Annotated in this window: 62 protein-coding genes, 2 pseudogenes and 1 riboswitch; of the genes and pseudogenes, 46 read left to right on the top strand and 18 right to left on the bottom strand. The window is 39.4% G+C overall.

What is annotated here, in order from left to right; all coding sequences use genetic code 11:
* The first annotated feature begins 188 nt into the window (after window positions 1-188).
* Window positions 189-1,652, top strand: a complete 1,464-nt coding sequence (locus J2S11_RS18570) for an IS1182 family transposase (RefSeq protein WP_307397137.1) — start codon at window positions 189-191, stop codon at window positions 1,650-1,652.
* 134 nt (window positions 1,653-1,786) lie between these two features.
* On the opposite strand, the gene J2S11_RS18575 is transcribed toward J2S11_RS18570, so the two are convergent.
* The 3 genes from J2S11_RS18575 to J2S11_RS18585 all read right to left on the bottom strand — a co-directional run bounded on the left by J2S11_RS18575 (window position 1,787) and on the right by J2S11_RS18585 (window position 3,661).
* Entirely contained in the window at window positions 1,787-2,290 is a 504-nt protein-coding gene (locus tag J2S11_RS18575; protein ID WP_307397139.1) for a DUF5412 family protein, read from the bottom strand.
* A 208-nt stretch (window positions 2,291-2,498) separates the two neighbouring features.
* Window positions 2,499-3,167, bottom strand: coding sequence for a hypothetical protein (locus tag J2S11_RS18580; protein WP_307397141.1), 669 nt, complete (start codon window positions 3,165-3,167; stop codon window positions 2,499-2,501).
* 53 nt (window positions 3,168-3,220) lie between these two features.
* Window positions 3,221-3,661: a hypothetical protein gene (locus tag J2S11_RS18585; RefSeq protein ID WP_307397143.1), complete on the bottom strand. Its 441-nt coding sequence runs from the start codon at window positions 3,659-3,661 to the stop codon at window positions 3,221-3,223.
* A gap of 335 nt (window positions 3,662-3,996) precedes the next feature.
* On the opposite strand from J2S11_RS18585, the gene J2S11_RS18590 reads away from it, so the two are divergent.
* Window positions 3,997-4,479 (top strand): stalk domain-containing protein, encoded by a 483-nt coding sequence (locus J2S11_RS18590; RefSeq protein WP_307397297.1) that lies wholly within the window; start codon window positions 3,997-3,999, stop codon window positions 4,477-4,479.
* A gap of 110 nt (window positions 4,480-4,589) precedes the next feature.
* Window positions 4,590-4,910 carry a hypothetical protein gene (locus J2S11_RS18595; RefSeq protein WP_307397145.1) on the top strand — a complete coding sequence of 107 codons (321 nt, stop codon included), beginning with the start codon at window positions 4,590-4,592 and terminating at the stop codon, window positions 4,908-4,910.
* A 57-nt stretch (window positions 4,911-4,967) separates the two neighbouring features.
* On the opposite strand, the gene J2S11_RS18600 is transcribed toward J2S11_RS18595, so the two are convergent.
* The 3 genes from J2S11_RS18600 to metE form a co-directional block, all read right to left on the bottom strand.
* Entirely contained in the window at window positions 4,968-5,321 is a 354-nt protein-coding gene (locus tag J2S11_RS18600) for a YkgJ family cysteine cluster protein (RefSeq protein WP_307397147.1), read from the bottom strand.
* A 341-nt stretch (window positions 5,322-5,662) separates the two neighbouring features.
* Window positions 5,663-6,142, bottom strand: coding sequence for an acyl-CoA thioesterase (locus J2S11_RS18605; RefSeq protein WP_307397149.1), 480 nt, complete (start codon window positions 6,140-6,142; stop codon window positions 5,663-5,665).
* Between the two features lie 20 nt (window positions 6,143-6,162).
* Entirely contained in the window at window positions 6,163-8,451 is a 2,289-nt protein-coding gene (gene metE / locus J2S11_RS18610) for a 5-methyltetrahydropteroyltriglutamate--homocysteine S-methyltransferase (RefSeq protein ID WP_307397151.1), read from the bottom strand.
* Between the two features lie 153 nt (window positions 8,452-8,604).
* A riboswitch (cobalamin riboswitch) is annotated at window positions 8,605-8,795 on the bottom strand.
* A gap of 158 nt (window positions 8,796-8,953) precedes the next feature.
* Between metE and J2S11_RS18615 the strand changes: the two genes are divergently transcribed.
* Window positions 8,954-9,379, top strand: a complete 426-nt coding sequence (locus J2S11_RS18615) for a DUF3221 domain-containing protein (RefSeq protein WP_307397153.1) — start codon at window positions 8,954-8,956, stop codon at window positions 9,377-9,379.
* A 197-nt stretch (window positions 9,380-9,576) separates the two neighbouring features.
* Here J2S11_RS18615 and lexA read toward each other — a convergent pair whose 3' ends face one another.
* Window positions 9,577-10,206: a transcriptional repressor LexA gene (gene lexA, locus J2S11_RS18620; RefSeq protein ID WP_307397155.1), complete on the bottom strand. Its 630-nt coding sequence runs from the start codon at window positions 10,204-10,206 to the stop codon at window positions 9,577-9,579.
* A 208-nt stretch (window positions 10,207-10,414) separates the two neighbouring features.
* On the opposite strand from lexA, the gene yneA reads away from it, so the two are divergent.
* The 7 genes from yneA (at window position 10,415) to J2S11_RS18655 (ending at window position 16,404) form a co-directional block, all read left to right on the top strand.
* Window positions 10,415-10,705, top strand: coding sequence for a cell division suppressor protein YneA (yneA, locus tag J2S11_RS18625; RefSeq protein WP_307397157.1), 291 nt, complete (start codon window positions 10,415-10,417; stop codon window positions 10,703-10,705).
* Between the two features lie 111 nt (window positions 10,706-10,816).
* Window positions 10,817-11,050 carry a DUF896 domain-containing protein gene (locus J2S11_RS18630; protein WP_307397159.1) on the top strand — a complete coding sequence of 78 codons (234 nt, stop codon included), beginning with the start codon at window positions 10,817-10,819 and terminating at the stop codon, window positions 11,048-11,050.
* A gap of 365 nt (window positions 11,051-11,415) precedes the next feature.
* The gene (locus J2S11_RS18635; protein ID WP_307397161.1) at window positions 11,416-13,020 is read left to right on the top strand and encodes an N-acetylmuramoyl-L-alanine amidase family protein; all 1,605 of its coding nucleotides are present in this window, start codon (window positions 11,416-11,418) and stop codon (window positions 13,018-13,020) included.
* Between the two features lie 279 nt (window positions 13,021-13,299).
* Window positions 13,300-13,827 (top strand): NADPH-dependent FMN reductase, encoded by a 528-nt coding sequence (locus tag J2S11_RS18640; RefSeq protein WP_307397163.1) that lies wholly within the window; start codon window positions 13,300-13,302, stop codon window positions 13,825-13,827.
* 143 nt (window positions 13,828-13,970) lie between these two features.
* Complete coding sequence (locus J2S11_RS18645; protein ID WP_307397166.1) at window positions 13,971-14,417, top strand: RrF2 family transcriptional regulator; 447 nt, start codon at window positions 13,971-13,973, stop codon at window positions 14,415-14,417.
* A 117-nt stretch (window positions 14,418-14,534) separates the two neighbouring features.
* Window positions 14,535-15,968, top strand: coding sequence for an MDR family MFS transporter (locus J2S11_RS18650; RefSeq protein WP_307397168.1), 1,434 nt, complete (start codon window positions 14,535-14,537; stop codon window positions 15,966-15,968).
* Window positions 15,969-15,990: 22 nt separating this feature from the next.
* On the top strand, window positions 15,991-16,404 hold the full coding sequence (locus tag J2S11_RS18655) for a hypothetical protein (protein ID WP_307397170.1): 414 nt from the start codon (window positions 15,991-15,993) through the stop codon (window positions 16,402-16,404).
* Between the two features lie 309 nt (window positions 16,405-16,713).
* Here J2S11_RS18655 and uppP read toward each other — a convergent pair whose 3' ends face one another.
* Complete coding sequence (uppP, locus tag J2S11_RS18660; protein ID WP_307397171.1) at window positions 16,714-17,520, bottom strand: undecaprenyl-diphosphatase UppP; 807 nt, start codon at window positions 17,518-17,520, stop codon at window positions 16,714-16,716.
* A 352-nt stretch (window positions 17,521-17,872) separates the two neighbouring features.
* On the opposite strand from uppP, the gene J2S11_RS18665 reads away from it, so the two are divergent.
* Window positions 17,873-18,787, top strand: a complete 915-nt coding sequence (locus J2S11_RS18665) for an aldo/keto reductase (protein ID WP_307397174.1) — start codon at window positions 17,873-17,875, stop codon at window positions 18,785-18,787.
* A 149-nt stretch (window positions 18,788-18,936) separates the two neighbouring features.
* Here the strand turns inward: J2S11_RS18665 and J2S11_RS18670 are convergent, their stop codons facing one another.
* Window positions 18,937-19,731: a class I SAM-dependent methyltransferase gene (locus tag J2S11_RS18670; protein ID WP_307397176.1), complete on the bottom strand. Its 795-nt coding sequence runs from the start codon at window positions 19,729-19,731 to the stop codon at window positions 18,937-18,939.
* A gap of 547 nt (window positions 19,732-20,278) precedes the next feature.
* On the opposite strand from J2S11_RS18670, the gene J2S11_RS18675 reads away from it, so the two are divergent.
* The 5 genes from J2S11_RS18675 to J2S11_RS18695 all read left to right on the top strand — a co-directional run bounded on the left by J2S11_RS18675 (window position 20,279) and on the right by J2S11_RS18695 (window position 24,101).
* The gene (locus J2S11_RS18675; protein ID WP_307397178.1) at window positions 20,279-21,619 is read left to right on the top strand and encodes a cytochrome ubiquinol oxidase subunit I; all 1,341 of its coding nucleotides are present in this window, start codon (window positions 20,279-20,281) and stop codon (window positions 21,617-21,619) included.
* 17 nt (window positions 21,620-21,636) lie between these two features.
* The gene (locus J2S11_RS18680; protein ID WP_307397180.1) at window positions 21,637-22,659 is read left to right on the top strand and encodes a cytochrome d ubiquinol oxidase subunit II; all 1,023 of its coding nucleotides are present in this window, start codon (window positions 21,637-21,639) and stop codon (window positions 22,657-22,659) included.
* 84 nt (window positions 22,660-22,743) lie between these two features.
* Window positions 22,744-22,881, top strand: a complete 138-nt coding sequence (cydS, locus tag J2S11_RS18685) for a cytochrome bd oxidase small subunit CydS family protein (protein WP_307397182.1) — start codon at window positions 22,744-22,746, stop codon at window positions 22,879-22,881.
* Between the two features lie 175 nt (window positions 22,882-23,056).
* Window positions 23,057-23,899: an SPFH domain-containing protein gene (locus J2S11_RS18690; RefSeq protein ID WP_307397184.1), complete on the top strand. Its 843-nt coding sequence runs from the start codon at window positions 23,057-23,059 to the stop codon at window positions 23,897-23,899.
* Between the two features lie 13 nt (window positions 23,900-23,912).
* Window positions 23,913-24,101, top strand: coding sequence for a type II toxin-antitoxin system antitoxin (locus J2S11_RS18695; RefSeq protein ID WP_307397186.1), 189 nt, complete (start codon window positions 23,913-23,915; stop codon window positions 24,099-24,101).
* Between the two features lie 138 nt (window positions 24,102-24,239).
* Here J2S11_RS18695 and J2S11_RS18700 read toward each other — a convergent pair whose 3' ends face one another.
* Both J2S11_RS18700 and J2S11_RS18705 read right to left on the bottom strand, forming a co-directional pair.
* Window positions 24,240-24,860, bottom strand: a complete 621-nt coding sequence (locus tag J2S11_RS18700) for a flavin reductase family protein (protein WP_307397188.1) — start codon at window positions 24,858-24,860, stop codon at window positions 24,240-24,242.
* Complete coding sequence (locus J2S11_RS18705) at window positions 24,857-25,090, bottom strand: DUF3951 domain-containing protein (RefSeq protein WP_307397190.1); 234 nt, start codon at window positions 25,088-25,090, stop codon at window positions 24,857-24,859. Before J2S11_RS18705 ends, J2S11_RS18700 begins: the two co-directional genes overlap by 4 nt.
* Window positions 25,091-25,362: 272 nt before the next feature.
* On the opposite strand from J2S11_RS18705, the gene J2S11_RS18710 reads away from it, so the two are divergent.
* From J2S11_RS18710 to J2S11_RS18740, 7 genes are all read left to right on the top strand, one after another.
* Window positions 25,363-26,058, top strand: coding sequence for a class I SAM-dependent methyltransferase (locus J2S11_RS18710; RefSeq protein ID WP_307397192.1), 696 nt, complete (start codon window positions 25,363-25,365; stop codon window positions 26,056-26,058).
* A 27-nt stretch (window positions 26,059-26,085) separates the two neighbouring features.
* Window positions 26,086-26,544, top strand: a complete 459-nt coding sequence (locus J2S11_RS18715) for a GNAT family N-acetyltransferase (RefSeq protein ID WP_307397194.1) — start codon at window positions 26,086-26,088, stop codon at window positions 26,542-26,544.
* Window positions 26,545-26,656: 112 nt separating this feature from the next.
* On the top strand, window positions 26,657-27,232 hold the full coding sequence (gene maa, locus J2S11_RS18720) for a maltose O-acetyltransferase (RefSeq protein ID WP_307397196.1): 576 nt from the start codon (window positions 26,657-26,659) through the stop codon (window positions 27,230-27,232).
* A gap of 47 nt (window positions 27,233-27,279) precedes the next feature.
* The gene (locus J2S11_RS18725) at window positions 27,280-27,561 is read left to right on the top strand and encodes a hypothetical protein (protein ID WP_307397197.1); all 282 of its coding nucleotides are present in this window, start codon (window positions 27,280-27,282) and stop codon (window positions 27,559-27,561) included.
* A 168-nt stretch (window positions 27,562-27,729) separates the two neighbouring features.
* A complete protein-coding gene (locus tag J2S11_RS18730) occupies window positions 27,730-28,428 on the top strand; it encodes a response regulator transcription factor (protein WP_307397199.1) in 699 nt (232 codons plus the stop codon).
* Window positions 28,425-29,798 carry a sensor histidine kinase gene (locus J2S11_RS18735; RefSeq protein WP_307397201.1) on the top strand — a complete coding sequence of 458 codons (1,374 nt, stop codon included), beginning with the start codon at window positions 28,425-28,427 and terminating at the stop codon, window positions 29,796-29,798. The genes J2S11_RS18730 and J2S11_RS18735 overlap by 4 nt, the downstream gene beginning before the upstream one ends.
* Window positions 29,799-29,894: 96 nt before the next feature.
* Window positions 29,895-30,515: a PepSY domain-containing protein gene (locus J2S11_RS18740; RefSeq protein WP_307397203.1), complete on the top strand. Its 621-nt coding sequence runs from the start codon at window positions 29,895-29,897 to the stop codon at window positions 30,513-30,515.
* Window positions 30,516-30,754: 239 nt separating this feature from the next.
* Here J2S11_RS18740 and J2S11_RS18745 read toward each other — a convergent pair.
* A pseudogene (locus J2S11_RS18745) lies at window positions 30,755-30,933 on the bottom strand (CatA-like O-acetyltransferase); the annotation flags it as partial.
* 177 nt (window positions 30,934-31,110) lie between these two features.
* Between J2S11_RS18745 and J2S11_RS18750 the strand changes: the two are divergent.
* The 9 genes and pseudogenes from J2S11_RS18750 (at window position 31,111) to J2S11_RS18785 (ending at window position 36,769) form a co-directional block, all read left to right on the top strand.
* A complete protein-coding gene (locus J2S11_RS18750) occupies window positions 31,111-32,037 on the top strand; it encodes a DUF2268 domain-containing putative Zn-dependent protease (RefSeq protein WP_307397205.1) in 927 nt (308 codons plus the stop codon).
* Entirely contained in the window at window positions 32,012-32,758 is a 747-nt protein-coding gene (locus J2S11_RS18755; protein ID WP_307397207.1) for a MerR family transcriptional regulator, read from the top strand. Before J2S11_RS18750 ends, J2S11_RS18755 begins: the two co-directional genes overlap by 26 nt.
* A gap of 95 nt (window positions 32,759-32,853) precedes the next feature.
* Window positions 32,854-33,093 (top strand): annotated as a pseudogene (locus tag J2S11_RS22340) (DUF5946 family protein); the annotation flags it as partial.
* Window positions 33,092-33,301 carry a DUF5946 family protein gene (locus tag J2S11_RS18760; RefSeq protein ID WP_307397299.1) on the top strand — a complete coding sequence of 70 codons (210 nt, stop codon included), beginning with the start codon at window positions 33,092-33,094 and terminating at the stop codon, window positions 33,299-33,301. The pseudogene J2S11_RS22340 and the gene J2S11_RS18760, both read left to right, overlap by 2 nt.
* Window positions 33,302-33,472: 171 nt before the next feature.
* Entirely contained in the window at window positions 33,473-33,649 is a 177-nt protein-coding gene (locus tag J2S11_RS18765; RefSeq protein WP_307397209.1) for an NADPH-dependent FMN reductase family protein, read from the top strand.
* 12 nt (window positions 33,650-33,661) lie between these two features.
* Entirely contained in the window at window positions 33,662-34,021 is a 360-nt protein-coding gene (locus J2S11_RS18770; protein WP_307397211.1) for an NAD(P)H-dependent oxidoreductase, read from the top strand.
* Between the two features lie 221 nt (window positions 34,022-34,242).
* The gene (locus tag J2S11_RS18775) at window positions 34,243-35,313 is read left to right on the top strand and encodes a fumarylacetoacetate hydrolase family protein (protein ID WP_307397213.1); all 1,071 of its coding nucleotides are present in this window, start codon (window positions 34,243-34,245) and stop codon (window positions 35,311-35,313) included.
* Window positions 35,310-36,185, top strand: a complete 876-nt coding sequence (locus J2S11_RS18780) for an MBL fold metallo-hydrolase (RefSeq protein WP_307397215.1) — start codon at window positions 35,310-35,312, stop codon at window positions 36,183-36,185. The genes J2S11_RS18775 and J2S11_RS18780 overlap by 4 nt, the downstream gene beginning before the upstream one ends.
* Before the next feature lie 2 nt (window positions 36,186-36,187).
* Window positions 36,188-36,769 (top strand): TetR/AcrR family transcriptional regulator, encoded by a 582-nt coding sequence (locus J2S11_RS18785; protein ID WP_307397217.1) that lies wholly within the window; start codon window positions 36,188-36,190, stop codon window positions 36,767-36,769.
* A 54-nt stretch (window positions 36,770-36,823) separates the two neighbouring features.
* Here J2S11_RS18785 and J2S11_RS18790 read toward each other — a convergent pair whose 3' ends face one another.
* From J2S11_RS18790 to modA, 3 genes are all read right to left on the bottom strand, one after another.
* Complete coding sequence (locus J2S11_RS18790; RefSeq protein WP_307397219.1) at window positions 36,824-37,480, bottom strand: phosphatase PAP2 family protein; 657 nt, start codon at window positions 37,478-37,480, stop codon at window positions 36,824-36,826.
* A 79-nt stretch (window positions 37,481-37,559) separates the two neighbouring features.
* Window positions 37,560-38,219, bottom strand: coding sequence for a molybdate ABC transporter permease subunit (gene modB / locus J2S11_RS18795; RefSeq protein ID WP_307397221.1), 660 nt, complete (start codon window positions 38,217-38,219; stop codon window positions 37,560-37,562).
* A 5-nt stretch (window positions 38,220-38,224) separates the two neighbouring features.
* Complete coding sequence (modA, locus tag J2S11_RS18800; RefSeq protein WP_307397223.1) at window positions 38,225-39,004, bottom strand: molybdate ABC transporter substrate-binding protein; 780 nt, start codon at window positions 39,002-39,004, stop codon at window positions 38,225-38,227.
* A gap of 182 nt (window positions 39,005-39,186) precedes the next feature.
* Between modA and J2S11_RS18805 the strand changes: the two genes are divergently transcribed.
* The 13 genes from J2S11_RS18805 (at window position 39,187) to erm (ending at window position 52,167) form a co-directional block, all read left to right on the top strand.
* Entirely contained in the window at window positions 39,187-40,167 is a 981-nt protein-coding gene (locus J2S11_RS18805; RefSeq protein WP_307397225.1) for a helix-turn-helix transcriptional regulator, read from the top strand.
* Window positions 40,168-40,358: 191 nt separating this feature from the next.
* Window positions 40,359-40,979, top strand: coding sequence for a nitroreductase family protein (locus J2S11_RS18810; protein ID WP_307397227.1), 621 nt, complete (start codon window positions 40,359-40,361; stop codon window positions 40,977-40,979).
* Between the two features lie 219 nt (window positions 40,980-41,198).
* Window positions 41,199-41,522, top strand: a complete 324-nt coding sequence (locus J2S11_RS18815) for an antibiotic biosynthesis monooxygenase (protein WP_307397229.1) — start codon at window positions 41,199-41,201, stop codon at window positions 41,520-41,522.
* A 218-nt stretch (window positions 41,523-41,740) separates the two neighbouring features.
* Window positions 41,741-43,336: a PucR family transcriptional regulator gene (locus tag J2S11_RS18820; protein ID WP_307397231.1), complete on the top strand. Its 1,596-nt coding sequence runs from the start codon at window positions 41,741-41,743 to the stop codon at window positions 43,334-43,336.
* 252 nt (window positions 43,337-43,588) lie between these two features.
* Window positions 43,589-44,233 (top strand): aspartate/glutamate racemase family protein, encoded by a 645-nt coding sequence (locus tag J2S11_RS18825; protein WP_307397232.1) that lies wholly within the window; start codon window positions 43,589-43,591, stop codon window positions 44,231-44,233.
* The gene (locus J2S11_RS18830; RefSeq protein ID WP_307397234.1) at window positions 44,234-45,823 is read left to right on the top strand and encodes an OPT/YSL family transporter; all 1,590 of its coding nucleotides are present in this window, start codon (window positions 44,234-44,236) and stop codon (window positions 45,821-45,823) included.
* Between the two features lie 13 nt (window positions 45,824-45,836).
* Window positions 45,837-46,895 (top strand): S-methyl thiohydantoin desulfurase domain-containing protein, encoded by a 1,059-nt coding sequence (locus J2S11_RS18835; RefSeq protein WP_307397236.1) that lies wholly within the window; start codon window positions 45,837-45,839, stop codon window positions 46,893-46,895.
* Window positions 46,896-46,899: 4 nt separating this feature from the next.
* A complete protein-coding gene (locus J2S11_RS18840; RefSeq protein ID WP_307397237.1) occupies window positions 46,900-47,835 on the top strand; it encodes a DUF1177 domain-containing protein in 936 nt (311 codons plus the stop codon).
* Between the two features lie 2 nt (window positions 47,836-47,837).
* A complete protein-coding gene (locus tag J2S11_RS18845) occupies window positions 47,838-48,503 on the top strand; it encodes an AroM family protein (RefSeq protein WP_307397239.1) in 666 nt (221 codons plus the stop codon).
* A gap of 107 nt (window positions 48,504-48,610) precedes the next feature.
* Entirely contained in the window at window positions 48,611-49,522 is a 912-nt protein-coding gene (locus tag J2S11_RS18850) for an aminopeptidase (RefSeq protein ID WP_307397241.1), read from the top strand.
* A 100-nt stretch (window positions 49,523-49,622) separates the two neighbouring features.
* Entirely contained in the window at window positions 49,623-50,180 is a 558-nt protein-coding gene (locus J2S11_RS18855; RefSeq protein WP_307397243.1) for a nitroreductase family protein, read from the top strand.
* Window positions 50,177-50,758 carry a nitroreductase family protein gene (locus J2S11_RS18860; RefSeq protein WP_307397245.1) on the top strand — a complete coding sequence of 194 codons (582 nt, stop codon included), beginning with the start codon at window positions 50,177-50,179 and terminating at the stop codon, window positions 50,756-50,758. Before J2S11_RS18855 ends, J2S11_RS18860 begins: the two co-directional genes overlap by 4 nt.
* Before the next feature lie 560 nt (window positions 50,759-51,318).
* The gene (gene erm, locus J2S11_RS18865) at window positions 51,319-52,167 is read left to right on the top strand and encodes a 23S ribosomal RNA methyltransferase Erm (protein ID WP_307397247.1); all 849 of its coding nucleotides are present in this window, start codon (window positions 51,319-51,321) and stop codon (window positions 52,165-52,167) included.
* A gap of 151 nt (window positions 52,168-52,318) precedes the next feature.
* Here the strand turns inward: erm and J2S11_RS18870 are convergent, their stop codons facing one another.
* The 3 genes from J2S11_RS18870 to cydD form a co-directional block, all read right to left on the bottom strand.
* Window positions 52,319-53,062: a YheC/YheD family protein gene (locus J2S11_RS18870; RefSeq protein WP_307397249.1), complete on the bottom strand. Its 744-nt coding sequence runs from the start codon at window positions 53,060-53,062 to the stop codon at window positions 52,319-52,321.
* 250 nt (window positions 53,063-53,312) lie between these two features.
* Window positions 53,313-55,076, bottom strand: a complete 1,764-nt coding sequence (gene cydC / locus J2S11_RS18875) for a thiol reductant ABC exporter subunit CydC (protein WP_307397251.1) — start codon at window positions 55,074-55,076, stop codon at window positions 53,313-53,315.
* Window positions 55,073-56,803, bottom strand: coding sequence for a thiol reductant ABC exporter subunit CydD (gene cydD, locus J2S11_RS18880; RefSeq protein ID WP_307397253.1), 1,731 nt, complete (start codon window positions 56,801-56,803; stop codon window positions 55,073-55,075). The genes cydC and cydD overlap by 4 nt, the downstream gene beginning before the upstream one ends.
* Window positions 56,804-56,931: the final 128 nt, after the last annotated feature.

A 56,931-nucleotide genomic window follows, 5' to 3' on the forward strand; every position in this document is an offset into this window, starting at 1 on the left:
TGGCAGAAGTAAACTAAAGAAATTAGCATTGTAGGTAATTACGCAAGCCAAAGAAAGAAGAACATCGGAAAGCCGTATGAGGGAAAACTTCACGTGAGTCTGTCTAACAATTATTAAACAAATTCTGTTTTTAGGCATGAAAATGGATGATCTCTGTCGAAGCTCTGTATCTAAGGAGATGAGCAAATATGCCATTTATCGAAGGTGAAGATAGATATCAAATTCATTTATTGCCAAATACATTGGACGAATATGTAGAAGAAGAAAATCCTGTTCGAGTTATCGATGCTTACGTCGATAGCTTGATCTTGGAAGAATTGGGGTTTCAGATCTACTCAGGCTCTAAAGCGGGGCAAAAACCTTACCGACGGGAAGAGCTTCTCAAACTCTATCTTTACTGTTATATGAACGGTATCCGTTCCTCTCGCAAAATGGAAACCGAAACAAAAAGAAATATTGAATTGATGTGGCTCATTGGTAAGCTTCAACCGGACCACGGTACTTTATCTGCTTTCATGAAGAATAACCAGCCAGCCATAAAAAAGCTGTTTAAAGAATTCACGTTACTATTAAAAGGGTTCGGGTTCATCAATGGTCAACTTGTCGCCATTGACGGCACAAAAATAAAAGCAAACAACGCCAAGAAGAAACATTATAACGAAAATATTATCAACAAGAAACTAGAGCATATCGATGAAAAAATCGATGCCTATCTGCATGACTTTTTAATGGAGGACAATCGTCAAAAAAAGCAGGAAATCACTGAAAAGCTAGAGATCTATCAAGAGAGAGTCCACGAACTGGAGATCATGAAACAAAAACTCAAGGAAACAGGTAAACACCAGCTCTGTGTTACCGACCCAGATGCCAAATCAATGAAAAACAACGGGAAGCATGAAGTTTGTTTTAATGTTCAAACTGCCGTAGACAGCAAGTATAAATTGATTGTGGACTGCGATACGGTCAATGATGTCAACGATCAGGGGCAGTTGTCCAATATGGCAAAGAAAACAAAGCAAGTTTTCCGTAATCAAAAAATCAAAATTCTAGCCGATACCGGCTATTATAATTACCTTGAGATTATCGATGTAGTCGACAAAAGCACGGAGCTCTTAATTAAGCCGCAAAGGGGAAAGCAAAGCAAAGTGGCAAGCGGATTTGATAAAGAAAACTTTGAATATGATGCCATGAGCGATACATATATTTGCCCATTGGGTTATAAATTACCTTTCAAATGGAAGGGAAAACAAGATGGAAAAGAGTACAGGCGGTACACATGTGAAGCCTTTGATATCTGTGGGCAAAAGGATCTCTGCACATCTGCCAAAGGCGGAAGGTCGGTAACCAGACTTAAAGATGAAGAACTGATCGAACAAATTGCCGAAAATACACGTAGCCAAAGTCATATTTATAAGCAAAGAGGGTCAATCGTTGAGCACCCTTTCGGAACCATAAAGCGTCACTGGGGCTATACACACTTTTTAACACGAGGGCTGGCATCAGTAGGCACTGAGACCAACCTAATTTGTCTTGCCTACAATCTCAAGAGAATAATAAAAATAAAGGGAGTGAATGAGCTCATACGTCTCTTCAGAGACTCAGCTCGTTCGAAATCTAATATGCATGACGTTTATTTGAGAAAAATTGCATAAACCCACGTTTTAAAGCTGCTCAGCATTCAGTTGTTAGACAGTCTGACGTACGGTTTGATGAGGAGGAGCTGGAATGAGTAAAGGCGACCTCACGGTCGCCAAGAAAATTTCAGTTCTTTACTCTACCACCTAATCTAGTAGTACGAGCTTTGCTTGGGCAATACACTTGGCTTTATTTGTTCTTTTCTATAATCATATGTATCTTTTTCAATATTTAACGTTTCCCTTCCGATAACGACAGTATCGCTGCTTATCCATTCAACATAAGGAGAGTAGTCATAATAGTTATAGTAGATAGTTTTACTTTTTCCCGTGTTTATGTTTAAAACTTCTGCTCTAGCTGATTTCCTAGAATTTAAATGATAGGTTGTTATTTCGTGTAAGCCATCAGGAGAAGGAACACTTTGATTTATAACGCCTTCTGGAAGATACTCTAAGTTGTTGTAGAGATTATAATAGTGGAAAGATGTAAATAATAAGCAACTTAGCAAGATGAACGAGCATTTAAATGGAAAGCCAATGTTTCTTTTAAATGTATATATGGTAATTTTAATAAGAAATAGTAGGAATACAATAACTGTTATAACTAAGAATACTGCTCCTAAAATCACTAGAATTGAAAATAATGTATTGTTCATGAAAGTAATCCTCCATAAAATGCTAGGGCGAGCTTTTATTCTTTTACATAATACCAGATTTTTATAATAAACAATATCTTTCGATTGTGCACTAACAAAAAACTATTAAAACAAAAAATCTCTTGATTAATCAAGAGATTTTAATGAAAGTTTGTTTATTACAATCAATTATTGTCAGGTAGACTTACTGTAGAATGATTAAAGCCGCTTAGCCTTCAAGAAAATCCGGGTAAATAACTGTATCATAAACTTCTCCAGTTTCTTCGTCCACAAGATCAAATGTCACTTTATTGTTTTCAGGGCTGACACCGTCAAAGACTTGGTACATCATCGCTGACATTCCTAATCCAAGTACAGCAAATCCGTCAAAACTATTTTCATAAGCCTCTTTTTCAACGGTTAGTGTAAATTCAGTGAATGAACTGTTGTGATCAATTTCTTTAACAGACTGGAATGTACTAGGTACTTCCGCAATGCTTGCTGCTATATCGACTTGCATTTGTTTCATGATCTCCTGATGCTGAGCTTTTGGTATGGTATATGTAAGCGAGCCATTATCATTTAAAGTAATATCAGTAGCGCCATCTTCTTCAGCGTCAGCCATAATTAAATCCATGTCCTGCCCTTCAAAAAAGAAAGCAGGCAAGGTAATTTCTACATTAAATAACCCTTTATCTACTTCAATCGATTCTTCTTCAGTTGATTCATTAGCCACTTCATCTAGTGCTTCAGCAGACTCTTCTCCCTCTATAGCTTCCCCTTCGCTATTGTCAGTAATCCCTTGTGGTTCAGTACTAGATTCTTCATTGTTACCGCAGGCTACTAATACGCAACCCATTAGAAAAATAAAAGCAAATGTTAGTAAGGACTTTTTCATTCATTTTCCTCCATATTCTCTGTTATATTAAATATTTATACATTGACTTCTGACTACTTTTTACGATTATTTTTTTGTTTCTGCTTACTTACACCCTCTACAGCTTTTACTTCCTTTGAAGCATTACGCATCTTAATGAAATGATACGCGATCCCTCCAAGCAAAATGACAAGGATCAGGGGATTGCTTAAAGAGAAGCCTGCTGTCGATTCACCACCAACTAATGGAAAGACGAACAGTAATAATAAGATGTAGGAAAGGAGGAACAGGTTATCTCTATGCGCTTTTTTCGGGTTGGCCTTTTTTTCCTCACCAATTTTACTCTCTTTAAAAAGACTAATGATGTAAAGGATAATTCCACCAAATAATAGGATTAGCATAATCCAATTGACGACCTGGGGTGACAGACCAAATAAGGCTTCCATAAATGAAAATTGATCATTAACGATCAATATAGTTAGAACAGCACACATAATGAGGATTGATCTACTCATTTTTTCACCTCCTGAAGGCTTCAAGCTAAATTTTGCATACTGGTTAATCTTAACACAAAAAGGGATCAAAGTAATTGATGAGTTTATTAAAGCTATGAGCGTAATTTATAAAAATTTATAAGCGATAAGGATTAGGAAAATGTCGCTGTTTATTGTCATAATCTATCATTTATAGCCAATATATGAGCTTATATTTGGTTCTTATTGACTACACACAGTTCTAGTTAACCCTACGAAAATTGTGAATAGTAGCTTAATTAATTCATCTGACTTACCGTTAAGAGAGCTAGCCGCAAAAACATTTACTAAAAGGAGATGAGCTGAGAGTGAAAAAAATGTTGATAGGATTGGTTGCAGGGCTGTTAATTGGAAGTGTTGGGACGGCTGCAGCGAATAATACAGCGGTACAAGCTATTTTTAGTAGCTTTACGTTACAGGTTGAAGGCGTTGAATTACCGATAGAGCCTTTGGTCCATGAGGGTTCTACATATTTACCAGTAAGACAGGTGGCGGGGATGCTAGGCTTTGATGTATCCTATACGTCTGCTACAAGAACAATTGGCTTAGCTAGAAATGATCAAAGTATTAATGCTGCTGCTGAGGAAGTAAGGGGAGCCGTTGAAACATTGACAGGAGAAGAAATTATTAACCTGGTCAGAACGCTTTATCCTGATTTATTTCAAGAAGGAAATGTTGTTATTGATGAAAATGGATTATTACAGATTGGTGATGTAAAAATTCAGCTTGAAGCGGACGAGAATGGAGAGTACAGTATAGATCCACTTTTAGAGTCAGGCGTTCTTTCTAACCAAGAGTGAATCATGATTAAGATATTACTATTGCATGCCTCCCTTTAGGGAGGATTTTTGTTCAGAAATCGTTCAGCAGAGCTTGTTACAATTTTCTATAAAAATAAGGAGGATATGGAATGTGCCGCTGGACGATAGCTTGCTTTTTAAAACTAGTGGGTTGGATTGTAGGGTTAACGGGTTCTGGTTCAGCTTTAACAGCCATTTTTCTGTTTAGACATGGAGGTGGGGCAGTCTATCATTATTTTGCAAATCAGCCTTCTATTTTCTATAGCTACGCTATTATCTTCTTAGTAGGTGGAATGATGACAGGTACTCTATTAATTTGTATAGGTGCTCTAGTACAAGGTCATTCTCAGACCAGTGCTCTCCTATATAGTTTAGATTCAGAATTTGATATTGAATCGAAGCTTGATTTTATTACTCATAGAGAGTCTTGAAGGAGAGGAGTAAGAATACTCATACAATGAAAGAATATTCATACAATGAAGGCATATTTACCTTTTCATATCCTTCCATGTAAAATCTATCGATAGAGTTCCTACATATTCTTGTTGAGTAGATGAATTCATATTTTTAGTTGCTAACTCTGGCTTGCGAAAGCAAACTAGCTCTTGATAGTAGCCGAACATACGACATATGTTTGGCCTTACTGTATGAATGCCACACCGATCATGATCTAAATCATAAAATATACACGTCCCATAAAAACGTTGCTGGTTCTCTAATTGTGAGCGTAACTTTAGTGGCATGGATTTAATCTTCTTTTTAATTCTTCTTAGCTCGCTTTCGGTGACCGGAACAGGTCCGCAGCACAATCCTTTACAACCCTTACAAGGTAATTCTTCCATAGTATCTTCTCCTAATCTGTTCATAATAAAAAAAGCCTCGCATGGAAGCGAGGCTTTAAATCACAAGAATTGGTATGATGTATTGTTTATGTTATGACTAGAAATGACTAGTAGCAATATATAGTAGTTAACAAGCAGTATCATACATTCTGTAACAAAAATGCATTTGGGGCAATCAGTTATTTCATTTGCCAACAGAAATTTTACTTACTTATTACATATTATAACATACTTTCGGACAGAGAATTAATAGCATCCTATAATAATTAAGATATTTATAGATATGCTGAATAGTAGCTTTATGGTGTTTCTTGGTCATCCTTCATATTAAGAGGAATCTATTAGATGGCTTCTTGTTTGCGTTTCCTCCTAAGCTCATATCTTTTCTTTGCCTGCTCGTGCTGCTTTATTTCCTCTTCTGTTTCAGGAATAACCTGTGGGACTGCTGTTGGCTTACCTTCTTCGTCCAAAGCAATCATGGTTAGATACGCTCTAGAAGTAACTCTCTTTTCACCTGTTAATAGATTCTCAGCTTCTACCTTAATATATATTTCCATAGAGGTGCGATGTGTCCAGGTCACATAGGCTTCTAAATTGATTGCCTCACCCGTTTTAATGGGTGCTAGGAAATCAAAGGAATCACTAGAAACGGTAACGACCGGCTTACGGCAATGCCTCATAGCGGCAATGCAGGCAATTTTATCGACATAGGCCATGACCTTTCCGCCAAATACGGTATGATGATGATTGGTGTCTGGAGGAAAAATAAGATCTGTTAAAAGAGTCCTAGATTCATGTACGGGCTTTGCTTTAAGAGTCATGTTCATCCTCCATTGTCTAACTAGGATTTCTGTTGAAGTAGCTGCTGTCGAACAGCTTGTGTTGCTACAACCATATTTTTCAAGGATGGAATGGTTTCATCTACTCCTCTAGTTTTTAGCCCACAATCAGGGTTGATCCAGAATTGTGAAGGGTTTAAGACGTCCAATGCTCGTTGAATCATTTTGGACATTTCATCTACTTCAGGAATACGGGGGCTGTGGATGTCATAGACTCCTAGACCAATTCCTTTGTCATAGATATTTTGTTCAAAGGCAGCGATAAGCTCTCCATGGCTTCGAGACGTTTCAATAGAGATAACATCGGCATCAAGCTCACTAATCACATGAATGAAATCATGGAATTCACAATAGCACATATGGGTATGAATTTGCGTGCTGTCTGCCACGGAGGAAGTGGTTAAGCGAAACGCTGTAACAGCCCAGCTCAGATACTCATTCCAATCTGCCTTCTTCAAAGGCAATCCTTCACGCAAGGCGGGTTCATCCACCTGGATCATGTTAATTCCTGCATCCTCAAGTGCTTTTACTTCCTGCTGCAAGGCAAGGGCAATTTGGTAGGCAACCTGCTTTCTTGAAATATCGTCGCGAATAAATGACCAATTCAGGATGGTGACAGGTCCCGTTAGCATTCCTTTAACTGGTTTCTGAGTTAGTGACTTAGCAAATACACTTTCTTTAACGGTCATAGGCTCAAGGAATTCAACATCAGCGTAGACAATGGGTGGTCTCACACAACGCGAACCATAGGACTGTACCCAGCCATATTTAGTAAAGACAAAGCCACCTAGCTTTTCACCAAAAAACTCAACCATATCTGTACGCTCAAACTCTCCGTGAACGAGTACGTCAAGCCCTATATCTTCTTGAATGTTAATCCATTCCTTTATTTTATCTTCGATATACTCTTCGTATTGCTTCTCGGACCACTCAAATTTTCTGAACTTCTGGCGTGCCTGGCGCACCTCAGCTGATTGAGGGAAGCTACCTATTGTTGTTGTTGGAAGAAGAGGAAGGTCCCAAGTTTTCTGTTGAATTTCTTTTCGTTCGTTGAACGAGCTATGTCTCCCGATATGATCCTCCTGTATGCTCTGAACGGCTTCATGCACCTTTGTACGAGCTCTAGTGGGGGAATGGAGTAATAGCTGCTGGGCTTCTTCATGCTCTGTAAATTCCTTTTTCGTTGCTTCTGCCCCTAGTGTGTGTCGTTTGCTCAGCAGGACGATTTCATCTAGTTTTTCATCAGCGAACGCTAGTGCACTTCTAATTTCATAGGCTAAATGAGATTCCTTTTGGGCGCTTACAGGAACATGTAGCAGGCTACAGGATGGCTGGAGCCAAATTCGATCTGCTTCTACAATCTGTAAAAGCTCTTCAATCAGCTCCCATTTCTTAGACAAAGTAGTGCGCCAAACATTTCTTCCATCAATGAGACCGACAGCCAGGACTTTGTCTTCTGGAAAGCCAGAGATGTGTAACTGCGTAAGGTTCTGTTCTACACCGTGTACAAAATCTAACCCTATTCCTTGTACAGGCAGGTTCAGCCAATCTGACTCAGGCACGATGGAATCAAAGTAGGTTTGTAGCATAATGTTAAGCTGTGGTGCGGCTGTATGAAGTCTTTCAAAGATGCTGAAAAGAAGCTCTTTTTCTGACTTTGTACAAGCAGTAACTAGAGCTGGCTCATCGATTTGAACCCATTCAACTCCTTCTTTCTGTAGCTCTTTTACAATTTGCTCATAGAGAGGGAGAAAGGATAGAATGGTTTGTGCTAGATCCTTTTTCTCATAGCCTTTAGATAATTTTACAAATGTATATGGACCAATAAGTACTGGCTTACTTTTAATGCCAAGCTTCTCTTTAGCTTCTTTATACGCTGTCAGTGGCTTGTTCTCGGTTAGGTGTGGGGTAACGTCGTCAAGCTCTGGAACGATGTAATGGTAGTTTGTATTAAACCACTTTGTCATTTCGCAGGCTACAGCGTTTTGCTCTCCCCTGGCCATAGCAAAGTAAGTGGATAGAGGAACACGTCCACCCGAATAAGAAAAGCGCTTAGGGACAAGACCGAACATAACGGCCATATCTAGCATATGATCATAGAACGTAAAGTCGTTTACTGGAATGATGTCAATCCCTTTTTCCTTTTGCTTTTGAAGATGGTGTAATCGAAGCTGTGTTGTTTGCTCATAAAATTCTTCTTCTGTTAGCTTTCCAGCCCAAAATGTCTCTAATGTTTTTTTCCACTCGCGATTCTCTCCAATACGCGGATATCCAAGGTTACTGCATTTCATCGCTTCATCTCCATTCCATTATTAACTAAAAAGGCACAAAAAAGGCATCTCCAACGTTCATAAAGATAGTTAGAGACACCAAAGAATAAGGGTATAGATTACCCATGCTTATTAATCGAGTCCTAACACCTCCCTATCTCCCGTAGGTTAAAAACAGTGCTGTCGAAACAGGCAGGTCTCCTGACTTAAGATTCAACATTAGCTCACGCCTTCCCAATCATAGGTGATCAGTGGCTTACCTTGAGCTAACTCATCCTTCACAGTGGCGGGACCGTACCGGAATTGCACCGGGCTTCCCTTTTAATCCTTGATTCAATCAAGGAACCTGTTTCCACTTATTCAAATGTTCTTCCTTCACCAAAACGCCATGACAAAGCGTTCATAGTTAAGAGGAGGGTATCACTTCTACTAAGTTATGTCAAGATTATGAATTAGTTAAACATTTTAAGGATTTATTACGTCTATAATAGAGTACAAGAAACTTGAGATGGGGTGGATTAGAGTGACGAAGAAAATAACAACAAAAATGAAGGTAGAGTCAAAGCCATTATATTATCTATTACTTCTAGGTCTAACAATAGTTCTTTTAGCTGGATGTGGAACGGATGGCATGTCGACAGGCGAGGGGGGCTCTTTAGATGATACACCTTACTTTGAGGGAATGATTTATTCAATTGCCGAGGGCGGAAATTCTATCTTAGTTATTCAAGGTATCGAACATGCAGATATTCCTCAATCCGAATGGCAGGGAAAAGAAGCGATTAGTTTTTCTTTTGATGAAGCTGTTACATTTTACGACAAGGAGGGGAATGAGATAACCAAGGATAGACTTATTAAAGGGCAGATGGTTAGAGTTTATCATACGGGTACCTTGGCTGAGTCGTATCCGATGCAAGGCAGGGCCATTGCTGTTCAGATTGTAGACTAAGGAAAAAGTGTACTTTAAAATGTAAGATATGTTGTAATAATATGTTGTGATTTTAGGATGAAATCACAACCACTTAGATTGAACAATAAACAACAAGAAAAGCCCGTACTCCACAAGTTGGAGTAACGGGCTTTAAATATGCTCGAAGTAATATCTAGTTCATGTAACATAGCTAGCATAATAATCTAACTCAAGTATTAATGTAGGGTGCGAAATACTCCTACTACTTTTCCAAGAATGGATACGTCTCGAAGAATGATAGGTTCAAGAGATGAATTTTCAGGCTGTAGTCTGAAGTAATCCTTTTCTTTAAAGAAGCGTTTAATTGTAGCTTCTCCTTCATCCGTCATGGCTACGACAATATCTCCGTTATTCGCTACGTTCTGCTGCTTCACAATGACATAATCTCTATCATAGATACCTGCTTCAATCATACTGTCACCTTGTACGGAAAGCATGTAGATGTGCTCGGAATCATGTGCAAAGCGCTCTGGAAGAGGGAAATATTCATCCACGTTCTCAATAGCGGTGATAGGTTGTCCAGCTGTAACTTTACCTATAACAGGGACGCGAACAAACGGTGTGCTTTGAATTTCCTCGCTACGGATAAACTCATCATCAAGGATTTCAATGGCTCTTGGCTTAGTTGGATCTCGGCGTATTAAGCCTTTCTTCTCTAAACGTGCTAAATGCCCGTGTACAGTGGAGCTAGAAGCTAGTCCTACGGCTTCACCAATTTCTCTTACTGAAGGTGGATATCCTTTGTCTTTTACTTCGCTTTTAATAAATTCTAGGATGGCACGTTGTCGGTTCGATAATGTTTTCATTCCAATCACCTCAATATTAATTACCAAATTCTACTTATAAGCATTATAACACAGAACAAAAATAAGAACAAACATAAGTTCGAAAAAATAGTTGACGAGAATATCTGTTCTGTTTATAATAAAAACGAACAAACGTTTTGGAAACAAATGTTTGACTCCAGGTGAACAATTTTAATGAAAGACCACTATATATGATGAGGTGAAGGAAATGTCAATGCTTAAATTGTTAAAGGATTATTCTTATGTGATCGTGTTTGTTATCATCTTGTTTATTGTTTTCTATACCATGACTTCTGTTCTAGCTACTGCGGGGGATGCTGAAGAGTCGTCTGTCATTATTGAGCATGGTGATACTCTTTGGAAGATTGCTACTGAGCACCACAAGAGTATGGGACTATCGGTACAAGAGTATGTTAGGCTAATCCAAAAGCTGAATGGACTGGATTCGGTTGTGATTTACCCTGGTCAAGAATTAGCGATAATGATTGGCTATAAGTGATGTATGCTTCCCTAAGTGGAAAGCAGTGAGCATATTTTGCCCAAGCTGAACGAAACATGCTATAATACGGATACATGAACTGAACTATATTTCGTATTGTGAGGGATTGTTTTGCTTTCAACGGAGAAGATTCAACGGATTAATGAGCTTGCCAAAAAGGATAAAGAATCAGGTTTGACTAATGCAGAGAAAGAGGAGCAGAAGGAGCTGCGAGCGGAATATCTTAAGACGTTACGTTCCTCTTTAAAGTCAGACCTAATGAATGTAACGATCGTAGATCCGAATGGGGACGATGTAACCCCACAGAAGCTAAAGAATGAGCAAGCAAAGCGCAAGAAGCATTAAATAAATAGGTTGACCTTTAAAGGAAGTCAGTTATCAAAAACTGGCTTTTTTTGTTTTTATTTGTATGTCTAAAGAGGCTCGGATTGTCCCTGACCAATTAACGAAAAAAATTTTAGCACCAACTTTCCTTTTATACTTAGGGCTTAGAAAGATAGGGGGAAATGTTCACATTTTTTTGGACAACTTTTTCAGACACAGTTCGTCAAAATAGGTATAAAATCTTTAATAATAAAGGTTTTTTCAAGTTATTTCAAATAATAAAATGGAGGGAGGCTGGTACATCAAGAGTTTAGGAACCCGATCAATCATAAAGCCATGTCACAATAGTCAACATATTGGAATTAATGTATGGAGAGGGGAACAGCATGAAGAAAAAGGCCAGTCTTTTTTTCTTTTTTTTACTTGCCTCACTATTAGTAGTAGGTACATATTCTGAGGTAGGTGTAAGCGCAAATCAGGCGATTAAATTAATCGTTGAAGGAAAGCAGCAAAGCCCTGATGTTCCTCCAGAATTAAAGGACAACCGTACGTTTGTCCCAATTCGTTTTGTAGCAGAAGCTATGGGAGCTCAGGTTAATTGGAATAAGTCAGCTTTACAGGTAGAGATTAAACGAGATCAAGCAACGATCCATTTAAACCTTAACTCAAGAACGGTTACGGTGAATGGACAAGCTCATCAAATTGATACTCATCCATACATGTCCAAATCCCGTACAATGGTTCCTGTACGATTTGTTAGTGAATTTCTTGGATTAGATGTCGGTTGGCAAGCCAAAGAAAAGACGGTTGTGATTTCAAAACCGATGACGCTTTCTATTAATGGACAAGCTTTTACAGGAGTATATCGTCCGGTCCAGCTTAATAATAGCGTATATGTTCCAATCGTAGAAATGGCTAAGAGATTAAACGTAGGTGTTAGGCAACAAAATGGACAGTATATATTCTCGTACGCAAGTCCATCAGGAAACCAAGGAACGGTATCAAATCAAATAGCAGCAAGTGAAATTCAGATGGTTGATGATATAGCGATGGCAAACAGAAATCACATCGAGACGTTACTAGGAGCAGAGGTGACATCCTCTCATCAAGACCATATTGAAGTGACTAAGGAAGTTTCATATCTTGAGCTATCTGATATTTCGTTAGAGAACGGGAAGTACATCATTACAGCGCCGGGCTTAGATCGGTCCAGCCTTGATTATTTCTTTTTAGCAGACCCGAATCGTTTGGTAGTAGATATTCCATTTACACAAATCGGTGAGGCATTAAAAACGACGGGTACACTACCACTTGCTCATGATGTGGTAGATCAAGTACGTATTTCACAGTTCAGTTCTTCACCAATGACCATTCGCTTAGTGTTCGATTTAAATAAGAGAGCTAATGTAGATATCCAAAAGGTTGGCGACACACTTGAGTTTACGTTGACTCATAAAAAGCCTTTAATATATCTTGACCCAGGTCATGGAGCCCACGACCCTGGTGCAGGTGGAGCAAATACTAGAGAAAAGGATGTTGTTCTTGCCGTCTCTAATAAATTGTTCGCTTTACTGGAGGCAGATCAAGATATCGATGTACAAGCTACGCGTAAAACAGACGTCTTTTTAAGCTTAACAGAGCGTACAGACTTAGCAAACAAAGCAGGAGCAGATATGTTCCTTTCTATTCATGCTAACGCAGCGACTAGCTCTTCAGCTCATGGAACAGAAACTTTTGTTCATGTAAACGCGGATCGTACGTTTGGTAGTATTGTTCACAAACATTTAGTAAAGGCTACGGGGCTAAGAGATCGTGGCCTGAAGGAAGCAAACTTTAGTGTACTGAGAAATTCGAAAATGCCCGCTGCTTTAATTGAAATTGCTTTTATTAGCAATCCTCAAGAGGAGAAGCTACTAAAGGATCCAGCCTTCCAAGATAAAGTAGCAAAGGCATTGTATGATGCTGTAAGGGAGTATGAGTTTGGAAAGTAAGCTGAAGTGAATACTTTTTGGTTTTAGAAGCAAATTGAATCCTGCTTATAAACCAACTTTTCTCAAGAGAATTAGCACAGAAGTGAGGTAAAACCTCCATTTTCTGTTGCTAATTCTCTTTTATTGGGCAAAGTAATGTGTGAGTGCGAACTACGCTGATTCTACTAATTAAAGTCTAAAAACGTATGTAGTGGTAAAAAGTAAGTTTAATAGGTTATAGTTGAAGAACAAGCGTAATAATGAGGGAGTATGGTAACTTTTATAAAGTAGGTGGTAAAAATGGGAACAAACAAAGTTATTGTCGGTCTATCGGGTAGTATTCGTGATCAATCATCAACTAAAAAATCACTGAACAGTCTCAGGAGATATATATCGGAGGAGATTGAATATATCATTTACGATGGTCTTCAAAAGCTCCCACATTTTAATCCAGAATTAGATAACGAAGAAGCTCCTGCGGAGGTTCAAGTTTATAGAGCCTTATTAGACAGAGCAGATGGTGTAATTATTTGTACACCAGAATATATTAAAGGAGTACCTGGTGTGTTAAAAAATGCACTAGAATGGCTAGTTTCTTCAGCCACACTATACCAAAAGCCTGTTGCCGTTATTACTGCATCAGGCGGAGGAGAACATGCTCATCAAGCATTACTATTAAATTTAAGTATGCTTGAGGCTAGTGTAGAACACACTCTTTTAATTTCTGGTGCAAATAATAAACTTACTGAGGATGGAGAGTACGCCAATGATGAAGTCGTACAATCTCTCAAGGAATTGGTTGCAGGCATAACGCTTCAAAACAATTGAAAAGGTCTGCACCACTGAGGAAATATTTGAAGTAATAGCCATGATTATGTAAAAGAGGCTTTTGAGCGCTAAAGTAGCGCCAGCAAACGGTAGCTGTTAAAATAGATTTACTCTTAAAAGAATTTTCGGTGAGGTGAAGGGACTTGATAACTGAAAAATATACACCAACTGCAACACCTAAGTGGCTGGGCTATGCCCTTCAATCGCTTGTTTTTATGTCTGGGCAACAAAAGGAGCATTGTGCCAGCAGTGAGATCGCTGAAAATGTGTGCAGTGAGGCTACGTTAACTCGTCGAGTTCTTTCCCGCTTGGTCAAGGCGGGGATTGTGGAGGCAAGAGAAGGACGTGATGGGGGATACGCTCTTAGTAGAAAACCAGAGGATATCTCCTTTGCCGATGTATACAAAGCTATTCAGATGGTAGAACCCCTGTACACAGGTTTGCTTGATACAACAAAAGGGGGGCCTTTTGAAACAGAAACGCGGGATATGTTTACTGAGGTAATAAATGAATCTGAGCGGCAGTTAATTTTAGTATTAGAACGTCATACAATTGCAGATTTGATCCAAAAAATTAATCAAGAAAAATAAAAAAAAACTGTGATTGACATAAGCATAGTTATCGCATATACTGTGATTTGAAAAGCCATATTTTTTTGTTTTTAACTGTGGTTTTTAAAATCATATTTTTGAAAGGAGAATTTTAGTTTGACCGACGAACAACCCTTTACTATTCGCTCGATCATGGCTCCCTTAATTGCAGTTGTTGTAGGTATGATTATGGTTATTTTGGACAGTACGATTGTCAATGTTGCTTTTCCAAAATTCCAACAAGAGTTTAATAGCTCCTTGTCTGTGGTACAGTGGACGTTTACTGGCTACACACTAGCTTTATCAGCTGTTATTCCCCTTGCAGGCTGGATGACAGACAAATTCGGAACGAAACGAGTTTTTCTAACTACGATTGTTCTATTTACGCTCGGCTCAGTATTATGCGCAATGGCACAGACGATTGAACAATTGATTATTTTTCGCATTATTCAGGGGCTTGGTGGAGGAATGGTAGCTCCGATCGGCATGGCTATCATCTATCGGCTGGCGCCTCCCCATAAGGTCGGAGCGGTAATGGGTGTGCTAGGCGTTCCTATCCTCATTGCTCCTGCGTTAGGTCCAGTGCTGTCCGGTTGGATAATCGATTATGTATCGTGGCATTGGATATTTCTTATCAATTTACCCATTGGTATCATAGCCATAGCTATTGGAATAAGATATTTGCCAGTATTTCCGCAGGGGGAGGCACCGAGATTAGATTTTCTTGGTATGCTCCTAGCTCCGCTCGCTTTTTCCATGCTAGCTTTCGGTGTAAATGAAGGAGCTGTAGATTGGACATCTACAAGGACAATTATTGCTATAACTATTGGAATAGCGACATTAATCGGTTTGATAGTTACTGAGCTTAGACACAAACAGCCTTTGCTTGAATTACGTGTGTTCCGCTCCTCGGATTTTAGAAGGGGCATCCTGTTACTATGGCTTGTGCAAATTACCTTGTTTGGTATTATGGTTCTTTTTCCGGTGTATCTTCAGACCGTTCGGGGGTACTCTCCTCTTGATACGGGATTAATAATGCTTGTTCAAGCGGTTGGCTCAATCATTTTCACACCCATTGGAGGGCGATTTTTTGATAAGGTTGGAGCTCGTCCATTAGCTTTGATTGGTTTGACGATCATATCGGGTGCACTTTTCTGGCTAACACAGGTCTCACTAGACACACAATTGTTACTGCTTCTATTACCCTTGTTTATGATTGGCTCAGGTATGGGATTAATTATGATGGCGCTTAATACACATGTTCTTAATTCCGCTCCACGCCATCTAGTTGGTAGGGTAACTTCACTTACTACGGCTGCACAGCATGTTGTAACATCATTTGCTGTTGCAGGTCTTACAGGTTTTCTTGCTTTAAGAACGAATGGACTAACCGAAAACGTGGAGGTGGAAAGCATTGCCGTAGCTTACAGCGACACATTTTTGTTGACAGCTATCCTATCAGCTGTTGGTGTCGTGCTTAGTCTTTTGCTGCGAAAGCCGAAAATGGATCCGAATCATTCAGTCTCAGGAACCGAATCAACAATAAATTAATTTGAGAAGGGAGTTGCTTGTCATGGAGACAGCGACACAACAACAAAAAGTAAGTGCTATTTCAGTAAAGAAAACGCTCATAGCTGGTTCGCTAGCGGGCATTATATCAGTTATCGTATCCAATTTACTGGCGTGGGGGATTATGAGCGCTAATGATTATCAGTTTGAAATGTTAAATGGATTTTCGATTACGCTATCAGCATTTTTCGTTAATTTGATCGGCGCTTTTATATTTCGGTTCATACAAAAGAAATCAAAGAGAGCCATCATGTATTATGCTATCCTCAGTGTAGTTATGGCGATACTGATGAGTATCAACACATCTACCAATCCAATGGAGCCGAATATCGCAGCTGTGGCTAATCCATTGCATTATCTGGTAGCAATATTATCACTTGTTCTCATTCCCCTGTTTATGAAAAGAGGGCAAAGCTAAGTTTTAACCGAAGATAACCGATGTACATATCATAATCATTAAAATAGTCATGGTAAATCAGTATCAAAATCAGCCACGGATTTCCGCCAGAAGAATAAAAAAATGATGTAGAGAATACTGTATCTGTGAGGACAAAGTAAAAAGCATCTGCCCATTATAAAAGGCAGATGCTTTTTTATTACAGTTAAGAATTTATAAAATTTGATACAATGATTTCTTCAAGTTTTATAAATTCTGGCTGCATGTAAAAGCTTTCTCTAATGATGGACTAGACAACCTCTTCGAGAGGGCTTTGATAGGAAGCTTTTCTTATAGATAGATCAACACAAATCCCGCTAAAAGGAAGCAGTAGATGGCAAAGTAGAAGAGTTTGCTTTTTTCAAGAAATTTAATCAGCCAGACGATACCAATCAGTGAAAAGATAAAGGAAGCAATAAAACCAATCGCTAAGCTTCCTACTCCTGTTTGTTCCACTAAGGCTCCAGAAATATTTCTCATTTCCAGAATACTAGAACCTAGGATGACGGGGATAGCTAATAAAAAGGAAAAACGAACGGCTGTTTTTCGATCTAAGCCTGTTAATAGTCCGGCGACTAATGTAGAACCTGAGCGAGATATACCAGGGATGATGGCTAGAGATTGAGCTAAAGCCACAACTAATGTGTCCTTCCAGGTCATCGTGCCCGGTGTTTTTTGTCCAATTTTCTTAAAGCGTTCAATAAAAATTAATAGGATACCTGTCAGAGTTAAAGAGGCTGCTATAATAGCAGGACTTTTAAGGGATTCATCAAGTAAATCTTTTAATAAAATTCCCAAAACCCCGGTTATCATTGTAGCGACAATAATATATAATCCGAATCTAAAATGAACTTTGTTCTCTTCTGTTTTTTGGGATAAATAGCCAAAAAATCCTTTAATCACATTTACAAGATCTTTTCTAAAGTAAATGATGACGGCTAAGACTGATGCTAGATGCAGGAACACTTCAAGTGTGAGCCCTTCAAATGTGAGTCCAAGTAAATGCTCTGTGATGATAATGTGTGCAGAACTAGAAATCGGTAAGGCTTCTGTCAGGCCTTGTACAATCCCTAGAATCAGCGCCTCTAATAGTGACATAATTAACTCCTTCCATAGCAGTTCTAGCTTTGTTTGACAATCCTGTCTTGTTTTTTTCTGTCTTTCTCCTATGTATGCAGCTTGTCCTTTTAACAAATGGAGCAAGACAAGAATGACCTAATTTTATCATAAATGATTTGGTGTTGATAGATTATTTTTGTTATGACGTAATGATATTGCTTCCTCATTTGAGGTATACTGAAATTATTATGTAAGGAAAGGTAAGCAAGGTAAGTTTTGTTTAAAGCATTTTTGGTTAAATAACATTTAAAGGCTTTTATTGGGTAATAAAAGTTCAATAGTAGAATGATAGAAAGTCAATATTTCTATAGATATAGAGAGGAGATTTGACATGAAAAAAAATCAGCTTGGAAACAGTGACTTGTACGTAAGTGAAATTGGATTGGGTTGTATGTCATTTTCTCAAGAGCAGGAGCAGAAAGCTCATTATATGATTGATTTTGCTTTGGACCAGGGAGTTAACTTTTTGGACACAGCAGATTTGTATGAGTTTGGTGGAAATGAGGAGATGGTAGGCAAGGCTATTAAAGGTAAAAGAAGTCAGGTTATCCTTGGAACAAAGGTAGGGAACCGTTGGAAAGAGGATCAGGAAGGCTGGGATTGGGATCCAAGTAAAGCGTATATCAAGGAACAGGTTAAAAATAGCTTAAAAAGACTCCAAACAGATTATATCGACTTGTACCAGCTTCATGGAGGGACGCTTGAAGACCCAACGGAAGAAACAAGTGAAGCGTTTGAGGAGCTGAAAAAGGAAGGGTATATCCGCTACTATGGAATATCCTCAATTAGACCAAATGTGATTCGCAGGTTCGTGGAGCAATCCAGTATTGTAAGTGTCATGTCTCAATACAGTATACTGGATCGAAGACCAGAGGAAGAGACTTTACCCCTGCTTTCCAATAAACAGTTATCGTTAATAGCTAGAGGTCCACTTGCAAAAGGACTCTTATCTAACCAATGGCTTACTAAGCTGAAAGAGAATGGATACTTAGACTATAAACAGGACGAGCTACGCTCGATATTAGAATTGCTACAGGAAAGGCTAGGTGGTGTTGCTACTTTTGCGCAGGTAGCCTTACGCTACGCCTTACATGATCCAACTGTTGCTACTGTTATTCCAGGGGCAAGTAGGATGGAGCAGTTAGAAGAAATTTTAGCTACAGCACATGTACCAGATCTAAGCCATGAGGTTATTAGAGAAATTAAATCACTCACAAAAGAAAACGTCTACTCAGCCCATCGTTAGGAGCTAGTAGACGTTGTGGTTAACTGACCGCATTAATAGTGCAACACCGTACGCAGGGAGCTGAGGTACGGTGTTTTTTTGCATAAAACTTGCCAATTGATCAAATTATTTTGGGGACATGTGGCTGGTGGCTGGCAGGTTAAAAGTTCTTACAGTAATTTCTCAGCAGTAAGAATAAAGGATTTCGGAATACCTTGATCAAAAACGTCAGAGGATTGGTTCGGTAGCTCATCTAATCTCTGGATATGTAAGCCCTGCTGAGCCACTGCCGTTACGATTTCACCAAGTGTCCAGTTCCGCAGATAAACTTTATCTGTTTGTTCAGTGTCAGAATCCGTGGAAGAAAATTTGGAGAAGGCAATTTCTTTTTCCTCTAAAGCTGTATCAAAATAATTTCCTGTTACCTTATGCTTTCTGATCTTAGCTGTTGTTCCTTTAGAGCTAATCAGCTTGGTTGTAATTGGATGAAAGTCCTGTAGAACTAGTAATCCACCTTTTCGAAGTAGCTTTTTTACCACCTCGAATAAGGGAGATAGATCCGTGAAGTAGTGTAGGATGCCAAACTCCATCAAAACAATGTCGTAATCTCCAGACAACTCTTCAGAGGGTAGGTGTAACACATCTGATACAATATATCTGAGCGTCACCCCCACTTCCGCAGCTAATTCCTTAGCGTAACGCTCATTTTCCTTTGAAAAATCTGCTACCGTAACATGAGCACCTAGTAGAGCTAAAGCAACAGCCTTGTTTCCATTAGAGCCTAAAAGGTTGATTATCTTTTTATTTTTTACGTTTTCCCCCATGTATGGATAGAGGGAGCCAATCCTTGTAAGAGGATCCTTTTTTATTTTTATGGCTGCTTGTTCAGGAGTGCCAAAGCGTTGTAGCCATGCTTCATAGGCTCCTGTGTTCCAAGCTTGTTTATTGTGTTTGTTTGTGTCCATAGTCCCTCCGTTGTTTCATTAACGTCTTCCATCGTCATTTTATTTATGAGCCGTGAGTATCTGAATGTATCAATATATAAAATGTATGATTAATGAATCTCTTGTAATAGAATCATTTGTTATTCAATGGATAACTCTTTGTCCATCTTACTACATCTAGGCTCTAGATTTCCAATAGATTTGGACAGAGCAGGGGATAGGTACTTATTCAATGGGTAGAAGGTTATGCGAAGCACGGTATTAAATATTTTTTTGCAATGACATCCGTCACAGGTTCGTCATGGTTCTGTCACCCCTTTTTCACGAATATAGCTCTTTTGAGCGTTTATTAAAGGTCTATTTCCTTTACAATAGGGGTATAGGATTCAGAAGTAAGGCAGGGTATTGTCATTAATTGTTCACTTCTTCACAAACTCATGACTAAGTTGAGTTTTTGGTTGAGAAGGGAATGTAGTAATTAGTTATAACAAAAGAAGCTATTAACTAAAGTAGTATATGTATTATTGATGTTAACTATTGCACATGCATAGGGAGAGGTGAAGGAAGTATGTTTGAGTATGATGCGGTCTTATACAGTAGAATTCTTACGTATCTTACATTAGGTTTCCACGCTATTTTTGCCACAATTGGTGTGGGGATTCCTGTCATGATTGCGTTAGCTGAATGGATGGGGATCAAACGCAATGATCCACATTACCTGCTGCTTGCAAGAAGATGGGCAAGAGGCTTTGTTATTACAGTAGCGATTGGTGTTGTGACAGGGACTGCTATTGGATTACAGCTTAGCTTACTATGGCCAAGCTTTATGCAGCTTGCAGGGAATGTCATTGGTCTTCCTTTATTTTTGGAGACATTTGCTTTCTTCTTTGAAGCGATTTTCTTAGGGATTTATTTATATACCTGGGATCGCTTTAAAACACCGATTCGTCACTTTCTACTAGTTATTCCTGTTGTAATTGGAGCATCAGCGTCTGGGTTCTTTATTAGCACGGTGAATGCTTTTATGAACACCCCACAAGGCTTTATTTTTGAGGATGGTGCTCTGACGAATATCCAGCCTTTAGCTGCGATGTTTAATCCTGCGACACCAACAAAAATTGCGCATGTGTTATCGTCTGCCTATCTGACGTCAGCTTTCATTTTAGCCGCTATTGCTGCCTTTGCTATCTTGAAGGGACGCAAGCATGTTTATTATAAAAAGGCCTTAAAGCTTACTATGGTAGCTGCTCTTATCTTTGCCATTTCTACAGCATTAATTGGAGACTTGTCAGGGAAGTTTCTAGCCAAGTACCAGCCGGAAAAGCTAGCTGCGGCGGAGTGGCATTTTGAAACGACCACTGAGGCGCCTCTTGTGATAGGTGGATTTTTAACAGAGGATAATGAAATTAAGTATGCCTTAGAAATTCCCTACGCATTAAGTATCCTGGCCCATGGCTCACCGACTGCAGAGGTGATAGGACTTGAGGAATTTCCGGAGGAAGAGCTTCCCCCTCTTTGGGTTCATTATTTCTTTGATCTCATGGTGATGTTCGGGATCTATCTGATGATCGTTTCATTGATCTACGTGATCTTTACTCGCTTCAAAAAGTGGAATGAGCATGCTCGTCCCTTGCTTTGGGCAATTGTTGCAGGAGGACCATTCGCAATGCTGGCGATAGAGTTTGGTTGGTTATTTGCCGAACAGGGAAGACAGCCGTGGATTCTTGTAGGTTATATGACGACAGCTGAAGGAGCTACAACGTCAGCTCATGTTGATATTATGCTGTACTTATTCTTAGCTCTTTACACTGTACTTGCTGTTACCTGTATTGTCATTTTACGCAAAATGTTCCGTAACCATACGGCTGAGGAAGAGATAAAGGAGAGAGGCTTAGATAAACTGCAATAAGGAAGGAGGGGATTTATATGAGCTATGAAGTTGTTGGAATTACTGTATTGTGGATATTTCTATACGGCTATTTGATTGTTGCTTCGATTGATTTTGGAGCTGGTTTTTTCAGCTATTACGGAACGATTACCGGAAAAAAGCATATCATTCATCGCGTCATTGAACGTTATTTGTCTCCTGTATGGGAGGTAACGAACGTATTCCTCGTCTTCTTTTTTGTCGGGATCATCGGCTTTTTTCCAGATACGGCCTTTTATTACGGAACGGCTCTCTTAATACCAGGGAGTATTTCAATCATCCTCCTTGCGATTAGGGGATCGTACTATGCCTTTAGCACGTATGGAGCAAAGGACAATAAATTTTATATGTTCCTCTATGGGGCAACGGGTTTGTTAATTCCAGCTTCCCTTTCTGTTGTGTTAACGATATCAGAGGGAGGATTCATTCAAATTGATGGGGATAGTGTTACCATTCTCTACGATAAATTATTTTGGAGTCCCTATTCCTGGACAGTGGTATTCCTAGCAATTGTTAGTGTGTTGTTTATTTCCTCTAGTTTCTTAACGTATTATGCTTCAAAAGCAAAGGATCAGCCCGCGTTAGATATTCTGAGAAACTACGCTTTGGCCTGGAGTGTTCCAACGATTATGATCAGTCTGCTTACGTTTTTGGCTTTAAGTGAGCATAATCCGAGGCATTTTGAGAATATGCTTTCCATCGGTTGGGTGTTCGGCTTATCCTTTATCTGCTTCTTAGGGGCTGTGTACTTGATTTGGAAGAAAAAATACTTTGGCTTTGCGTTTATACTGATCATGGTTCAGTTTGCTTTAGCGTTTTTCGGTTATGGCTTCTCCCATTTGCCCTATCTGTTATACCCGCATATTACGATTTACGACGGATTTACGAATCCAGCGATGGCTACAGCGTTGATTGTGGCGTTTATAGCAGGGCTGTTTCTCCTTATTCCTTCACTATACTTGTTAATGAGGCTGTTCCTCTTTGACGGGAAATATGTTGAGGGACGGTCAGGCAAGAAATAAAGCTAAAGTTGAGTGATAAAGAAAAGATAAATACGAGTATCAGTTCATTAACAATATTAATATTGAAAAAAGGAGTGAGTGACAATGGATTTCTTTCTTATCATGATTGCTCCACCACTTGTCCTTTTCTTTTCAGTAGCTCTGTTGTTTATATGGGGAGCCTATGGTAAGGAGAAGGTTGGAAAAGAAGGAGAAGAATCGACTATTGAGTTAGAGAAGTAGCTGTCGTGTAGCATAGAGATGTGCTGACTGAATTTACTTGATGTTATTGATAAAGTCATAATTAGAAGAGCTCTCAGAAAGGGGGGTTCTTTTTTTATCCCAATATATTGAAAAAGTGATATCATAATGATATTATATTAATATCAATTAGATGATCATGAGAGGGGACGATGAGTTGAAAGAGAAGTTAGCATTTAAAATAAACGGTTTTCTTGGTATTTTAATCATTGTTGCGTTAATCTCTTCAGGTGCTTACTTGTTCATTCAATCCGTTAGTTTTTTTGCTTTGTTATTGATAGTTGTAGGTATCCTGTTAGCTACCGGTATTATTAGTGTTCAGCCAAATCAAGCGTATGCAATCACATTTTTTGGACGTTATATAGGAAGTATCCGTGAAAGTGGGCTATGGTTAACAGTTCCAGTAACGCTTAGAAAAAGTGTTTCACTTCGAGTGCGTAATTTTAATAGTAAAAAACTGAAAGTTAATGACGTCGATGGGAACCCAATTGAAATAGCCTCTGTTGTTGTTTACAGGGTAGTGGACTCGGCTAAGGCATTATTTGAAGTTGACGACTATGATAAGTTTGTCGAGATTCAAAGTGAGACGGCTCTAAGACATGTAACGAGTAAATATCCCTATGATACCTTTGAAAGTGATGATTACTCACTTCGTGGTAACTCAGATGAAGTGGCCGAGGAGCTTTCTAAGGAAGTGCAGAGTAGATTGATCGTGTCTGGTGTAGAGGTTATTGAGGCTAGATTAACACATTTAGCTTATTCTACAGAAATTGCTAGCGCTATGCTTCAAAGGCAGCAAGCTAAAGCGATTTTAGATGCTAGAAGAATTATTGTAGATGGAGCTGTCGGAATGGTTCAGCTCGCTGTCCAAAAGATAGAGGAGGATCATATAGTGGATCTGGATGAAGAAAGAAAAGCAACGATGATAAACAACTTGATGGTCGCTATCGTAGCGGATCGCTCTGTACAGCCAGTGGTTAATACAGGGTCGATTTATTAGCTAGGTCTAAAACATGTCTAATAAAAAGAAATTTCTTCTCCGCATAGATCCGAAGCTATATGAGGTTTTAGAGCGCTGGTCCACCGATGAGTTTCGAAGTGTAAACACACATATTGAATATTTACTCAGGGAGTCAGCAAAACGAGCAGGGAGACTTCATGGAGAAAGTAGAAATGTGATAAAAGAAGATGAAGATTCGTAAAGTGAAGGGGTTGTCAGAAGTGCAGTAATGAAATCGAAAATCCCTATCCATACTAAAAGATGCCTCCCTCCATTTAATATGGTGTAGACAGGCATCTTTTTTCACGAAATCACACGAACATAACTACTAACAGATTCATTAGCTTGGGCGGTCTAAACTAAATGGTTTATCTAAAGTGGCGTATCCATTCCCGGCTAATCTAGCCACTGGTTTCGCTTTTTCACAAAGAATATACTCCTTCTCCGTATCGTACAGGTGGTCTGCAATATGATAGCAAAGCACTTTTCCAATCAGAAAATCAGTGTTGGTATGTCCTTGATCATCCTGAAAGGTAAGATGCTGGTCAAGCTTACATTCAAAACGAATGCTTGCTTCCTTGATTCCTGGCACAGAAACTATGGAGCTATCTGTGGTATGTAGGGAGGTTAAGGAGAGCTCACTTTCGTCGTTTTTTAAAGTAGCGGCTGTTTTATTGATCTCTTCAATAAGCTGTTCATCGCTTAAGTGCACGACAAATTCCCCGCGATGGATCGCATTTCTAGCGGTGTCCTTCATTTCACCATCTCGTCTGCCAACAGAAATTGAAATTCTAGGAGGATTGCTGCTGGCCACATTAAAAAAACTAAAAGGTGCAGCGTTTACCGACTCGTTAACGGTCGATAGTGTCGTCACAAAGGCAATGGGACGAGGCACAACAATTCCGGTAAGTAGCTTATAGTTCAGCTTAGCCGGTATTTCTTCAGCAAGGATACGGATCATTTTTTCACCTTCTTTTTATTTTTGTTTTTATCATCACCTTGGTCATCCTCTTCTTCCTTCACCTCTTTATGCTCGTGAAACTCTACAGATGTTTGCCCCATAATTCGATCAAAGGGAGTATAGCTGCTTACGGGAACCTGTTTTTTTATAAACATTTTAACAACAATGTAACCGATCAAAAAGAAAATTGGTCCCAAAAGGGAGAGCATTAAAATAAGCGTAAAATCCATGCAATCAGTCCTTTATTTCAATTTTACGTTATCAAATCAAAGCAGTTTCAGTCAATAAGCTGTTGTCTGTTTTATTTAGAGTTTATCAAATTTGGGACAAGAAAGCGTAAGCCTTAGAGGAGAGGAAGGAGATATCTATGCTTTTCTAACTTACACTGCCAGTCGTTAAAGGAAAACTTAGCATGATATGACGTTCATCTTAAAAAATCGCTTGAGTATGACCTTAGTTAACCTTTAAGATAAAGTGGAAATAATCGTAAAGGAGCAAAACGATGCCTAATCATACTCAGATTTATTTACTTGAAGCACAACGCTATGAGGAGTTAATTGCTAAGCAGCCCTTGCTTGGAGAAAAATTACACGAGCTCTACCCATTCAGTGGTAAAGATGTGCTTGATTTAGGAGCAGGTACGGGAAGGTTAACCGTACCAGTAGCTCAAAAAGCTAACTCAATCTTAGCTTTAGATGCTTCAGCAGCCAAGCTTGAGGTTACAGCGAAGAAGCTTGAGGATTTAGGGTTATCAAACTGGAGGACAGAGGTAGCTGATCACAGACAGCTTCCAGTTGAAGCAAATAGTATGGATCTGGTTGTCTCAGGGTGGAGTATTGCTTATTTAGCCAGTACGAATCAGAAAAACTGGAGCGAGGATTTGAAGCAGGTTATTTCGGAAATCAAGAGAGTGCTTAAGCCTGGTGGAGCTTGTGTAATTTTTGAAACGTTAGGCACTGGATGGACAACACCTCATCCACCAGACTTTTTAACCAGTTACTATACCCTTCTCGAACAAGAGTATGGCTTCGAAAAGCAGTGGATACGCACAGATTATACATTTAATCATATTGAAGAGGCAGTGGAACTAACACGATTCTTCTTTGGAGATGCTTTAGCTCAAAGAGTGCGTGATGAGAATCTTGTGATTTTACCTGAATGTGCGGGGATTTGGACATTAAAGCTTCCGAGTTCATAAAAAATAGTTAGGAATGAGGGGATAAAAATGGAGCAATCTATATCACTACAGTTCGAAGAAGTAACTATTGATAGTCAGGAAGAGGCCAAAGAGATTATCCTTGAGGGGCTAGGCGAACGATTTGGCTATATCGACTACTCTTTAAATCCTGATTTAGACCAAATCGTTAGGACGTATAGTGCGAATGGGGATTGTTTTTTAACTGTTTATATGAAGGGTGAAATGGTGGGAACGGGAGCATTGATCATTGAAAGTGACCAAGTAGGCAGAATCGCTAGAATGTCCGTTAAGAAGGAATTTAGAGGAAAAGGTATTGCTAGTCAGATGCTAGAAAGACTTATAAATACGGCGAAGCAACGAGAAATAGAGGAGCTAGTGCTAGAGACAAACCTAGAGTGGGTGGATGCAGTTCGTTTTTATCAAAAGCATGGATTTAAAGAATATGAGAGAGACGTAACTCAGATTCATATGAATAGGAAAATCTAAAGATAGCCAAGATAAATTTTGCACAGCCTCCAGGGTAAAAAGCTTTATAATAGATAAGTGAAACTGGGCTTAATATAACACGTAGATCATATCATGAAGAGGTGGAATCAAAATGAGTCGTACAGAAAAAGAAAAGATGTTAGCAGGGGAACTCTACATAGCTGCTGATCCTGAACTAAGGAAGGAAAGCTTAAGAGCAAGGGAGCTAACTAGGAAATTTAATCAATCGATTGAAACAGATCAGGAGCTACGCTTACAGATACTCAAAGAGCTTTTCGGCTCTACAGGTCAAAATATTTACATAGAACCCACTTTTCGCTGTGATTACGGATACAATATTCATGTTGGGGAGAATTTTTTTGCGAACTTTGATTGTGTCATACTTGACGTATGTAAAGTAACAATAGGTGACCATTGTATGCTCGCTCCCGGAGTACATATTTATACAGCTACACACCCATTAGATCCTATTGTGCGAGCTAGCGGTGCTGAATATGGAAAGCCTGTTACGATCGGTAATTATGTATGGATTGGAGGAAGAGCAGTCATTAATCCTGGTGTGACGATAGGGAACAACGTAGTGATTGCGTCAGGAGCAGTGGTAACGAAGGATGTTCCTGATAACGTGGTAGTAGGAGGGAATCCAGCAAGAGTCATTAAGGAAATTAAGCAGGATATAAAGGAGTAAGAGAATTCGAAGAAGCACAGCGTTCATAAAGGAGGAGGATGCTAGAAATGGTGATAAACGATAAGAAGGTAAAGGAAGAAGAGAAATTGAGTGAGAATCAGGCCAAGACCAATCATTCGATGGACGAGAATCATCGTTTAGACTCATCTAGTCATCGTGTAGAGCCTTATAACAGTGCGATGGATCATTACCAAAGACATATGGGATTACCATCAAAAAGAGTAGATCTTAGAACCATGCCAAAATGGTTAAGAATCTTTTATTATGGGTTTATTACCGTCGTTTTGATCGGTTTTATCTTTTTACTTTACGCCGTTATATTTAAGTGAAATGAGTATTATATCGGAATAAGACCTAGATAGGTTAAAGAAAAAGAGCAGGATTAGCTTCCTGCTCTTTTGTGTTTTTAGAGCAGATAAGCCAATTTGACAGCTATCTAACTAAAAGGCAATATAATAAGAAATAAGAAACAGTCTTAAAAGGAAAGAGGCTGGGATATGGACAAACGAATCTTAATCATTGAGGATGAGGAAAAGATAGCGCGTGTGATCGCTTTAGAGCTAAAGCATGAAGGCTATGAGGTTGAGATGGTTCATTCAGGGAAGCAGGGCTTAGAGAAGGCACAGGATGCTAAGTGGGATTTAATCCTGTTAGATATTATGATCCCTGAATTAAATGGGATGGAGGTACTCCGTCGATTACGTGGCGCTTCTATCCAAACACCTGTCATCCTTTTAACAGCTCGTGATTCTGTATTTGAAAAGGTCAGTGGCTTGGATCAAGGGGCTAATGATTACATCACTAAGCCCTTTCAAATTGAAGAGCTATTAGCGAGAATTAGAGCATGTATGAGAAGTGCTGGAAGCAACCATACCTCAAATAAAGCTGAACAGAGCTATCATGTAGCTGATTTGTACGTAGATCTAAAAACGAGACAGGTAGATAGATCAGGGAAGGATATAGAGCTTACCCCTAGAGAATTTGATTTACTTGTTTATCTCATGCAGCATAAGAATCAGGTATTACAGCGTGAACAGATTCTTGAGCAGGTATGGGGCTATGATTATTACGGAGATACGAATGTGGTAGATGTGTACATTCGCTACCTACGTAAAAAAGTAGATGCTGCTTATGATCCGCCACTAATCCAAACTGTCCGGGGTGTAGGCTATAGTATTAAGGAGCCGCCCGCATGAAAATTGGTGTTAAAATTCAGCTGTTAACGACCGTTTGGCTCATCTTAATTTTGGTTCTTGTTAACACGGCAGTGTACACGATTTTTTCAACCAGAGCTACTACGGCAGAGCTCAATCGACTCATGGATCAAACTGAAAATATGGTTGAGGCCGTCAGGGTGAATCCAGATTCTCCTTTTAGTCCAGCTGAGTTACTCAGGACAAATTTACCAGCCAATGGATTGATAAGAGTAGTGAATGAACAAGGTGAAGAACTCCTGATCGTGACCAAGCGTACAGATTTAACAGCTTTACCTGTGCAATACAGTGACAGACAACAGACTACAACGTTTTTCCATGCAGATGGAGAACAGATTGCAGTAGCTATGCACCCAATTATTTGGAGTGATGGTTCAGTAGTTAGCTTGCAGGTTGGGGAGAGTCTAGCTTTAATTCAAGAGAATATTAGACAGCTTGGATTAGTTTTAATCCTATCTACATTAGTCGTTTTACTACCTGTATTTATTGGGAGTCGTGTCTTAGGTAGAATCATCCTGCAACCGATCAAGGCAATGATCAAAACGATGGAAGAAATTCAAAGAAAGAAAACATTTAAACAAATATCGCTGAAGAAGCATTCAAACGATGAATTGGCCCATATGGCCGCTACCTTCAACCGAATGATTGAGCTTTTGCAGGAGAATTTTGAAAAGCAGCAGCAATTTGTATCTGATGCTTCTCATGAGCTTAGGACTCCATTAACAGTAATCGAAAGCTATGCGGCTCTTTTGAAACGCTGGGGAGCGAAAAAACCAGATGTTTTAGAGGAATCAGTTGAAGCGATTCACTCAGAGGCTCAGCGTATGAAGCTACTTACGGAGCAGATGCTACGTTTAGCTAAAAATGACACAGCAGGTGAAATAGATGTTCAACGTGTCGAACTGGTTGAGCTTTGTCAGGATATAAGTAGAACACTTGCTAAGACCTACCAACGGGAGATCAGATTCATTTCAACTGAGGATTCTTTGTATGGGTGGACAGATGAACAGCTCCTTAAGCAAATTTTATTTATTTTGCTTGATAACGCGATGAAGTATAGTGAAGGAAAGGTCGTACTCCAAATAGGGAAAAATCTGAACAAGCTATATATTCGGGTTGAGGATGAGGGAATAGGCATTCCTGCAGAGGATTTGGAAAAGGTGTTTGATCGCTTCTATCGAGTAGATAAAGCTCGGAATCGTTCTACAGGGGGGAGTGGCTTGGGATTATCCATAGCTTCAAATCTAGTTCGTGCCCTAAATGGGGAAATCCATTTAGAAAGTGAAGAGGGTAAAGGAACTATTGTGACGCTTATGCTTCCTGTGCCTCCAGAAAAAGCTTCTGAAAAATAATGGTGTTTCTCATCAAATTTTAATCTTGCTCTAAGCTTACTTTCATGTTGGTCGGATAGGATAGACTTATCAACAAGTTAAAAGGAGGAACAAGAGATGAAGAAAACATGGATTTCCGTATTGCTTGGAGCGGTGCTGATTGCAGCTGTAGGATTTGGCATACAGCAAACCTTTGCAAGCCCGACTGGTCAGCCAATGTCTATCGATGAAGCGAGTAAAATTGTGACAGATAAATACCCTGGAAATGTAACAGAGGTTGAGTTAGAGAAGGAACGGGGCAAGCTGGTTTATGAGATTGACTTAAAAGGTCCTCAAGGTGAGTATGATGTAAAGCTTGATGCTGTTACGGGAGAAATTCTTAAAGTGAAGCAAGAGAAAGTTCTCCAAGGAAATGAGCAGTCTAATTCGAACCAGCAGAATGAAAACCAAGGATCAAATACTAATGATAGAGAGGCGGCAACAGGAGGGGAACAGCAACAAACTCCTGAATCCACACAAGCACAACAAAATTCCACTACAATGATTAGTATGGATGAAGCTGTTGCTATTGCTTTAGAACGAGTACCCGGAACATTAAAGGAAGCAGAGCTTGATCGTGATGATGGACGATTGGTTTATGAGATAGAGATTAAGACTGAGACTGGGGAAGCAGATATTGATGTAGATGCTTATACGGGTGAAATCGTATACTTCTCTATCGAATCTGATCTTGATTAAAAAATTGAATCTACTCTTGTTTTAAATTTAGACTGCACCTTCAATGGAGAGAATTTTCTCTAACCTACGAGGTGCAGTTTAGTTTTTACTCAGATTCGGATGTCGGAAGAAAGTGTAGACTTGATTAGTTAGGTTTTTGACCGAGAAAATAGAGTATTAGCCAAGCGATACTTCATTAAGCTAACGGGCAGTTTAGCGACATTAGAAACCGACTCTACAATGTACAGTCGGCAGTTTGTCTAACAGTATAAAACTTTATAAAATCCAACCATTAGACTTTCTGCTAACTCCTGAGCAGAGTTCATAAACAATCCTGCATGATACCCATCACAAACAGAGTGATGGACTTGTAAAGATAACGGTAAGTAGATTGAATTACCTTTATTAAAAATTTCCCTGCTGTAATAATGGGCAGAATGGTTTTAAGAGTATGTTGAAAAATGGTAGATTTATTTAATCATTATTTAACTTATTCTTGGAGGTATCAGATGGAGCACCATCTACCTAATTTCAGTAATTGAATAAAAATTTCTTGACTATGACGTTAGGTCATAGTGCATAATTCTCTATGAATACATAACTAGGAGTGAGAGATATGAATATAAAAACATTGCGTTCAGACCAAATTTATCAAAAGGTTGCCCAAGCTTCGCCCGAGGAAAAGCTTGAATTATTCAGAAACGAAATGATGGCTCCCTTTATGAAACAATGGCAAATTCAACAAATCCCTTTTAAAGCTGAAGAGGCGAATGGTTTTGATGTTATTACGATGAATAATATGATGCATCGATCCCCTGAGCAGATTACCCCTCAGATTTCGTCAGAGATAGAGCTGATTTCGTCAGATTCTTTTTGGTCAGAGTGTGAGGATGCTGTAAGGAAAAGCCTTCGTCTATTTACAGAACATGAAATAAATCTCCCCGTATCCGAATATTTGTTTACCATACAACTAGGGAATCCGGAAAGCCGTGCCTTAGTCATAAACGAAGGATATAGTGGCTTTGGGGGCATTCCTGGGTTTATCACGTGTACGCTCTTGCCCAATGAGTACACGATTCCTCGAATGAAGGCTGCGCTGGCGCACGAATGTAACCATAATGTGCGATATCAATTTATTCAGTGGGATCACACCGTTAATTTGGGTGAGCTCATTGTAAGTGAAGGATTAGCTGAAAACTTTGCTACGTTCATGTTTGGAGAAGAATTGCTCGGGCCTTGGGTAACGAAAACAAGCGCAGATACACTTAATAGGCGTATAAAGCCTGTGCTTAGAGAGCAATTGCAATTAACAGGGTTCGATAAATTTGCACCGTATCTTTACGGTGACGAGATCGCCAAACTTCAAAATTTTGAACCGGTCAATATGCCTTATAGCGCTGGCTACGCTTGCGGATATTATTTAATCCAATATTATTTAAGAAAAACAGGAAAGACGATCTTTGAGGCCACCATAACACCTGCTGCTCAAATACTAGACGAAGTAAAAGGATTCTGGGATGAAGAAACCATTATTAGCGGTTAAAGATATTGTTCAGATTACTGGCATTACAGGTCGGACCCTGCATTATTACGATAGAATTGATTTATTTAAACCGACACATCTCACAGAAAAAGGGTATCGCCTATATGATCGAAGCAGTTTGGAAAAACTTCAAACTATTTTGTTCTTAAAGGAAGTAGATTTTTCCTTGAAAGAAATTGCGGACATTTTAAAGCTGACCAGGCAAGAACAGAAACAGATATTAAAGAAGCAGAGCCAAACCTTATTATCAAAAAAACAAAGACTAGAAACCATCATGGTAGCTCTCGACGAATACGTTTCGGGGAATGATATTAGTCATTTGCAAATCTTCAACGGTTCTTCCGTTTTGCCATTGAAAGAACAATATGCAAATGAGGCGAGGTTCATTTATGGTGAAACAGAAACGTATAAAGAGTTTAATGAAACGTTGGAGAAATTATCACCAGATGAAAAAGAGGAACGTTTTCAATTCATGGAGGAAATATTCAAACAAATTGCGTCTCGTATCGATCAGGATCCTTCCTCCGATGAAGTTCAGCGATTAATCGAGGAATGGAAAAAAAATCTAATGCAATTCATGACATGTGATGAAGAGTTACTGGCCTGCATTGCTCATACCTATAAATTCGATTCACGGTTCAAAAACTACTTTAATCAATATGGCAATGAGGATTTAGCAGATTTTCTTTACTGTGCAATCATGCATAATATCAATCGGTAATCATCTCAATGAATGGTCATGCTGATTTATATGGTTACGCCCAAAAATACGATCGGTAAGGGTAAAGAATAAACGTTACAAAGGAGGTAATCGTATTGGATACTTGTGTTAAATGTGGTGCTGAGCTTCCACAGGAGAATACATGCGAATCGATATTCAATGAATTTATGGCACTTGAATTCACCGATCCTAGCTACGGGCAGGTGCACTTTCTAACTGTTGCCTCGTACATGGTTCAACATGCAGGCTACAGCGATGAAATGTATGTCTGGGTGCAATCCGCATTAAGGAGGCATCTGGAGGAAGGTTACCCTACGGAGTTAATTCGCCAAGATATGGCCAGAGGACCAGGGACCAGGGACCACCAAGGGTATTCGAAGACCAATGAATGCATTACCACTACCCAAAGTAGTTTGGAGCATGACGATCGTCGATGTGGCCTCACAAATGCATGACTCCGATAGTTATTGTAAGCTCGTAGAGCAGTGGGGGCGTACAACACTGAAAGAAATGGACCCACTGGTTGTGAAGATTAATGATTAAGCTAACGGGGAACGTTAGTTCATAACCAAGCTTCCTCTCATCAACAGCGTTGTATCTAAGTCGAGATATCCTTCTCTATTTGAAGGTTGTTCGATTCATCCTCAAATTGTTTCCTGAATTCGATATGATTTGAAGCCCCATCCACACATATCGTTTAGCAAGGATGATCTTATGAACATTATGGTTATCGCAGCACACCCTGATTTAAATCTATCCAAAGCCAGTAAGGTCTTAATTCAGGAACTTCATAAATCTAATAAACACGCGAATATTCTTGTTCGCGACCTATATCTGGAATACCCCACTTGGCAGATCGATGTGGAAAAAGAACAGCGGATGCTGCTATAGTATGATCGGATTGTGTTCCAGTTTCCCTTTTATTGGTACAGCTGTCCGCCACTGCTTAAGAAGTGGTTTGACAATGTGCTGACCTTCGGCTGGGCTTATGGTCCAAGAGGAGATAAACTTCTTGGCAAAGAGTTCATGATCGCTACGACCACTGGAGGAACGGAAGCAAGTTACAGGTCTGGCGGTGAAAACACGTATACAATCAGTGAATTCCTGCGACCTATTGAAAGAACGCTGATGAGATGCAACGGTACTTTTCTTCCGGTATTCGTTGCGTACAGCGTAATGCAAGCTAAGGATGCTGATTTGGCACATATAGCAGAGAAGTATTCGAAATTTATAAGGGGTTCCAGGGAAGTACTCATCCATTAATGCCCAAATAAAGGGACAGCCTCGTAGAGTTTTGAATCTCTGCAAGACTGTTTCTATCGTGTTTACGGTTTTTGGATTGAATTAACTAAACTTCTTAATATATTGACGTATACATATCAAATAAAGAAATAACGACGAATGTATGCAAGTAATTACTTGCATACATTCGTCGTTATTAGTAAAATATCAGTAAATAGTAAATGATTATAGGAGGCTTACATTTGAAACTAGTTACCTTTTCTCTAAATAATTCAAAGATGGAGCAGTTTGGTATCGTTATTGATGACTATGTTATTTCATTTGAAAGACTCAGGTATCACTCAAACCTCTTCACTCCATTATTAAATAATATTAACAGCTATTTACAGGGCTTGCCCGAAAGTGAGCAGGATGCACGTAAACTTCATGCTCATGCCCAAGAGATGATTTCTGAAAACAATATAGAATCATTTCTCAAGTTAGAGCAAGTCCAACTGCTTTCGCCTATACCTAATCCGCCAGCAGTTCTTGATTTTGGTTTATCTCCAAAGCATTTACTAAATTCAGGATATACACTTATCGAGCATGAATTTAAAGGGATATTAAAACCTATATTGCGGAAGGTTCTCGATAAAGCTTTGCGAAAGACTATTCAAAAATCTAGTATGCCTTATTATAAATGCAACCATTTGTCAATAAATGGTCCATTTGATACATTAGTTTGGCCATCTTATACCTCTTATTTGGATATCGAACCAGAGTTGGGGGTTGTCATAGGAAACTCAGAGGTTGACCCTTCAACTGGTAAGAATAGCACCTCTATTGCTGGGTATGTAATTATGAACGATGTATCTGCACGGGATGTTCAGTTTCCTGATTTTCGTTTACTTTGTGGTCCAGCAAAAAGTAAAGACTTTGATAAAAGTATCGGTATTGGACCTTATTTTGTAACATCGGATGAAGTGGAGAACCCTCTATCTTTAGATGTGAGAGTGGAGATAGATAAAAACAACCGATTATCATGGCAAGGCAGTACATCTGAATATATCTCCCATCCCCAAGAGGTTGTTGACTATCTTTCTAGAATTTTCACCCCACCACCTGGAACCATTATTGGTATGGGGACGATCCCTGGGTGCTGTGGGTTAGATAACAATCAATGGTTATTACCGGGGGATGAAATAGAGATTTCGATAAAAGGGTTAGGAACACTCAAGCAATTTGTTCCTAACGAATTAAAAGCATTACAATCATCAAGATGGAAAAACCGGGAAGAGTTAAAAGCATATTATAAGCAATGGGGAAGTGAATGAAGATGAAATTACCCTCTGTACCAGACACTACTCCTGAATGTAAGCTTACGATTATGAATGCAGGATTTTGCAAAACTAAAAGATCTCACCTAATAAAAGGAGCTGATTCAACAGATATATCGATTCCGGCACTTTTTTTCTTAATTGAACATCCTGTACATGGTAATATTTTATTTGATACGGGTTATTCAACACGGTATTTTGAAGCGACAAAAAACTTTCCTTTTTCACTAATGAATAAAATGACTCCGGTTCAGATAACAGAGAAGGAAAATGCCATAAGCCAGCTATTAGAAATGAATGTTACAGCAAGGCAAATTCAAACCGTTATCCTATCTCATTTACATGCTGACCATGCTGGCGGGATTGCTGATTTTAATGACTCTACTATCTATATAGATAAGAAGGAATGGAGATATGGTCGACAGTCTAAATTAAAATTACTAATTAATGGATATTTAAAGCATTTGTTTGAAAATATAAATCCATCTTCAGTGAAACTATTAGATTTCGAAGATAGTGAGTATTCCTACGGTCCTTTTCTCAGAACGATTGATTTATTTAAGGACAACACGATTATATTAGTTCCACTTCCTGGTCATTCCATTGGTCAGTTTGGTCTACTTCTAAATATTTCAAATCAGGAAAGATATTTCTTAATTGCGGATAGTGTATATCTAAAAGCTAATTATCAGAAGAACAAGGGTGGGTCAATTTTAAGCAGAATCGCTCATTATAATCGAAAACAATATGAAAGTAACTTTCCAATGCTAAAACAGCTAGAGATGATGAATCCCAACTTAATCATTATCCCATCACATGATCCTGATATGTACAAGCAATATATAAATGATACTAAAGTGAGGTTATAATTTTGACACAATCATTCAATACAAGGGGTAAAATACTACAGGCTACCTTATCATTAATAAAGAAAAAAGGATTTCGTGGTGTTACAACAAAAGAAATTGCTCATCATGCAAATATTAATGAAGTTACTATTTTTCGTCACTTTGGTAACAAGATGAACATTTTAAACACCATAATCGAAGAATATTCTTATATCCCTTCCTTTAAAAAGGTGCTACATGAAGAGATTGTTTGGAATCTTAAAGAAGACTTACAAGCCATTACAAAATTATATTTTACTTTCTTTAAGAAAAATGGTGATGTAATAAAAATTGCCTATAAAGAATTAGGTAATTTTCCCGAGTTGGATAATAGAATTACTGTAATCCCCTCGCAGCTTAAAGAATTACTTGTGCGGTATTTTGATAAAATGCAAGAGCTTAATAAAATAAAAAAATGTGATAGTAACGCAATGGCTACAGCTTTCATATCAATGAATTTTGGCTATTTAGTTTCAATGGTCATACATAATCATGATTTCGATGTCAATGAGGAAAAATTTATAGATGATAGTATACAGATCTTCACTGTATTATTAGGTTTCTGAAAATCTTTTTAATCTACCAAACTTTAAGGTCCTGGATATGGGGGAAAGTGAACATTATTTTGTTTCCTTTTGAATGCCCTTTCTTTCCTCCCAGCTTTGAAAGAACCAAATGGCTAAAAAGACCCAGAACCCGCTAATGAAATAAGCTCCTATTACATCACTAGGGTAATGAACACCAAGGTATAAACGGCTTATACCGATAGTGATAATCATACAGGTACTAAACAAAATGAGGAAAAACCGTCCAAGCTTAGAGGGAACATGTCTCCATAGAATAAAAGTCAGAATGGCGTATAAAGAAAATGCCCCCATGGAGTGACCACTAGGAAAGCTATAGCCTGTCTGTTCTATAAGTATATTGATTTCAGGACGAACCCTTTGAAAGATTAGCTTCAAAAGTATGTTCAGGATGCTTGTTCCTAACATAACGGTAGCAAGCAGAATGAGCTCTCTTCTATGGCGCAGGATGACATATAGAAAAAACATGATCAATATAGTCAAAACGACAACTGAGCTTGGATTACCAATAAAGCTGAAAAAAAGCATGATGCTCGTTAATAATGGGTTCACCAGCTTGGAAATGGCTGATAAGACAGATAAATCGAACTGCACAACATGTTCCATTCTAATTAAAAAGGAAGTCCCAATAAAGCCAATAAGACCAGCTAAACTGATTAGAAAGGCTTTTGAGAGTTGTTTTTCTAATGGCATTTCATCACCTACTTGCTGGAATTAATTTGTATCTGTAGTATATGCCATTTATAGCAACTATCACAATCTTTCTTTTAAATCAGTATCTTTTAACTCTATGAACTAAACTAAGTAAAACAAATGAGAACAGTACAATACTTGCTACCCAATAATAAGCATACGTTATATTACCCGACTCTACGGCCACAAAAATAGCAGTAGAGATCGTCTGTGTCCGTCCAGGAATACTCCCAGCAAACATTAAAGTAGCTCCAAATTCACCAAGACCACGGGCAAACCCCAGCATATACCCTGTTAGCAAATATCGCCAGGACAAGGGCAGAGTAACATAGATAAAAACCTGCCACTCGCCTGCACCTAGCTGTCTAGCTGCCGCTTCTAGCTCCGGATCAACACTTTCAAAGCCGTTTCTCAGCATCTGGTAGACCAAGGGGAAAGCGACAACAATGGCCGCAATAACTGCAGCTGAATAGGAAAAAACTAGCGGCTTAGAGAATAACCATTCCACGGCTTGTCCGATCCAGCTATTTCTCCCTAGTCCTACCAACAAGGCAAATCCAACAACAGTAGGAGGAAGGACTAGCGGGAGCATAAGGAATGTTTCCACAGCACTTTTACCTTTAAAACGCCTTCCCTTCATAAACCAAGCAGCAGCTACGGCTAAGAGGAAGGTGAGAATACTGGACACACTAATAATTTTGACAGAAACAAGGATGGGACTCCAGAAGGAAGCACTCATCTTAATTACATTCCTGTAAAACCGTATTTTTGAAAGATTTGAATCGCTTCATCCGTCAATAACCATTCATAAAAAGCTTTGGCTTCGTCTGGATGGTCAGATGAACTAAGTAAGGCAATGGGATATATAATTTCATCATGAAGCTGATGATCGACCTCAAGGGCAATTTCAGTATCATCGATCAAAATAGCATCTGTTCGGTATACAAGTCCTGCATCGACATTACCGGTCTGAACGTAAGTCAGAACCTGACGCACATCACTACCAAAGATAATTTTTGGCTCTAGCTCAGAAAACAATTGCATATTTTCTAAGGCCTGGGTCGCATATTCACCAGCTGGAACCGTTTCAGGCTGACCAATTGAAACAGATTGCACGTTATCGTTTGTTAAGTCCTCGAATGATTGTAGCTCAAGATCACTATTTTTATGTGTGACAAGAACAAGATCATTACGCAGATAATCTACCTGCTCAGTTACTTTATCCTCTGCTTCAAGCTCATCCACCCAGCGAACTGCAGCAGATAAAAATAGGTCTGCTGGTGCTCCTTGATCAATCTGAGTCTTTAACTGACCTGAAGAACCATAGTTAGGAATAATCGTAATGTTTTCTTGTTCATTTTTATACATTTCAATTAAATCAGTCATAGCGTTTGTCATGCTAGCGGCTGTCATTACATGAAGCTCAACTTGTCCATCACTAGAACTGTTAGCACAACCCGCTACTAACAATACACTAGTCATAAAACAAAGGATTATGATTAACTTCATTTTTCTTGAAACCATACAATTCTCTCCTTATCAATTATGTAATATTAATGAAATCCATTGTATTATACCATATTAGATATAACTAATTATAACTAAATATATCTAATTGTATCATTCGTGTGAAAAATGCTTTATAGGATAATGAAGTGGAATTAGATTATAATGAATATATACTAGCTGTTCGGGAGAGTGAAAAAATGAAGGAGAAGTCCTACACAATAGAAGAGATCGCTCAACTATTAAAGGTATCCAAGCTAACCGTCTATGATCTAATAAAGAAAGAAAAGCTTATTGCTTATCGAGTTGGAAGGCAAATGCGAGTGGATGAATCCGATTTACAAGCCTACAAGCAAGGGGCTAAAATTAGTAAAAATGAAGTCCAGCAGGGACCTATTATTCTCAGGCAACAAAATCCTGCAATTCACGGGCAACAAAAACCTGCTAGGGATGGACAGTACACAGCTAGCCCTACAAGACCAGTTATTATTAGTGGACAAGATGTATGCTTGGATATTTTATCTAAGTATATGGAAAATGAGGATCAAAGTTTTAGACCGCTTCGTACCTATGCTGGAAGCTTAAACAGCTTAGTTAGCATGTATCAAGAAGAATGTGATGTTGTGAGCTTACATTTATATGATGCAGAAACGGATGAGTATAATCTACCATATGTGAAACGATTATTGACTGGACATTCTTATATAGTGATAAATTTGCTATACCGATGGGCTGGTTTTTTTGTGCAGAAGGGAAACCCAAGAAAATTAAAGGCTTGGAGTGATATCAGTCAGCCTGGCTTACGGATTGTGAATAGAGAAAAAGGAGCAGGAGCAAGAGTATTGTTGGACGAGCAATGTAAGCTCCATCACATAAAAGCTACTGAGCTTCAAGGATATACAATTGAAGAAACAAGTCATTTAGGTGTGGCAGGTGCTGTTGCCGCATCAAGGGCAGATTTAGGCATAGGGAGTGAAAAAGCAGCACGAATGGTTGGCGTTGATTTTATTCCGTTAATTAAAGAAAGATACGATCTGGTTATTAAAAAGAACGCAAAAAATGAGCAACTGATTAAGCTTATTCTTTCTATTTTACAGTCAGATTCCTTTAGGAAGGAATTGGATTCTCTTGGAGGCTATGATTTAAGCGATGTTGGGAAGATTATGTATGAAACAGATTAACGCTAAAGTTGTGAAAGAGAAATTGGATGCTGATGGGGATATAGCTTTTTGTCTGTGATAGATCATAAAATTATTGACTTACTAAAATAATGTAACTATAATAATTATAGCTGAAGAATAAAAAGAAAAAATGATTTTAAATATAGAATTCTTCAGTATCTATTGACAGATAGGATGGAGGAAAAATACTAATGAGTAACGGAGGGACTACTACTGTGTCTGATTTTTATGCAGCTATTAAAGAAAGACGTTCTATTTACGCTATAAGCAAGGAATCACCAATTTCGGATGAGAGAATTCAAGAGGTTGTGGAGTATGCGATTAATCATACGCCATCGGCATTTAACTCACAAAGCTCCAGAGCTGTTATTTTACTTCATGAGAATCATAACAAGCTATGGGATATCACCAAAGAAACGTTACGTAAGGTTGTTGGTGAGGGAGATTTTTCTGGGACAGAGGAAAAAATGGCGTCTTTCCGTAACGGCTACGGAACCGTATTGTTTTTTGAAGATCAATCCGTTGTTGAATATCTTCAAGAGCAATTTGCCTTATACAAAGACAACTTCCCAGTTTGGTCTAATCAATCAAGTGGGATGCTGCAGTACAACGTTTGGACAGCTTTTAGCATTGAGGGATTAGGAGCTTCTCTACAGCACTACAATCCATTAATTGATGATGAGGTTAAAAAAGAGTGGGGCATTCCTGATAGCTGGAAGCTTATCGCCCAGCTACCATTTGGTAAGCCAGCTGCTCCAGCAGGTGAAAAGGAATTTGCTCCAATTGACACTCGCTTAAAAGTATTTAAATAAAAGCAAAATTCATGGCATAATTGCAAAGCTAATAGTTAAAAAGGTGTCTCACAGTCGTTTTGCGGCTGAGACATCTTTTTTAGCAATATAGAGTGTAAATGAAGAGAGTCTTCTTCCCTCTCTAATTGACAATGAGAATCTTTATCAATAAAATAAAAAGAGAGATCTTTGTACACAAAAAAGATTTTCTAGTGAATTCATGAGAGGAGATGAGAAGGAATGTTTATAGAGACAAAAACATTTACTGTGACGGAGGGCTCGTCACAGAAGGTTGTAGACCATTTTACGGGAGAAGGAGTGATCGAGCACGCTGAGGGATTTATTGATCTGAGTGTTTTAGTGAAACGTGTTAGACGAGGGGAAGAGGAAGTGATTGTGCTGATCCGTTGGGGATCAGAGGATAATTGGAAGGCATGGGAAAAAAGTGAGCCACATTTAGAGATGCATAGACAGAGCAGAGGAAAGCCTAAGCCAGAGCATATAATTGATGTAAAGCTAGGTTTGTATGATGTTAAATCGAGTAAAAGTGCGGTAGTTTCATAAGGTTAATGAAAGGTTGATGAATAGAACAAAGTAGTCGATGGAGCTGTCATTAAAGTCGAAAATCTCGACTTAGATAGCTTCTTTTTCATGTTCAATCGTTTCAGGTTGCAGAACTCTGAAGGAATAGGTATACTCTGTAACTACCATTATGTAAGGACTATCTATTTTAATGTTGGAAATTCTATTAAGAAGATGATTTGTTGTAAAGGGGCGCCATCATGATCATTTCAGATGTATTGGAAGTCAGTAAGGAATTAAATACCCAATTAGTTACAGGGCATAGAAGCCTCCTAAGACCAGTTTTAACAATAGAAGTTATGGAGGTACCTGAGGTTGAAAATTGGGTGACGCAAGGGGTATTGGTGATCACATCCTTTTACTCTGTCCGTAAGCAACCGGATGAACAATATCGCATTGTTAAGGCGCTCATTCATAAAAAGGCTGCTGGTATTATTGTTAAGCTTGGTAAATTTGTTAGTCGTTTGTCGGATGAAATAATAGCTGTAGCCCAGCAACATGATTTCCCCATCATTATTCTACCAAGGGATGTCCCGTACATAAGTGTTTTGACACCGTTGCAGAGTATGCTACACGCTGAACAAATCAGTACCAGTAAAAGTGAAACCACTCTTGCTCATTTTGAAAACAAGTCCTATTTCACGGTAGAGGAAGCCCTGAATGATTTCGCCACCTATTTATCCTGTACAATGTACTTGGAAGATATAGAAGGCAGATTATTATCTTGCTCTCAGGATGTGCAGAAGGATGGATGGAGGGAATCTAGGCTTCTTTTCTCTGCCCCTTCTTATACGGGCTACAAGGAGAAAATCAATGAATGGGTCAAGCAATATGAAGATCATTCATTTGTGATGACAGAGTATTTAGGTCACAAATGGCATGTCATTGTTCCGTTGTTTAGAAAAGGGATACCTTTTATGTTTCTACATTTCGTCTATAACAATAAGCTCCTAAGTGAAGAGATGGATGAACAGAACTCTATCATAGTTAAAAATAAACTTTATATGATTTTGATGGGCGAAATCGTTGAATGGCAGCAAGAAAGAATGAGTCAAGATGAAGAGCTAAGAAGGTTTTCTATTACTGGAGCAGGAGCGTCAAACACAAGCTATGTCTTATTATTTTTTCAACGAGAATTGAATCAGTTTATTAACGAGACGATAGATGCATTTCATTTTCCCACAGACTATTCGTGCTTCTTTCGTAAAGAGGTAAGTCAATTCATGAACAGAATTCCTAAAGTACAACGCTATTTAATCTTCGAAAGAAATATGAATGTCTACGTTCTGTTACATTTTACCACTCAGCAATCATCAAGTACTCTCGAGCTGCGAAATTTACTAACCCAGTATTTGACGAATTCTCCTATCGAGGATTCATATATTGCTATTAGCTCCATGTTTGCAAGACTTGAGGAGGTAGAAGAAAAGGTTGGTGCTGTGACGAAAATCATGGGCATAGGGAAGAAAATGCATGAGCAGGAAAGGATATTTTCCTACAATAAGCTTGGCATTTATGAGTTCTTTATAGAGCTTAGTACTCAACCGCAGGTTCAAGAATATGTGAATAGTATTCTGAGTCCCCTTAGTCAGGCTGATTCTAATCTGCGGGAGACCCTTGTTGTTTATTTGATGGAAAATGGAAACGCCTCTCGTGCTGCAGAGAAGCTGTTTGTATCACGACGTACGATTACGTATCGCTTGCAGAAAATAAAGGAGCTTTTAGGGACAGATTTGGATGATCCTGAAAACAGATTCGTGCTGCAATTTTGTTTGAAAATTAAGCAATTAGATTAAAAAGAGGAGCCGATATGGGCTCTTTTTTCATAGCGTCATAGAGTTTCTTTTACCTAAATGAGAAGGAGAAAGCTAAAAAGACTGCTCACTTCGTACATATACAAAGAATAATCGAACAAATACAATTACATAAAGGATTTAGAAAATAAATAACTTTCATTTTTATCTTATTCTAGCTTGTAGATGCTTTGTACTTATATTTTTCTAAGATAAGCAAATAGTAACTACAAGATTAGCAAAAGGGGTGAGGTAGTGTTAGGAATCATTCGCGTACTGACAACAGAGGATCAAGATGTTTTATTGGAGCATGGACAACAAATGCAGGAGTATTTGAATGTCAAATCAGTCACTAAATGTATTCCTGAACAGCCGTATGGGGTACATGATAAGGCTTCAGAAGCGATCGCCATTCCTAAAATAGCTCAGCTTGCACAGGAGATGAAACAGGAAAACGACATCAAGGTGATTACGATCAGCTGTGCAGGTGACCCAGGGTTGGATGAAGCAAGTGCTGCCGTTAGTATTCCGGTTCTAGGAGCTGGTGTGTGTGGAGCTCGAGCAGCTAAGCTGGCAGGAAGCAAGGTCGGAATTATCGGAATCACCGAAGCTCCACCTGAGAGAATGAAAAGAGAGCTAGGAGATTCTTTTCACTCCTACACCTACGAGCCAAATTTAAGAAAAGCAACCGATTTATTTGCTGTAGATGCTAGTGAGAAGCTCTATCATAAGGTGAGCGAACTGATTGCTGGGGGAGCTGACGTTATTCTATTTGCTTGTACAGGATTTTCAACCATTAAGCTCAAAGATTATCTGAGCCGACACCTAGAGGTTCCTATTATTGATTTAGTTGAAGCTCAGGCCGTTGAGTTTCGTTTAATCGTTGGGGAGGCGGAGTAAATGCAGAAAAAAACGTTTGATATTACATTTATCATCTTTTCTGCTTTCATAGCAATATTTGGTTCAATTATCGGAATGCAATTAATTACGTCATTAGGGATTACCCCTAATACATCTATTATTGGAGCTTTAATTGCGATTATCGTGGCTCGAATTCCGTTAGAAATGTTCAGAAGGTATAGATCGCTAGAGAGTCAGAATCTGATTCAAACTACGATTTCAGCAGCTACCTTTGGAGCAGCTAATAGCTTAATGATCCCAATAGGCTTACCGTTTGTACTTGGGATGCCAGAATTAATTACACCTATGCTGATCGGAGCGGGATTAGCTCTACTAGTTGATGTATTTATTCTTTATAAGGTTTTTGATTCAAGAATTTTTGGAGCCCAAGAAACTTGGCCGCCAGGTGTTGCCACAGCTGAAGCTTTAAAGGCAGGGGATCAAGGGGGTTCAAAGGCTAAGTTTCTAGGACTAGGTATTCTAGGAGGAGCTGTAGGAGCTCATTTTGGTGTAGCAATGTCAGCCTTTGGTGTGGCTTTTATCGGAAATATTTGGGCACTATCTATGTTTGGAGTTGGGTTATTGCTTCGTGGGTATTCTGATCCTATTTTCGGGATTGATATCGATGCGTATTATATTCCCCATGGGATGATGATTGGAGCTGGCTTAGTTGCTCTTCTACAGTTTGTCCTAACGTTAATTAAATCAAGAAAACAATCTAGGCAAGAAGTAAATCAAGAAGAAAATAATGAAAAAGATCGAGTGGACATTCAGTATACCCGTTCAAATAAGGATGTAAAAAGAGGCTTTGGTGTTGGCTACGCTCTTTATTTCGGGATTGCTATTCTTCTCGCTATTATGGGTGGCTTAATCACAGAAATGCCTTTATGGCAGCTAGCGGTGTTTGTTCTCTTTGCTGCCTTTGCTACGTTGGCTACAGAGGTCATCGTCGGAATTGCAGCTATGCACTCAGGGTGGTTTCCGGCTTTTGCTGTTACCCTGATCGTATTAATTGTGGGGATGCTCATCGGTTTTCCACCAGCAGCTCTCGCCTTGCTGACAGGATTTACTGCTGCAACTGGACCTGCCTTTGCTGATATGGGCTATGACTTTAAGACGGGACACATCCTTAGACGAGGAGTGAGCACAGCTCAAGAATTATTTGGACGTAGACAGCAATTAAAGAGTGGTTTGATCGGTTTCGGTGTAGCGATTGCTATGGTTACGCTATTTGCTCAATCCTTTTTCGAGCAGGATCTTGTTCCTCCTGTGAACACGGTGTATGCCGCAACGATTGAATCAGGCTTAACGGGGAATGTGGGTATGCTATTACTTTTATGGGCTATACCAGGGGCTATTATTCAGTTTATCGGAGGATCAAAGCGACAAATGGGTATCTTGTTTGCTACTGGTTTGTTAATTCTAAATCCGATTGCTGGCTGGGCAGTTCTTACTGGAATTCTCATTCGAATCATTATCCTGAAAATAAAAGGACCTGCCGCAGAAGGTGCAATGTATACAACAGCAGCTGGTTTTATTGCAGGAGATGCGTTATATAGCTTCTTCTCCTCGCTTTGGAAAGCAAGATAATGGAGGGATAGATTTGGCAACTAGAACATTAACTAAAGAAGATGCAGAAAAAGCGGTATATGGTGGATGTATTTTAGGCGGAGGAGGTGGAGGCTGGATCTATGATGGCTTGGAAAAGACAGAAGAAGTGTTCAAGCTAGGAAATCCGACTTTAGCCTCTGTCGATGAATTTCAGGATCAGGATTACGTGGTATGTGTATCTTTGGTAGGCGCTCCATCCGCCAAAAATATGCATGTAGACACTAAGCAGCTAATTGACACGGTAAAGCGGATGCAAAAAGAATTTCCTCATCCTATTAAAGCGCTGATGACGAATGAGAATGGAGCATCTACAACCATAAATGGTTGGCTGCAATCTGTAGCAACAGGCTTGCCTTTTCTAGACGCTCCTTGTAACGGTCGAGCTCACCCAACAGGATCAATGGGGTCCCTTAACCTTTCTGAGGTGCCTGGATATAAGTCATTGCAGACATTTGCAGGCGGGAAGGGAGAACAGCAGGTAGAGGGCGCAATTTCTGCATCACTAGACCTTTCTTCCAGTGCTGTGAGAGCTGTTTCGGTACAAGCTGGTGGGATGGTTGGTGTATGTCGGAACCCAGTGGATATAAGCTACATTAAAAAGAATGCTGCGTTAGGTGGGATTACACAAGCTATTGAATTAGGACAGGTATTTTTAGCTGAGCCACAGGGCTACGGTAGAATTGAAGCTGCTTCAGCCTTCCTAGGTGGGAAGATTGTTCAATCTGGTCGGGTTGACCATTTTGAACTAAAGGAATCTGGGGGCTTTGATGTTGGACTGGTCCAAATAGGTCAATTAGAGTTGACCGTTTGGAATGAATACATGACAGCAGAGCAGGATGGTCAAAGACTTGGAACCTTCCCAGATTTAATCATGACCTTTAATACACAGACGGGAGCTCCTGTTGTAAGTGCAGAAATCAAAGCAGGAATGGACATTACGGTCATCATTGTGCCACAGGAGAATATAAAGCTAAGCTCCACTATGTTTAATCATAAGCTTTTAAAAGCGATTGAACCGGTGATTCAACGTAAAATAGTAGGGAAGGAATGAGAGCATGTCTTTAAAATACACCATGGACGTCTTAGAGCTACTTGATGATCCGCAGATTAATGGTGAGGCCGTTATTCAATTATTTGCTAACGTGCAGAATTGCGAGGCTTCTTTTGAAACGGTCGAAGGTCAGCAAGGCTCTACAGACTTCATTAAGATTTTAATCAAAGGGTCAAACGGGAAAAGTAATGGAGGAAACGCTCCATCACTTGGGATTGTAGGAAGATTAGGTGGATTGGGAGCTAGACCAAGTCGTATTGGCTTTGTGTCCGATGGGGATGGTGCTGCGGCAGCGGTTGCCATAGCTCTGAAGTTGGCTGCTATGAACCAAAAGGGAGACGTGCTTTCTGGAGATGTGTATGTAACCACTCATATTTGTCCCAACGCTCCTACCGTTCCACATGAGCCTGTGGAATTTATGGGCTCTCCAGTAGATATTCTGACGATGAATCGCTATGAAGTGATTCCTGAAATGGATGCAGTCCTTTCTATTGATACCACAAAAGGAAACAGAGTGTTTAATCACAGAGGATTTGCTATTTCACCTACAGTTAAAGAAGGATACATTCTTAAATTTAGTGCTGACTTGGTCCGGATTATGGAAATGACAACAGGAGACGCTCCTGTGACATTTGCTGTGACTACACAGGATATTACTCCATATGGGAATGATGTGTTTCATATCAACAGTATTCTCCAGCCAGCGGTAGCCACAGACGCCCCCGTTGTCGGAGTTGCTATTACAGCGAATTCTGCCGTTCCGGGGAGTGGGACGGGTGCCAGCCATGAAGTAGACATTGCTGAAGCCGTAAGGTTTTGTATAGAAGTAGCGAAGGAATTTACTAATCAAAAGATTAGCTTTTATGATGCGCCAGAATTTGAACGATTAGAAAAGCTATATGGCTCAATGAAGCATTTACAGACACTGGGGAATGATTAAGAATGGCGAGAATTGGAGTTTTAACGATAGGACAGTCTCCTCGTCTTGATGTTACACCAGCGATTCAGCAAATCGTTGGGAATGAGGTTACTATCATTGAAAGAGGTGGGCTAGATCGGATTACACCTGAAACCCTTCATCTAATCTCACCGGAAGGAGCGGATACAACGTATATTTCCAAGCTCCGGAATGGACAAGCCGTAAAGATTGGCAAAACCAAGCTTCTTCCGCTTCTTCAAGAAGAGCTTACAGCTCTAGAGAATGAGGTAGATATCGTGCTCATGCTTTGCACAGGAGATTTTCCAACGCTTAAAACAAGGAAGCCTATTTTATATCCAGATAGAATCTTAACACATACCCTAAGGTCTATTCTTCCCGAAGGTGAAAAAATAGGTCTTATCATTCCCTTGGAAGAGCAAAGAGAAGCGTTAAGTGTGAAATGGGATCAATCGGGATTTGAATTAGAGATAGAAGTAGCATCTCCGTATGAAGAAAGTGATCCTTATGCTGCCGGAGCAAGCTTAAAGAAAAGAGGAGTATCGTTAATCGTATTGGATTGCATGGGCTATCAGGCTGAGCACAAAATGAAAGCAAAGCAAGGGAGCGGTTTGCCTGTTATCCTTTCAAGTAGCCTAGTAGCCAGGCTTGCACAGGAATATGTAACCTAACTTAGATGTTCATGATTACCCTCAATCATAGTTTGGGGGGTAATCATGAATTTTTTTAAACATGATATGATGGAAGGAGAGCACATAAAACTAAAGGGGTAGATTAGATGCATGAATTTAACCAAGTGGTCCATAACCTTATGAAAAACAATTTTTCCTTGAGTAAGGAGATATCTGTTTTGATCCTTACAGATGATAGTACGGCTCCTATTGGAGAGAGGTTTAACCAGGCCATGCTACAGGATGGCTGGAAGACCGAATTTCTAGTGATGGAGGATAGAAGTAAGTCAGGGGAGGAACCGCCAGAAGAGGTTGCCACGCAGATGCGACAATATCAGCTGGTTTTTTGTTTGACCAAGCATTCCTTGACCCATACTGTTGCCCGTAAGGAAGCGAACAATAAAGGAATCAGTGTCATTACGATGCCGGGTATTACAGAGGATATGTTTTTACAGGGAGCGATGAGCGCTGATTACCGCCGGGTAGAGGAAGAGACTTTGAGTGTCACGGAAAAATTGACACAAGCAAACAAAATTACGATTTATACAGGTGACAAAGAGAAGCTGACCGTTCCCCTTACAGGCCGGTCAGGGGTACCAAGTACAGGTGTTTTTCGAGAGCAAGGGGCTTCAGGAAATCTACCTTCTGGAGAAGCATACATTGCTCCTGTTGAGGGACAAGCCGAGGGTACCATTGAAATTAATGGTTCGATAGCTGGAATTGGCTTGGTGGATGCACCGATTATTTTAACAGTTACTGAGGGCAGACTTGTAAGTGCGACGGGAGACAATGGGGGTCGTCTTCTTGAACTTTTAGGTGATGGTGACGGGAGACTCCTTGGAGAGCTAGGAATCGGGACGAATCATGCCGCTCGAATAACAGGTAATATTTTAGAGGATGAGAAGGCTTATGATACGATTCATGTAGCTTTTGGCTCTAATCATACTTTTGGCGGAGTTATTAAGACAAATGTCCATATTGATTGTGTGACAAAGGGACCTAGGCTAGTGTGGGAGTAATGATTGCGCTAGTTTTACGCGTGTGAGGGCTAAATCAGTGAGAAAAAAGCTAAAACTTAAATGAGTCAGCATAGTAATGGATGGATAGGTGGTGCATTTGATGTCTCAGGACCTGCTACAAATGATGAATGAAATTGTCAATATACGAAGCTATCAGGATAAGGCTATTCCAGAAAAGGTGCTAAAATCGATGTATCAAGCTTTTGGTATGGGACCGACTTCAATAAGTACCCAAGCGCGTGAATTACTTGTGATTGAAGGACAAGAAGGGTGTAAGCAGGTGGTCGCGGCAACGTTAGATCCTTATCTGACCAAAGAAAGCTTTGGAGCTCAGTCATGGTTAGTACAGGCACCTTTTATAGGTGTTGTTTTGCTCGAAAAAAGAAGGGCACAAGCGCGAATTGGAGAGGCTGGAATTGCCATTGCTTTACAGGAAGCGGAGGCAGCTATCCAGAATTTTCGCTTGCTGGCTCGGTCTGAGGGGCTTGCTACAGCTAGTGTTCGTGAATTTGATGCTGCTACACTGCAACTAAACCTTCAACTACCGTGGTATATGCTGCCAATCGCCATTCTTACAGCTGGATACAGTGATCAAGTCATAGATATTCCCCCACGTTTTTCGCTTGAAGAGCTTGTCAGTAAGGGGGAATGGAAATGAGTGATCCGGTACTACCGAAACAAACAGGACCGATTTATGAACGTGTGAGTTGCCGTTCTTTTGAGAATAGAGAAATTCCCGAAGCTATCGTCCATGAGATCATAACGGCCGGAACTTATGCTCCTGCCAGTGGGAATATGCAGCCTTGGGAATTTATCATTGTCGATGAAATTGAAACAAAGAAACAAGTCGCTGAACAAACCTTTGCAGGCTTCTACTCTAAGGGAGCTAAGTCTCAGCAATGGGTTAAGGATGCTGGAATCATTATCATAGCCTGTGTAAATTACAAACGAACAATCGCTAGATACGGGGAATTGGGATACGCCTGGGCTCCTATAGATACAACATCTGCTGTACAAAATATGATTTTAGCAGCAACGGAAAGAGGAATTGCTAGCTGTTGGGTAGGTGGGTTTAAGGAAGAGGGAATTCGTGAGCTTATGCATGTGCCCTCTTATGTGAAACCAATAGGCCTTATCCCAATGGAATATCCGGCCATAAAAACAGAGCAGAAACAGAAGCTTGGAGCTAAATGGGTTACTCATAAAAATACGTATAATATCCCTTACTTTAATTAGAGGCTTGTTTATATTCTGGACTCTATAAGGAAGCCATGGTTAGTTGATTTTGTTGATGTCATATGCTATACTAACACGTATATTTAGGAACGGAGGGTTGCTGAAAATGGGTATATGTTATGTAAGAATCCGTCATTTTCAATTATGCCAATAATTGAATAGTGTGGCTCTGCCTGTGCAGAGATAACGGGATTTGTCTACCTATTTTGAGTGACTCAATTTTGTTGTTTTCTTTTTGCTTATTAGATCGTTTGGGTTTATTTACTAATCTTCAGTAGTTGTATGCAAATTACTTTCTCAAAGTATGTGTGAAAAGTATGTGTGTATGATTATTTATGGATTTTTAAACATGAATAAGTGTTTATTCGGCTTATTCATTTCCCTTTGATCTACAAAGCTCTATTTCGCTATATTACTTAGTAAATAACGATAAAGATGAGTAGAAGAGCAGGACAATTCTGCTCTTTTTTGCGTTCTTTTTTGATGTACAAGAACCGTTTTCTTCTTTGCACAGGCGTAAGCCTATTTTTTATTTAAAGTAGAAACGGAGGCATCCATTGATGAGAAAACAAAATAAAGGACACAGAAAAGTACGTAAGAACAAAGCTGGACCCAATTTTTCTGGCCAGCATCTCATGCATAACAAACAGATCATTCAGGATATAGTTGCGCTTGGTAATGTAAGCTTGGGTGATACTGTTGTAGAAATTGGAGCAGGTAAAGGAGCATTGACTTTTCCACTAGCTGAAAAAGCTGGGAAGGTCATTGCTATCGAAAATGATCGAGCCTTTACAGCATTACTGAGAACTAAGCTTCAGGATATGTCTAATGTCCAAATAGTTGAACGCGACTTCCTAGAATCTTTTCTGCCACAAAAGAGCTATAAAGTAGTAGCCAATATTCCTTATGCTATAACAACACCAATCATGAATAAGCTTCTTTCAGGTCCTACTGATGCTTTAAAGCAAGCTGTGTTAATGATAGAAGAAGGGGCTGCAAAGCGATTTACAGGACAGCCGATCACTAATCCTTATATTTTAGCCTGGAGGATGTGGTTTGATATTCACTTGGTTCAAGTTGTTCCTAGGAGACATTTTTCACCACCACCAAAGGTTGATTCTGCTATTATTTTGATAAGGAGAAAGGAACAAACAATACCAAAAGGAGAGTATTATAGATTTCTAGGTCTTGCTCAGTGGGCTTTAAAACATCCTCAGAACCCTATTTATGTGGCCTTGCAGGATTTATTTACGCCCCCACAGTTGAAGAGGTTAATGAGAAGTGCTAGTTGTGATAGAAGCAAAGCGATTAGTAGCTTAACCCTACATCAGTGGTCTATTGTGTTTCAGACTATGAAGGAGCATGTTCAACCGGTTCGCTGGCCTAAAGGAAAAAAGGGTAGAATTTAATTAATCATGATATGCTCCCCCTTGTGGTAGACAGTATAAATAATAAAAACTGTTTATAGCAAGGAGGAGCTTTTTATGTCCCGAAAATCAAAAATATCAAGCTCAGAAAAAATAAAAGCACGATCGAGAATTACCGTCGTTGATAGCTTTTCTATGTTTCCTGATATTCGGCAGCCAAGCTTTTGATCTTACGGTAGAATGTTTTATCCTGGAGTCGATTAAACAATGCGTGTGAAGGGTAAGAAAGGTTCACTTCTATTATCCATACTTTTCCGTTATTATCGATACCCAAATCAATTCCAGTCTCATGAGATCGATAGCCAGTATCAGTTGCATGACGAATAATTTCAAAACCAATGCGGATTATTTCCTCGTTTTTTCTCTTGATTTGATCACTACTGTAGCCTAAGGATTTTGCCAAAGCATCATCCACGGTCGTGGCATAGCCTCCACCGCGCCGAACATTGGTGACGATACTATCTTCTCCAGATACTTTCGCCAACATTCCTGCGTATTGCCATTCTCTTTTACCGTCTCGCATCAACATAAGGCGAATTGAGAAAGGTCTTCCATTAATACTCGCTAGATCAATTGCTTTTTGGACAAGGATTGACTGAATGGGTCGTCCATCCGTGACTTTGTGATATAAATTGTTGATTGATTTTTCAATTAACGGTTTACCCTGTACTTTGACGAAACGATAATCATTTTCAGTTTTCCATGCCTTAATCATTCCTAACCCCGTGTGTTGGTTCTTCCCTTTGATGTACACAGCTTGATATTTATTTAAGTATTGCGAAAGAGACTTCTTAGTTAAAAGGGATGTCGGAGGCAAATGTTTGCGGAGGCTGGAGTGTTTGGAATATAACTGATGAAGCTTCCACTTAGAGGGCATATTATCATTCCTTTTCTAGTGAGTTCTTACAATACAGTTTATAAAATATTCAAGTTTCTGCTCACGGCGTTTGGTTAAGAATCAAAACTTTTACCTACCTCTGCTAGTTCGGCTGTTTAGACAATGAGATAAAGATGAATGTGCTCAGTTAGCCCGTTCAATAGCATAAAAAGACACCAACCATAAGCTGATGATTGGTGTGAGCGTTTTTTTCACTGTCTATCACAAAGCTTTGTCTTTTTTTGATCTCCTACAGTAATACATCCTTTTCAATCTGCTTCATTTCAAAGAAATATCCTTTGCGCTCCATAAGCTCATCAAACGTTCCTGCCTCAACAATTGTTCCACTCTCCATCACTATGATTTGATCCATAGCTTCTAATCCAGTAAGACGATGGCTAACAAGCAATAGGGTAGACTGCTTGGCAGCTTGAAAGATTTGCTGATAAATATGCTTCTCCGTTAGTACATCAATAGAAGAGGTAGGCTCATCCAGTAGCCACAGGTGTGCTTTTCTCAACAGAACCCGTGCAATAGCTAATCTTTGCTTCTCTCCACCAGATAAATTTTCTCCTTTTTCAAGCACTTCATGTGACAAAGTAAAATACTCAAGTTTGACCTGCTTAAGCACCTGTAGCATCTCTTCATCCGTTAAATCGTCCTTAGCTAAAGCAAGGTTATCACGAATGGTTCCGAAGAAGAAGTGATTATGTTGAAGAACAACATTTGTGTTATCCCATATGCTTTCCTGTTCAATTTCTTCTACATGGGTTCCATTCAATAATATGCGACCAGAATGAGTAGGGTAAGCCTTCAATAAAAGCTGAAGTATAGTGGACTTCCCTGATCCGCTTGGTCCTACAATAGCCGTTTTTGTGCCTGGCTCAAAACGTAAAGAGATGTCCTTTAAAGCCTTACGCTTCTGAGAAGGAAAGGTAAAGCTTACTTGCTCCATAGATATGGAAGCTCCTTTGCCTGAGATTGAGTTATTATTTTGTAGCTGGAGTAGTTGTTCTCGATTCTTTTGCTTCTCGTTTGAGCTTACACCCTCAGTATTTAATTCTTTGTCATTTGTTATAGAAAATAACCTATTTGAGGCATACCGACTATCCTCATAATGGCTTGGGAAGATAGCCATGGGATAGACATTTTCAAAAACAGTAAGGGCAATCATCACAAGCATGGCTAGGAAAAGTCCATCTAGCTCCCCCTGCGTCACTAGATAAGCTCCAAATGCTAGGACAAGCCATGAAACGAGTAGAGCTAGAAATTGATTTGTAAACTGGCTCATGAGATTTCTTTTGGCCATTTGTTCTTGAGCCACGACATACTCAGCAGAGGAATGAAGTAGCTGCTCGTTTTTGTGTGTTAGTTTTTGATGGATTTTTAGCTCTCGAAAGCCATAAAAGAACTCGGTAGTCTCCGTCGATAATATAGCCCGTTGCTGCCGCACAGTGCTTTCAATTCTTTTTTGTCGTAGTGCAAACCAAAGCGGTAAAATAAAGCCAGTCAGAATAAGTCCAACGATGAATATTCCTGCTACTGCTAGCGAAAAAAAGCTGACGAAGTAGATAGTTGACAGGAATACCATAACCATCACGATTGGTGGATAATAGACGCGTAAAAAGAAATGCTGCAGGCTCTCAACGTCTCCGACGATGCGTGATAGAAGATCACCACTACGATATTTGTGGAATAAACCAGGTGCAAGTGCTTCTAGCTTTTTATAAAAAAACACACGTAGGTTACTTAGAATAGTAAAGGTTGCCTGATGAGAGTAGTATCTCTCGGCATATCTGGCTACTGCTCGTGTTACACTAAAAAGCTTGAGCAGAGCTATGCTTACTGTTAACACATAAATGGGAGGAGCAAGAGCTGCTCTGGAAATGAGGTAGCCACTATTAGCAAATAGACCAACAGCTGCTATACCTGCTAGAAATCCGAATAGAAGGGATAGAAGCACATCTTTTTTTTCTTTCAGCATCAGTTTTGTTATCGTGAAAATGTCCTTCATCCAGCATTCCCTCCTTGCTGCTCTTTGACCATTTGACGATACTCTGCTACATTGCTCATCAATTCTAGGTGGGTTCCTTCCGCTACTATCCTGCCTTTATCTAAGAAAAGAATGTTATCGGCTTGCTTAATCGTATGAAGTCTATGGGCCACTGTGATCATAGTGGCTGTCTGAGATAACTCTCGAATAGACCTTTGTAATATCCTCTCTGTTTGCAGATCCAACCCCACGGTAGGCTCATCAAAAAGGATAATTGTTGGTTTCTTTATAAAGGCACGAGCTAGAGCAACTCTTTGTTTCTCTCCACCTGATAACCCGCGGCCTCCCTCTCCAACAATGGTGTCATAGCCAGCTTCTAAGTCCCCAATCATTTGAGCGATTCCAGCTTTCTCAGCAGCCATCCTGACATCTTGAGGAGTGATAGATGCATCTGCCCCCAATCGAATATTCTCTTCAATACTTCCAGAGAAAAGATAAGGGTTTTGTGAGATGTAGCTTAGCCTATCAAACCAGGTTTTTTCTTGATATTGAAATAAATCGTGCTGATTGACAAGGATTTGTCCTTCTGTAGGACGTACCAGTCCCGCTATCAGATGAAGGAGAGTGGTCTTTCCAGCGCCACTTCTCCCTACAATGGCTACGCTACTAAACGGTTTGAGCCTAGTAGAGATTTGTTCTAATGAAAAGCTGTTCTCTCCATAACTAAAGCTAATTTTCTCTAGTGATAGGTCAGGCGGGGAATCTGTTGCCAAACTTTTCTCTCCCCAAGTTAAAGGTGTCTCTACCGCTGATAGCTCTGCTTCTATTTTGCTCGCTGCCCCCATGCTTCCTCTACCAGCATGAAAGGCACTGCCTAGCTCCTTTAATGAGGCAAAAAACTCTGGAGCCAAAATTAACACAAAGAAGGCGACAAAAAAGGAAAGCTGTTGATAGATGACCAGCCTGAGTCCAACCTCTAATGCAACAAGAGCTATACTGAGCATGGATATAAACTCTAGCATTAGAGAAGAAAGAAAGGCGACCTTTAACACGGACATTGTGGCATCACGATAATCTAAGCTACTTTGCTGAATCTGATCCTGTTGCTGCTTCGCTCGACCTAGAAATTTTAACGTAACCAAGCCCTGTAGGGTGTCTAGAAAACGACCAGAAAATGCAGCGAGCTTTTCCATCTGTTCCTCTGATTTCTTCTGCGTAGCTCCTCCAATCACGATCATAAAAATAGGAATGAAGGGAGAGGTGACGAGTAAAATGAGCCCTGAAAGAGGATTGTAATAAAAAATAGCAATAAGAATTAAAATAGGAACCACCATAGTCTGGATCATCTGAGGATAGTATTTACTAAAATAACTATCGATTTCATCCACAGCGTCCATCATAACACTTACCTTTTGTCCAGACTGCCCCTTAAAGGAAGCGAGCAGAGGACTTTGTCTATACGTATTGAAAAGAGCCTTACGATACTCTTTTTTTACTTTTGCAGCGATGCTTACCCCTAGGCGACCATTAGCATAACTAAATAGAGCTCTTCCTCCTAATGAGAGTAGGAGTAGGCCAAGTGGTATCCACATGTCTTGGAATGGTTTTTTTAATAGGAAAACTCCTTCTACGATCACAACAATCAAATACGCCTGCGCCACAATCGCTAGACCCATTAAGAAGGAGGACGTGAGTAATAGATATCTCTGCTTTTTATATGTGTTCGCGAGGTCTCGCAGTGATTTCATAAGGTCTATCTCCTAGCTATTTATTATTCTTGATTATAATTATACCCAATTTGGAAGTTTAAAATAGGCAGATTAATTGAAGAAATAGAACGATATATGACATTAATATAATAATTAATTATTGTTAT

Source organism: Bacillus horti, from assembly GCF_030813115.1.
GTDB lineage: Bacteria > Bacillota > Bacilli > Caldalkalibacillales > JCM-10596 > Bacillus_CH > Bacillus_CH horti.

What these genes read in the sequence shown, in the direction of transcription:
- J2S11_RS18750 (WP_307397205.1), top strand. Translation starts at nt 31,111, where the DNA reads ATGAATATAAAAACATTGCGTTCAGACCAAATTTATCAAAAGGTTGCC.
- J2S11_RS18595 (WP_307397145.1), top strand. Translation starts at nt 4,590, where the DNA reads ATGTGCCGCTGGACGATAGCTTGCTTTTTAAAACTAGTGGGTTGGATT.
- J2S11_RS18605 (WP_307397149.1), bottom strand. Translation starts at nt 6,142, where the DNA reads ATGACTCTTAAAGCAAAGCCCGTACATGAATCTAGGACTCTTTTAACA.
- J2S11_RS18780 (WP_307397215.1), top strand. Translation starts at nt 35,310, where the DNA reads ATGAAGATGAAATTACCCTCTGTACCAGACACTACTCCTGAATGTAAG.
- uppP (WP_307397171.1), bottom strand. Translation starts at nt 17,520, where the DNA reads ATGTCACTATTAGAGGCGCTGATTCTAGGGATTGTACAAGGCCTGACA.
- metE (WP_307397151.1), bottom strand. Translation starts at nt 8,451, where the DNA reads ATGAAATGCAGTAACCTTGGATATCCGCGTATTGGAGAGAATCGCGAG.
- J2S11_RS18570 (WP_307397137.1), top strand. Translation starts at nt 189, where the DNA reads ATGCCATTTATCGAAGGTGAAGATAGATATCAAATTCATTTATTGCCA.
- J2S11_RS18805 (WP_307397225.1), top strand. Translation starts at nt 39,187, where the DNA reads ATGAAGGAGAAGTCCTACACAATAGAAGAGATCGCTCAACTATTAAAG.
- J2S11_RS18840 (WP_307397237.1), top strand. Translation starts at nt 46,900, where the DNA reads ATGTCTTTAAAATACACCATGGACGTCTTAGAGCTACTTGATGATCCG.
- J2S11_RS18755 (WP_307397207.1), top strand. Translation starts at nt 32,012, where the DNA reads ATGAAGAAACCATTATTAGCGGTTAAAGATATTGTTCAGATTACTGGC.
- J2S11_RS18635 (WP_307397161.1), top strand. Translation starts at nt 11,416, where the DNA reads ATGAAGAAAAAGGCCAGTCTTTTTTTCTTTTTTTTACTTGCCTCACTA.
- J2S11_RS18675 (WP_307397178.1), top strand. Translation starts at nt 20,279, where the DNA reads ATGTTTGAGTATGATGCGGTCTTATACAGTAGAATTCTTACGTATCTT.
- J2S11_RS18815 (WP_307397229.1), top strand. Translation starts at nt 41,199, where the DNA reads ATGTTTATAGAGACAAAAACATTTACTGTGACGGAGGGCTCGTCACAG.
- lexA (WP_307397155.1), bottom strand. Translation starts at nt 10,206, where the DNA reads ATGAAAACATTATCGAACCGACAACGTGCCATCCTAGAATTTATTAAA.
- J2S11_RS18730 (WP_307397199.1), top strand. Translation starts at nt 27,730, where the DNA reads ATGGACAAACGAATCTTAATCATTGAGGATGAGGAAAAGATAGCGCGT.
- J2S11_RS18710 (WP_307397192.1), top strand. Translation starts at nt 25,363, where the DNA reads ATGCCTAATCATACTCAGATTTATTTACTTGAAGCACAACGCTATGAG.
- J2S11_RS18695 (WP_307397186.1), top strand. Translation starts at nt 23,913, where the DNA reads ATGTCTAATAAAAAGAAATTTCTTCTCCGCATAGATCCGAAGCTATAT.
- J2S11_RS18765 (WP_307397209.1), top strand. Translation starts at nt 33,473, where the DNA reads ATGAACATTATGGTTATCGCAGCACACCCTGATTTAAATCTATCCAAA.
- J2S11_RS18670 (WP_307397176.1), bottom strand. Translation starts at nt 19,731, where the DNA reads ATGGACACAAACAAACACAATAAACAAGCTTGGAACACAGGAGCCTAT.
- cydS (WP_307397182.1), top strand. Translation starts at nt 22,744, where the DNA reads ATGGATTTCTTTCTTATCATGATTGCTCCACCACTTGTCCTTTTCTTT.
- J2S11_RS18860 (WP_307397245.1), top strand. Translation starts at nt 50,177, where the DNA reads ATGAGTGATCCGGTACTACCGAAACAAACAGGACCGATTTATGAACGT.
- J2S11_RS18715 (WP_307397194.1), top strand. Translation starts at nt 26,086, where the DNA reads ATGGAGCAATCTATATCACTACAGTTCGAAGAAGTAACTATTGATAGT.
- J2S11_RS18740 (WP_307397203.1), top strand. Translation starts at nt 29,895, where the DNA reads ATGAAGAAAACATGGATTTCCGTATTGCTTGGAGCGGTGCTGATTGCA.
- J2S11_RS18845 (WP_307397239.1), top strand. Translation starts at nt 47,838, where the DNA reads ATGGCGAGAATTGGAGTTTTAACGATAGGACAGTCTCCTCGTCTTGAT.
- erm (WP_307397247.1), top strand. Translation starts at nt 51,319, where the DNA reads ATGAGAAAACAAAATAAAGGACACAGAAAAGTACGTAAGAACAAAGCT.
- J2S11_RS18585 (WP_307397143.1), bottom strand. Translation starts at nt 3,661, where the DNA reads ATGAGTAGATCAATCCTCATTATGTGTGCTGTTCTAACTATATTGATC.
- cydD (WP_307397253.1), bottom strand. Translation starts at nt 56,803, where the DNA reads ATGAAATCACTGCGAGACCTCGCGAACACATATAAAAAGCAGAGATAT.
- J2S11_RS18575 (WP_307397139.1), bottom strand. Translation starts at nt 2,290, where the DNA reads ATGAACAATACATTATTTTCAATTCTAGTGATTTTAGGAGCAGTATTC.
- J2S11_RS18600 (WP_307397147.1), bottom strand. Translation starts at nt 5,321, where the DNA reads ATGGAAGAATTACCTTGTAAGGGTTGTAAAGGATTGTGCTGCGGACCT.
- J2S11_RS18640 (WP_307397163.1), top strand. Translation starts at nt 13,300, where the DNA reads ATGGGAACAAACAAAGTTATTGTCGGTCTATCGGGTAGTATTCGTGAT.
- J2S11_RS18735 (WP_307397201.1), top strand. Translation starts at nt 28,425, where the DNA reads ATGAAAATTGGTGTTAAAATTCAGCTGTTAACGACCGTTTGGCTCATC.
- J2S11_RS18820 (WP_307397231.1), top strand. Translation starts at nt 41,741, where the DNA reads ATGATCATTTCAGATGTATTGGAAGTCAGTAAGGAATTAAATACCCAA.
- J2S11_RS18725 (WP_307397197.1), top strand. Translation starts at nt 27,280, where the DNA reads ATGGTGATAAACGATAAGAAGGTAAAGGAAGAAGAGAAATTGAGTGAG.
- J2S11_RS18590 (WP_307397297.1), top strand. Translation starts at nt 3,997, where the DNA reads ATGTTGATAGGATTGGTTGCAGGGCTGTTAATTGGAAGTGTTGGGACG.
- J2S11_RS18700 (WP_307397188.1), bottom strand. Translation starts at nt 24,860, where the DNA reads ATGATCCGTATCCTTGCTGAAGAAATACCGGCTAAGCTGAACTATAAG.
- J2S11_RS18705 (WP_307397190.1), bottom strand. Translation starts at nt 25,090, where the DNA reads ATGGATTTTACGCTTATTTTAATGCTCTCCCTTTTGGGACCAATTTTC.
- J2S11_RS18850 (WP_307397241.1), top strand. Translation starts at nt 48,611, where the DNA reads ATGCATGAATTTAACCAAGTGGTCCATAACCTTATGAAAAACAATTTT.
- J2S11_RS18580 (WP_307397141.1), bottom strand. Translation starts at nt 3,167, where the DNA reads ATGAAAAAGTCCTTACTAACATTTGCTTTTATTTTTCTAATGGGTTGC.
- J2S11_RS18790 (WP_307397219.1), bottom strand. Translation starts at nt 37,480, where the DNA reads ATGCCATTAGAAAAACAACTCTCAAAAGCCTTTCTAATCAGTTTAGCT.
- modB (WP_307397221.1), bottom strand. Translation starts at nt 38,219, where the DNA reads ATGAGTGCTTCCTTCTGGAGTCCCATCCTTGTTTCTGTCAAAATTATT.
- J2S11_RS18680 (WP_307397180.1), top strand. Translation starts at nt 21,637, where the DNA reads ATGAGCTATGAAGTTGTTGGAATTACTGTATTGTGGATATTTCTATAC.
- maa (WP_307397196.1), top strand. Translation starts at nt 26,657, where the DNA reads ATGAGTCGTACAGAAAAAGAAAAGATGTTAGCAGGGGAACTCTACATA.
- modA (WP_307397223.1), bottom strand. Translation starts at nt 39,004, where the DNA reads ATGGTTTCAAGAAAAATGAAGTTAATCATAATCCTTTGTTTTATGACT.
- J2S11_RS18855 (WP_307397243.1), top strand. Translation starts at nt 49,623, where the DNA reads ATGTCTCAGGACCTGCTACAAATGATGAATGAAATTGTCAATATACGA.
- J2S11_RS18655 (WP_307397170.1), top strand. Translation starts at nt 15,991, where the DNA reads ATGGAGACAGCGACACAACAACAAAAAGTAAGTGCTATTTCAGTAAAG.
- yneA (WP_307397157.1), top strand. Translation starts at nt 10,415, where the DNA reads ATGTCAATGCTTAAATTGTTAAAGGATTATTCTTATGTGATCGTGTTT.
- J2S11_RS18665 (WP_307397174.1), top strand. Translation starts at nt 17,873, where the DNA reads ATGAAAAAAAATCAGCTTGGAAACAGTGACTTGTACGTAAGTGAAATT.
- cydC (WP_307397251.1), bottom strand. Translation starts at nt 55,076, where the DNA reads ATGAAGGACATTTTCACGATAACAAAACTGATGCTGAAAGAAAAAAAA.
- J2S11_RS18830 (WP_307397234.1), top strand. Translation starts at nt 44,234, where the DNA reads ATGCAGAAAAAAACGTTTGATATTACATTTATCATCTTTTCTGCTTTC.
- J2S11_RS18810 (WP_307397227.1), top strand. Translation starts at nt 40,359, where the DNA reads ATGAGTAACGGAGGGACTACTACTGTGTCTGATTTTTATGCAGCTATT.
- J2S11_RS18870 (WP_307397249.1), bottom strand. Translation starts at nt 53,062, where the DNA reads ATGCCCTCTAAGTGGAAGCTTCATCAGTTATATTCCAAACACTCCAGC.